At 42.1% G+C, this 57,671-nt stretch carries 53 protein-coding genes, 7 tRNA genes and 1 riboswitch (1 of these 61 running past the window's edge); of the genes, 47 read left to right on the forward strand and 13 right to left on the reverse strand.

Translation table 11 applies throughout. The annotated features are described in order from the left end of the window. Positions 1 to 195 precede the first annotated feature (195 nt). The 12 genes from BLL40_RS11150 (at position 196) to BLL40_RS11205 (ending at position 9,290) form a co-directional block, all read left to right on the forward strand. A tRNA-Phe gene (locus BLL40_RS11150) sits at positions 196 to 271 on the forward strand. A gap of 12 nt (positions 272 to 283) precedes the next feature. Then, positions 284 to 359: transfer RNA gene (locus BLL40_RS11155), tRNA-His, on the forward strand. 22 nt (positions 360 to 381) lie between these two features. After that, positions 382 to 455: transfer RNA gene (locus BLL40_RS11160), tRNA-Gly, on the forward strand. Between the two features lie 10 nt (positions 456 to 465). Next, positions 466 to 539: transfer RNA gene (locus BLL40_RS11165), tRNA-Ile, on the forward strand. 10 nt (positions 540 to 549) lie between these two features. After that, positions 550 to 624 (forward strand) — tRNA-Asn (locus BLL40_RS11170). 8 nt (positions 625 to 632) lie between these two features. Beyond that, a tRNA-Ser gene (locus BLL40_RS11175) sits at positions 633 to 723 on the forward strand. A 4-nt stretch (positions 724 to 727) separates the two neighbouring features. Beyond that, positions 728 to 799: transfer RNA gene (locus BLL40_RS11180), tRNA-Glu, on the forward strand. Positions 800 to 1,415: 616 nt separating this feature from the next. Next, entirely contained in the window at positions 1,416 to 3,290 is a 1,875-nt protein-coding gene (gene glgB, locus BLL40_RS11185) for a 1,4-alpha-glucan branching protein GlgB (protein WP_073711990.1), read from the forward strand. Between the two features lies 1 nt (position 3,291). Beyond that, the gene (locus BLL40_RS11190; protein WP_073711991.1) at positions 3,292 to 4,455 is read left to right on the forward strand and encodes a glucose-1-phosphate adenylyltransferase; all 1,164 of its coding nucleotides are present in this window, start codon (positions 3,292 to 3,294) and stop codon (positions 4,453 to 4,455) included. Beyond that, complete coding sequence (locus BLL40_RS11195) at positions 4,455 to 5,471, forward strand: GlgC family sugar phosphate nucleotidyltransferase (protein WP_073711992.1); 1,017 nt, start codon at positions 4,455 to 4,457, stop codon at positions 5,469 to 5,471. The genes BLL40_RS11190 and BLL40_RS11195 overlap by 1 nt, the downstream gene beginning before the upstream one ends. Next, positions 5,468 to 6,919, forward strand: coding sequence for a glycogen synthase GlgA (glgA, locus tag BLL40_RS11200; RefSeq protein WP_073711993.1), 1,452 nt, complete (start codon positions 5,468 to 5,470; stop codon positions 6,917 to 6,919). Before BLL40_RS11195 ends, glgA begins: the two co-directional genes overlap by 4 nt. Continuing rightward, positions 6,909 to 9,290, forward strand: a complete 2,382-nt coding sequence (locus BLL40_RS11205; RefSeq protein ID WP_073711994.1) for a glycogen/starch/alpha-glucan phosphorylase — start codon at positions 6,909 to 6,911, stop codon at positions 9,288 to 9,290. Before glgA ends, BLL40_RS11205 begins: the two co-directional genes overlap by 11 nt. A gap of 141 nt (positions 9,291 to 9,431) precedes the next feature. On the opposite strand, the gene BLL40_RS11210 is transcribed toward BLL40_RS11205, so the two are convergent. Then, positions 9,432 to 10,343, reverse strand: a complete 912-nt coding sequence (locus BLL40_RS11210) for a 1,4-dihydroxy-2-naphthoate polyprenyltransferase (protein ID WP_073711995.1) — start codon at positions 10,341 to 10,343, stop codon at positions 9,432 to 9,434. Between the two features lie 275 nt (positions 10,344 to 10,618). On the opposite strand from BLL40_RS11210, the gene BLL40_RS11215 reads away from it, so the two are divergent. The 7 genes from BLL40_RS11215 (at position 10,619) to BLL40_RS11245 (ending at position 18,618) form a co-directional block, all read left to right on the forward strand. After that, the gene (locus BLL40_RS11215) at positions 10,619 to 12,013 is read left to right on the forward strand and encodes an isochorismate synthase (RefSeq protein WP_083566499.1); all 1,395 of its coding nucleotides are present in this window, start codon (positions 10,619 to 10,621) and stop codon (positions 12,011 to 12,013) included. Further along, complete coding sequence (menD, locus tag BLL40_RS11220; protein ID WP_073711996.1) at positions 12,006 to 13,709, forward strand: 2-succinyl-5-enolpyruvyl-6-hydroxy-3-cyclohexene-1-carboxylic-acid synthase; 1,704 nt, start codon at positions 12,006 to 12,008, stop codon at positions 13,707 to 13,709. Before BLL40_RS11215 ends, menD begins: the two co-directional genes overlap by 8 nt. Further along, entirely contained in the window at positions 13,706 to 14,497 is a 792-nt protein-coding gene (gene menH, locus BLL40_RS11225) for a 2-succinyl-6-hydroxy-2,4-cyclohexadiene-1-carboxylate synthase (protein WP_073711997.1), read from the forward strand. Before menD ends, menH begins: the two co-directional genes overlap by 4 nt. Beyond that, a complete protein-coding gene (menB, locus tag BLL40_RS11230; RefSeq protein ID WP_073711998.1) occupies positions 14,497 to 15,315 on the forward strand; it encodes a 1,4-dihydroxy-2-naphthoyl-CoA synthase in 819 nt (272 codons plus the stop codon). Before menH ends, menB begins: the two co-directional genes overlap by 1 nt. A gap of 65 nt (positions 15,316 to 15,380) precedes the next feature. Next, entirely contained in the window at positions 15,381 to 16,817 is a 1,437-nt protein-coding gene (locus BLL40_RS11235) for an o-succinylbenzoate--CoA ligase (protein WP_095532844.1), read from the forward strand. Beyond that, on the forward strand, positions 16,807 to 17,907 hold the full coding sequence (menC, locus tag BLL40_RS11240; RefSeq protein ID WP_073712000.1) for an o-succinylbenzoate synthase: 1,101 nt from the start codon (positions 16,807 to 16,809) through the stop codon (positions 17,905 to 17,907). The genes BLL40_RS11235 and menC overlap by 11 nt, the downstream gene beginning before the upstream one ends. Positions 17,908 to 18,075: 168 nt before the next feature. Then, positions 18,076 to 18,618, forward strand: coding sequence for a LemA family protein (locus tag BLL40_RS11245; protein ID WP_073712001.1), 543 nt, complete (start codon positions 18,076 to 18,078; stop codon positions 18,616 to 18,618). Here BLL40_RS11245 and yidD read toward each other — a convergent pair. From yidD to BLL40_RS11260, 3 genes are all read right to left on the reverse strand, one after another. Further along, positions 18,615 to 18,854 (reverse strand): membrane protein insertion efficiency factor YidD, encoded by a 240-nt coding sequence (yidD, locus tag BLL40_RS11250; protein WP_073712002.1) that lies wholly within the window; start codon positions 18,852 to 18,854, stop codon positions 18,615 to 18,617. The two genes, BLL40_RS11245 and yidD, sit on opposite strands and share 4 nt — an antisense overlap. Then, positions 18,851 to 18,997 (reverse strand): YtzI protein, encoded by a 147-nt coding sequence (gene ytzI, locus BLL40_RS11255; protein ID WP_073712003.1) that lies wholly within the window; start codon positions 18,995 to 18,997, stop codon positions 18,851 to 18,853. The genes yidD and ytzI overlap by 4 nt, the downstream gene beginning before the upstream one ends. Positions 18,998 to 19,305: 308 nt before the next feature. Beyond that, complete coding sequence (locus BLL40_RS11260) at positions 19,306 to 19,551, reverse strand: DUF6154 family protein (protein WP_342743122.1); 246 nt, start codon at positions 19,549 to 19,551, stop codon at positions 19,306 to 19,308. Positions 19,552 to 19,670: 119 nt separating this feature from the next. Between BLL40_RS11260 and BLL40_RS11265 the strand changes: the two genes are divergently transcribed. From BLL40_RS11265 to BLL40_RS11280, 4 genes are read left to right on the forward strand one after another with little or no spacing between them, the layout of a single operon-like run. Beyond that, positions 19,671 to 19,979: a hydrolase gene (locus BLL40_RS11265; RefSeq protein ID WP_073712005.1), complete on the forward strand. Its 309-nt coding sequence runs from the start codon at positions 19,671 to 19,673 to the stop codon at positions 19,977 to 19,979. 34 nt (positions 19,980 to 20,013) lie between these two features. Continuing rightward, positions 20,014 to 20,487 (forward strand): RNA deprotection pyrophosphohydrolase, encoded by a 474-nt coding sequence (gene ytkD, locus BLL40_RS11270; protein WP_073712006.1) that lies wholly within the window; start codon positions 20,014 to 20,016, stop codon positions 20,485 to 20,487. Continuing rightward, the gene (locus tag BLL40_RS11275) at positions 20,484 to 21,251 is read left to right on the forward strand and encodes an alpha/beta hydrolase family protein (RefSeq protein WP_073712007.1); all 768 of its coding nucleotides are present in this window, start codon (positions 20,484 to 20,486) and stop codon (positions 21,249 to 21,251) included. The genes ytkD and BLL40_RS11275 overlap by 4 nt, the downstream gene beginning before the upstream one ends. Then, positions 21,251 to 21,493, forward strand: coding sequence for a DUF2584 domain-containing protein (locus tag BLL40_RS11280; protein ID WP_073712008.1), 243 nt, complete (start codon positions 21,251 to 21,253; stop codon positions 21,491 to 21,493). Before BLL40_RS11275 ends, BLL40_RS11280 begins: the two co-directional genes overlap by 1 nt. 35 nt (positions 21,494 to 21,528) lie before the next feature. On the opposite strand, the gene pckA is transcribed toward BLL40_RS11280, so the two are convergent. Next, positions 21,529 to 23,112, reverse strand: a complete 1,584-nt coding sequence (gene pckA, locus BLL40_RS11285) for a phosphoenolpyruvate carboxykinase (ATP) (protein ID WP_073712009.1) — start codon at positions 23,110 to 23,112, stop codon at positions 21,529 to 21,531. Between the two features lie 331 nt (positions 23,113 to 23,443). Further along, positions 23,444 to 23,554, forward strand: a riboswitch (SAM riboswitch). A 120-nt stretch (positions 23,555 to 23,674) separates the two neighbouring features. Here pckA and metK point away from each other — a divergent pair. Continuing rightward, positions 23,675 to 24,871: a methionine adenosyltransferase gene (metK, locus tag BLL40_RS11290; RefSeq protein WP_073712010.1), complete on the forward strand. Its 1,197-nt coding sequence runs from the start codon at positions 23,675 to 23,677 to the stop codon at positions 24,869 to 24,871. Positions 24,872 to 25,172: 301 nt separating this feature from the next. On the opposite strand, the gene BLL40_RS11295 is transcribed toward metK, so the two are convergent. Further along, positions 25,173 to 25,685: a gamma carbonic anhydrase gene (locus tag BLL40_RS11295; protein WP_073712011.1), complete on the reverse strand. Its 513-nt coding sequence runs from the start codon at positions 25,683 to 25,685 to the stop codon at positions 25,173 to 25,175. Between the two features lie 379 nt (positions 25,686 to 26,064). On the opposite strand from BLL40_RS11295, the gene BLL40_RS11300 reads away from it, so the two are divergent. Together BLL40_RS11300 and BLL40_RS11305 are read left to right on the forward strand one after the other, a co-directional pair. Further along, positions 26,065 to 26,874, forward strand: a complete 810-nt coding sequence (locus tag BLL40_RS11300) for an alpha/beta hydrolase (RefSeq protein ID WP_073712012.1) — start codon at positions 26,065 to 26,067, stop codon at positions 26,872 to 26,874. 9 nt (positions 26,875 to 26,883) lie between these two features. Beyond that, positions 26,884 to 27,960, forward strand: coding sequence for a tetraprenyl-beta-curcumene synthase family protein (locus BLL40_RS11305; protein WP_073712013.1), 1,077 nt, complete (start codon positions 26,884 to 26,886; stop codon positions 27,958 to 27,960). A gap of 105 nt (positions 27,961 to 28,065) precedes the next feature. Here BLL40_RS11305 and mnmM read toward each other — a convergent pair whose 3' ends face one another. Next, a complete protein-coding gene (gene mnmM, locus BLL40_RS11310; RefSeq protein ID WP_073712014.1) occupies positions 28,066 to 28,638 on the reverse strand; it encodes a tRNA 5-(aminomethyl)-2-thiouridylate-methyltransferase MnmM in 573 nt (190 codons plus the stop codon). Next, positions 28,635 to 29,597, reverse strand: coding sequence for a tRNA modification radical SAM protein MnmL/YtqA (mnmL, locus tag BLL40_RS11315; RefSeq protein ID WP_073712015.1), 963 nt, complete (start codon positions 29,595 to 29,597; stop codon positions 28,635 to 28,637). The genes mnmM and mnmL overlap by 4 nt, the downstream gene beginning before the upstream one ends. A 254-nt stretch (positions 29,598 to 29,851) precedes the next feature. Between mnmL and leuS the strand changes: the two genes are divergently transcribed. After that, positions 29,852 to 32,263: a leucine--tRNA ligase gene (leuS, locus tag BLL40_RS11320; protein WP_073712016.1), complete on the forward strand. Its 2,412-nt coding sequence runs from the start codon at positions 29,852 to 29,854 to the stop codon at positions 32,261 to 32,263. Between the two features lie 12 nt (positions 32,264 to 32,275). Beyond that, the gene (locus BLL40_RS11325) at positions 32,276 to 32,587 is read left to right on the forward strand and encodes a rhodanese-like domain-containing protein (RefSeq protein ID WP_073712055.1); all 312 of its coding nucleotides are present in this window, start codon (positions 32,276 to 32,278) and stop codon (positions 32,585 to 32,587) included. A 54-nt stretch (positions 32,588 to 32,641) separates the two neighbouring features. Here the strand turns inward: BLL40_RS11325 and BLL40_RS11330 are convergent, their stop codons facing one another. Then, complete coding sequence (locus BLL40_RS11330) at positions 32,642 to 33,910, reverse strand: BaiN/RdsA family NAD(P)/FAD-dependent oxidoreductase (protein WP_073712017.1); 1,269 nt, start codon at positions 33,908 to 33,910, stop codon at positions 32,642 to 32,644. A gap of 120 nt (positions 33,911 to 34,030) precedes the next feature. Between BLL40_RS11330 and BLL40_RS11335 the strand changes: the two genes are divergently transcribed. After that, on the forward strand, positions 34,031 to 35,653 hold the full coding sequence (locus BLL40_RS11335) for a putative polysaccharide biosynthesis protein (RefSeq protein ID WP_073712018.1): 1,623 nt from the start codon (positions 34,031 to 34,033) through the stop codon (positions 35,651 to 35,653). 20 nt (positions 35,654 to 35,673) lie between these two features. After that, the gene (locus BLL40_RS11340; RefSeq protein ID WP_073712019.1) at positions 35,674 to 36,384 is read left to right on the forward strand and encodes a pseudouridine synthase; all 711 of its coding nucleotides are present in this window, start codon (positions 35,674 to 35,676) and stop codon (positions 36,382 to 36,384) included. Positions 36,385 to 36,432: 48 nt separating this feature from the next. Here the strand turns inward: BLL40_RS11340 and BLL40_RS11345 are convergent, their stop codons facing one another. Beyond that, on the reverse strand, positions 36,433 to 36,654 hold the full coding sequence (locus tag BLL40_RS11345; protein WP_018394194.1) for a DeoR family transcriptional regulator: 222 nt from the start codon (positions 36,652 to 36,654) through the stop codon (positions 36,433 to 36,435). Positions 36,655 to 36,980: 326 nt separating this feature from the next. Between BLL40_RS11345 and pepV the strand changes: the two genes are divergently transcribed. Then, positions 36,981 to 38,402, forward strand: coding sequence for a dipeptidase PepV (pepV, locus tag BLL40_RS11350; protein WP_073712020.1), 1,422 nt, complete (start codon positions 36,981 to 36,983; stop codon positions 38,400 to 38,402). A 45-nt stretch (positions 38,403 to 38,447) separates the two neighbouring features. On the opposite strand, the gene cysK is transcribed toward pepV, so the two are convergent. Then, positions 38,448 to 39,383, reverse strand: coding sequence for a cysteine synthase A (gene cysK, locus BLL40_RS11355; RefSeq protein WP_073712021.1), 936 nt, complete (start codon positions 39,381 to 39,383; stop codon positions 38,448 to 38,450). Positions 39,384 to 39,514: 131 nt separating this feature from the next. Between cysK and thpR the strand changes: the two genes are divergently transcribed. From thpR to trmB, 5 genes are all read left to right on the forward strand, one after another. Then, complete coding sequence (gene thpR, locus BLL40_RS11360) at positions 39,515 to 40,063, forward strand: RNA 2',3'-cyclic phosphodiesterase (RefSeq protein WP_073712022.1); 549 nt, start codon at positions 39,515 to 39,517, stop codon at positions 40,061 to 40,063. A 4-nt stretch (positions 40,064 to 40,067) separates the two neighbouring features. Continuing rightward, positions 40,068 to 41,027, forward strand: coding sequence for a nuclease-related domain-containing protein (locus tag BLL40_RS11365; protein ID WP_073712023.1), 960 nt, complete (start codon positions 40,068 to 40,070; stop codon positions 41,025 to 41,027). Continuing rightward, positions 41,024 to 43,159 (forward strand): type I pullulanase, encoded by a 2,136-nt coding sequence (gene pulA, locus BLL40_RS11370; RefSeq protein WP_073712024.1) that lies wholly within the window; start codon positions 41,024 to 41,026, stop codon positions 43,157 to 43,159. The genes BLL40_RS11365 and pulA overlap by 4 nt, the downstream gene beginning before the upstream one ends. A gap of 144 nt (positions 43,160 to 43,303) precedes the next feature. Continuing rightward, positions 43,304 to 44,110 carry a phosphotransferase family protein gene (locus tag BLL40_RS11375; RefSeq protein ID WP_073712025.1) on the forward strand — a complete coding sequence of 269 codons (807 nt, stop codon included), beginning with the start codon at positions 43,304 to 43,306 and terminating at the stop codon, positions 44,108 to 44,110. 259 nt (positions 44,111 to 44,369) lie between these two features. Further along, the gene (gene trmB / locus BLL40_RS11380) at positions 44,370 to 45,017 is read left to right on the forward strand and encodes a tRNA (guanosine(46)-N7)-methyltransferase TrmB (RefSeq protein WP_073712026.1); all 648 of its coding nucleotides are present in this window, start codon (positions 44,370 to 44,372) and stop codon (positions 45,015 to 45,017) included. 49 nt (positions 45,018 to 45,066) lie between these two features. Here trmB and BLL40_RS11385 read toward each other — a convergent pair whose 3' ends face one another. Beyond that, a complete protein-coding gene (locus BLL40_RS11385; RefSeq protein ID WP_073712027.1) occupies positions 45,067 to 45,390 on the reverse strand; it encodes a peptidase M4 in 324 nt (107 codons plus the stop codon). Positions 45,391 to 45,534: 144 nt separating this feature from the next. Here BLL40_RS11385 and BLL40_RS11390 point away from each other — a divergent pair, with 144 nt between their 5' ends. The 4 genes from BLL40_RS11390 (at position 45,535) to murC (ending at position 51,530) form a co-directional block, all read left to right on the forward strand. Further along, positions 45,535 to 46,605, forward strand: a complete 1,071-nt coding sequence (locus BLL40_RS11390) for a M42 family metallopeptidase (protein WP_073712028.1) — start codon at positions 45,535 to 45,537, stop codon at positions 46,603 to 46,605. Positions 46,606 to 46,616: 11 nt separating this feature from the next. After that, positions 46,617 to 47,423 carry a DUF1444 domain-containing protein gene (locus tag BLL40_RS11395; protein WP_073712029.1) on the forward strand — a complete coding sequence of 269 codons (807 nt, stop codon included), beginning with the start codon at positions 46,617 to 46,619 and terminating at the stop codon, positions 47,421 to 47,423. A gap of 379 nt (positions 47,424 to 47,802) precedes the next feature. Beyond that, the gene (locus BLL40_RS11400; RefSeq protein ID WP_073712030.1) at positions 47,803 to 50,022 is read left to right on the forward strand and encodes a DNA translocase FtsK; all 2,220 of its coding nucleotides are present in this window, start codon (positions 47,803 to 47,805) and stop codon (positions 50,020 to 50,022) included. 209 nt (positions 50,023 to 50,231) lie between these two features. Beyond that, positions 50,232 to 51,530, forward strand: coding sequence for a UDP-N-acetylmuramate--L-alanine ligase (gene murC, locus BLL40_RS11405; RefSeq protein ID WP_073712031.1), 1,299 nt, complete (start codon positions 50,232 to 50,234; stop codon positions 51,528 to 51,530). A 60-nt stretch (positions 51,531 to 51,590) separates the two neighbouring features. Here murC and BLL40_RS11410 read toward each other — a convergent pair whose 3' ends face one another. Then, a complete protein-coding gene (locus BLL40_RS11410) occupies positions 51,591 to 52,706 on the reverse strand; it encodes an aminopeptidase (RefSeq protein ID WP_073712032.1) in 1,116 nt (371 codons plus the stop codon). Between the two features lie 154 nt (positions 52,707 to 52,860). Here BLL40_RS11410 and BLL40_RS11415 point away from each other — a divergent pair, with 154 nt between their 5' ends. From BLL40_RS11415 to motS, 7 genes are all read left to right on the forward strand, one after another. Then, positions 52,861 to 53,358 carry a DUF948 domain-containing protein gene (locus tag BLL40_RS11415; protein ID WP_073712033.1) on the forward strand — a complete coding sequence of 166 codons (498 nt, stop codon included), beginning with the start codon at positions 52,861 to 52,863 and terminating at the stop codon, positions 53,356 to 53,358. 21 nt (positions 53,359 to 53,379) lie between these two features. After that, entirely contained in the window at positions 53,380 to 54,096 is a 717-nt protein-coding gene (locus tag BLL40_RS11420) for a YtxH domain-containing protein (protein WP_073712034.1), read from the forward strand. Between the two features lie 50 nt (positions 54,097 to 54,146). Further along, positions 54,147 to 54,464: a bacillithiol system redox-active protein YtxJ gene (gene ytxJ / locus BLL40_RS11425; protein WP_073712035.1), complete on the forward strand. Its 318-nt coding sequence runs from the start codon at positions 54,147 to 54,149 to the stop codon at positions 54,462 to 54,464. A 211-nt stretch (positions 54,465 to 54,675) separates the two neighbouring features. Then, positions 54,676 to 55,752 (forward strand): bifunctional 3-deoxy-7-phosphoheptulonate synthase/chorismate mutase, encoded by a 1,077-nt coding sequence (locus BLL40_RS11430; protein ID WP_073712036.1) that lies wholly within the window; start codon positions 54,676 to 54,678, stop codon positions 55,750 to 55,752. A gap of 78 nt (positions 55,753 to 55,830) precedes the next feature. Continuing rightward, positions 55,831 to 56,829 carry a catabolite control protein A gene (gene ccpA / locus BLL40_RS11435; protein WP_073712037.1) on the forward strand — a complete coding sequence of 333 codons (999 nt, stop codon included), beginning with the start codon at positions 55,831 to 55,833 and terminating at the stop codon, positions 56,827 to 56,829. A gap of 23 nt (positions 56,830 to 56,852) precedes the next feature. Beyond that, a complete protein-coding gene (locus BLL40_RS11440) occupies positions 56,853 to 57,659 on the forward strand; it encodes a MotA/TolQ/ExbB proton channel family protein (RefSeq protein WP_073712038.1) in 807 nt (268 codons plus the stop codon). Then, positions 57,656 to 57,671 carry the 5' end (the start) of a flagellar motor protein MotS gene (gene motS / locus BLL40_RS11445; RefSeq protein ID WP_073712039.1) on the forward strand. 713 nt of this gene lie beyond the right edge of the window, so the window shows 16 of its 729 coding nt (coding positions 1-16); it begins with the start codon at positions 57,656 to 57,658; the stop codon falls past the right edge of the window. The genes BLL40_RS11440 and motS overlap by 4 nt, the downstream gene beginning before the upstream one ends.

Below are 57,671 nucleotides of genomic sequence, written 5' to 3' on the forward strand. Positions count from 1 at the left end.
GAGGGATACCCAAGTCTGGCTGAAGGGATCGGTCTTGAAAACCGACAGGGGAGTCAAATCCCGCAGGGGTTCGAATCCCCTTCCCTCCTCCATTTTTAATTTATTATCGTCGCGGGGTGGAGCAGTTCGGTAGCTCGTCGGGCTCATCGCAGGAGGTCGCGGGTTCGAGTCCCGTCCGGACCGCCATTTTTTAATGGCTCAGTAGCTCAGTCGGTAGAGCAAAGGACTGAAAATCCTTGTGTCGGCGGTTCGATTCCGTCCTGAGCCACCATTTATAGTTTTGGCGGCTATGGCGAAGTGGTTAACGCATCGGATTGTGGCTCCGACACTCGTGGGTTCGATTCCCATTAGTCGCCCCATCTGATTTAACTTACTATCTTCGCGGGTGTAGTTTAATGGTAAAACCTCAGCCTTCCAAGCTGATGTCGTGGGTTCGATTCCCATCACCCGCTCCATTTAAATAATGGGCCTGTAGCTCAGCTGGTTAGAGCGCACGCCTGATAAGCGTGAGGTCGATGGTTCGAGTCCATTCAGGCCCATTAGTTTTATTCCGCAGTAGCTCAGTGGTAGAGCAATCGGCTGTTAACCGATCGGTCGCAAGTTCGAGTCTTGCCTGCGGAGCCATATTCATTGGGGAAGTACTCAAGAGGCTGAAGAGGCGCCCCTGCTAAGGGTGTAGGTCGGGTAACCGGCGCGAGGGTTCAAATCCCTCCTTCTCCGCCAGTTTGGCCCCTTGGTCAAGCGGTTAAGACACCGCCCTTTCACGGCGGTAACACGGGTTCGAATCCCGTAGGGGTCATCATTTTTAAAAACGCTTCAAGGAATTTTTTATAATTCCTTGAAGCGTTTTTTTTATTCCATTTTAAATTCATAAAAACTTTACATGATTAGTATAGTTATTTATATATGAATCAGGGAATATAGTAATAGTTGTTCTTCCAAAATTTTATCCGGTATTAATGGACAGTAAAACTCCGGTCAGTTCGGGCCGGCATGAAGCCGTTCACTTAGGTATTGCCAAAGGACGCAGTGATCTTTACTACTAGCTTTTTTATCACAATGAGGATCAGCTTCATGTTAATCATAGAAAAAACAGATAGATAGATTCTAAATTTATATAAATCTTGCAGGCCAAATAGGCAGCCCTGTCGTATATTAGGCAAAGGGATTCAACTTCCAGTTTTAAAGGTCTGTGTATGTTTTAGGATGCGGAGCGATATTTTTACCTACATCTTTAAAAATTTGTCAATAAGGATAAGAATGTCCATCTATAAAATTGATTCAAATATTTAATAAAATGAAGGAAGGAAATTTATCTTTTACACAGAATACTAACAATATTAGAAAAATACGGAATTATTTGAAATTTCATTTTTTTAACTTCATCAAGAATACATAACAAAAGGGTGTGGACCATGTCATCGAATTTAGTTTATCCAAGTGATTTTGATCTTCATTTGTTTCATGAAGGAAATTTATTTAAAGCTTACAATTTATTTGGAGCGCACGTTCGAAACGGAAAAACAATTTTTGTTTTATGGGCACCAAATGCAAAAAAAGTACGGGTAATAGGTGACTTTAATGAATGGAATGGACATACGGCAGAAATGAAGCGTACAACAAACGAAGGTGTGTGGTTTCTTGAGTTACCAGAAAACTTAGAAGGATCTCTTTATAAGTATGAAATTGTTTCAGAAAGTGGAAGAGTCATTCACAAAACGGATCCTTTTGCCTTTATGACGGAGTTACGCCCCAGAACAGCAAGTATTGTACATACACTTGACGGGTACATATGGCATGATGAAAAATGGCGTAATGACCATCGTCTTTCTCATATATATGAAGAACCATTAGCTATATATGAAATGCATTTAGGTACATGGAAGAAAAAAGGTAAAGGAGAAGATGACCTTTATACGTATCGTGAATTAGCAGATATGCTGATCCCTCACGTAAAAGAGCAGGGCTTTACACATATTGAGGTAATGCCGGTTACAGAACATCCATTTGACCGTTCCTGGGGTTATCAAAGTACTGGCTATTATGCAGCAACACGCCGGTATGGAAAACCGGAAGATTTTATGTACTTCGTCGATGAATGTCATCGCTACGGTCTTGGCGTTATTATGGACTGGGTACCAGGTCATTTTTGTAAAGATTCGCATGGACTTCATAATTTCGATGGCGGATTTAGCTACGAATATGAAAACAATTGGGATCGTGAAAATTACGTATGGGGAACAGCAAATTTTGATTTGAGCAAAACGGAAGTACATAGCTTTTTAATTTCAAATGCGCTTTTCTGGATGGATTATTATCATATAGACGGTTTTCGTGTCGATGCGGTATCAAATATTTTTTATTGGCCCAACCGGGATGGATTGGAACCAAATCCGCACGGTGTCTCTTTTTTACAGAAATTAAATAAAGCAGTGTTCGCATTTAAACCAGAAGCACTGATGATCGCAGAAGATTCAAGTGACTGGCCGCAAGTTACAGCCCCGGTCCATCAAGGTGGCATTGGATTTAATTATAAATGGAATATGGGCTGGATGAATGATGTACTTGATTATATGGAGACACACTGGAATGAACGTCCAGATAAGCATCATCTGATGACATTCTCCCTCATGTATACGTATTCGGAAAACTATATTTTACCTTTCTCACATGATGAAGTTGTTCATGGCAAAAAATCATTGCTTGATAAAATGCCAGGTGATTATTGGCAAAAGTTTGCACAGCTTAGGCTTCTGCTCATGTTCATGATGGCGCATCCTGGTAAAAAACTGTTGTTCATGGGTACGGAGATAGCTCCATTTTCTGAGTGGAAAGACCTTGAAGAAGTAGACTGGCACTTGATGGATTACGATATGCACCGCAGCTTTAATGATTATTTTAAACAGCTTATGCACGTATATAAAACGCTCCCTTCTTTATATGAATTAGACCATAGTCCAGATGGATTCCAGTGGATTGATGTCCATAACCAAAATCAAAGTGTGCTTTCTTTTATAAGAAAAGATAAAGAAGGAAATGCAGTTATTGCCGTTTATAATTTTGGAGATTATGGGTACAGTGATTATAAAATAGGAGTATCTGAAATAGGTACTTATGAAGAACTATTAAACAGCGATGAGGCGGCTTTCGGCGGCTCCAATCAAGTAAATAATAGGAAGATTGAAGCAGTTGTGGAGGGAATACATGGACAGCCTGCTTATGTCAATATAAATTTACCACCATTCGGCGCAGTATATTTGCAGCGTATAGAAGATAAAGGGAGGAACTAATATGGCAAAACAAAAATGTGTAGCGATGCTTCTGGCAGGAGGGAAAGGCAGTCGTTTAAAAGAATTGACGGAGAGCTTGGCAAAACCGGCTGTACCATATGGTGGAAAGTATCGCATTATTGATTTCCCACTTTCTAATTGTGCAAATTCTGGTATTCATACGGTCGGTGTACTGACTCAGTATCAGCCGCTCGTTCTAAACTCATACATCGGGATTGGCAGCGCTTGGGATCTGGACCGCAGAAATGGTGGTGTGACAGTTTTACCTCCGTATAGTGAATCATCGGAAGTAAAGTGGTATTCCGGTACAGCAAGTGCGATATATCAAAACTTAAATTATATTAAACAGTATGATCCCGAGTATGTGCTTATTCTGTCAGGAGATCATATTTATAAAATGAATTATGATATTATGCTAGATTATCATATTGAAAAACAGGCAGATGTGACGATATCAGTTATTGAAGTGCCATGGGTTGAAGCAAGCCGTTTTGGCATCATGAAAACAGATGAATCTTTCAATGTGACACGCTTTGATGAAAAACCAGAAAAGCCGGAAAGCAACCTTGCTTCAATGGGTATTTACATTTTTAAATGGTCGGTACTAAGAGAATATTTGGAAATGGATGAAAACAATCCAGATTCATCAAACGATTTCGGGAAAGATGTCATTCCAGCGATGCTATCAGATGAGTTAAAATTAGTTGCTTATCCATTTCAAGGTTACTGGAAAGACGTTGGAACGGTGAAAAGTTTGTGGGAAGCAAATATGGATTTATTGGATGATGAACAGGATTTGAATTTATTTGAACACTCGTGGCGTATTTATTCAGTTAATCCAAATCAGCCGCCGCAAATTATCGGCAACGATGCTGTTATCAAACATTCGCTTGTAAATGAGGGTTGCGTCATTGACGGTGAAATTCAGAATTCTGTTATGTTCCAAGGTGTTGAAGTAGAGAAAGAAGCGGTTGTAAAAGAGTGCGTTGTGATGCCAAATGCGCGTATTGGACGAGGATCTTTCATTGAACGGTCCATTGTCATGAGCGATCTTGAAGTGCCAGAAAATACGATTATTCGCAATGAATCTGATGATATTTTACTCATTACAGAAGCTTTCTTAGCAGAACATACACAAGAACGGACGAAATTGGAGGAAGCTTAATGAAAAAATCAATGCTTGGTATTATTGATGTTACGATGTATCCGGAAGAATTGGGTCAGTTATCTGCTCACCGATCACCGGCAGCAATTCCGTTTGCAGGCCGATATCGGTTAATAGATTTTATTATATCTAATATGGTTAATTCAGGGATTCAAAGTGTCGCTATTTTCCCGTCGTCATCACCATCTCGTTCGTTAATGGATCATCTTGGCTCAGGGAAAGACTGGGATTTAAACCGGAAGCGTGATGGATTATTTTTCTTTCCAGCGCTGTCTAAAGATGGACAATTAAGCCGTCTTGACGAACACCGTGATTATTTTGAGCGAAGCCAACAAAAATACGTACTCGTATCAAACTGTACGACGGTTGCAAATATGGATTTTACACCAGCCCTGGACCGTTTTATTAATCAGGAATGTGACTTACTTGAAATTACGCATAAAGGCAAGTCAGCTGAAATGTATATTACATCGCTTCCTTTGCTAATGGAAATAATTGATAATCGACATAAAACAGGTTATAAAACGATAAAAGATGCATCAGAAGATGAAAAATCGCCTTATACAAGATGCAAGTATGAATATGATGGCCTTTTAAAATGTATTAAAACGATCAATGACTATTATCAAACGAGCATGAATTTGCTTGAAAAAGAAAAATGGAGCCAATTATTTAATGAGTTCCAGCCTATTTTTACAAAAGTAAAAGATGAGCCACCGACAAAATACATAGATGGTTCACACGTTACGAATTCAATGATTGCAAATGGCTGTAATATTGAAGGAGAAGTGAACCACAGCATTATTTTTCGAGCGGTGTATATTGGAAAAGAGTCGACGATTCAAAACAGCATTGTCATGCAAAAAAGCAAAATCGGTCATAACTGTGTGCTTGAGCATGTCATTCTTGATAAAGATGTGGTTATTGGAGACGGAGTTGTTTTGCGTGGAACAGCAGAAGAACCACTTGTTGTGAAAAAAGGATCGGTTGTTGAGAATGTGGTGGCAAGCTCATGAAGGTAATGTTCGCTGTGTCTGAATGTGTACCATTTGTCAAATCGGGAGGGCTTGCTGATGTAGCAGGCGCCCTTCCGAAAGAATTGGCGAAACTAGGTGCGGATGTCCGGGTCATTATGCCAAAATACAGTATGATACCGGAAAAATACCGGGATAGAATGAAAAAAGTTGCCGAATTTACTGTGCCGGTTGGATGGCGTAATCAATATTGCGCTATTTTTGAGCTTGTACAGAATGGAATCACCTATTATTTCATTGACAATCTTTATTATTTTAGGCGGGATGGCTTATATGGTCATTATGATGATGGCGAGCGATTTTCTTATTTGACACGTGCAGTGCTGGATTCACTATATCATCTTGATTTTTATCCGGATATTTTGCATTGTCATGATTGGCATACAGGGATGATTCCATTTATGCTCAAAGTTGAACATCAGCACCGTCCAAGGTACGAAAAAATAAAAACTGTATTTACGATTCATAATTTAATGTTCCAAGGGATGTTTCCTCCACAGGCTGTAACCGATTTGTTAAATCTACATAGCCAACATTATCAAACAGGTCAACTTGAATTTAACGGCAATACAAATTTTATGAAAGGTGGGATTATATCCTCTGATGCAATTACGACAGTAAGTCCAACGTATCGGAATGAAATTTTAAATTCGTATTTCGGGGAAAAAATGGAAGGTATTTTACAGGAGCGACAAGGGGATTTATTAGGCATTTTAAATGGCATTGATGATTCGATTTATAGCCCAGAACAAGATGATGCCATTGTCCCTTATAAAGTGGGTGACTGGGATGGAAAAGCAGAAAACAAACAGAAATTACAAGAATTTTTCCAATTGCCAGTCCGCGAAGATGTTCCTATTATCGGTGTGGTTTCTCGTTTGACGAAGCAAAAAGGTTTTGATCTCGTCACACATGTGTTTCATGAAATGATTTCAGATGATGTACAGTTTATTTTGCTTGGGAACGGCGACGCTGAATTTGAAAACTTTTTTAGGGAAATGGAATGGATATATCCGGAAAAAGTTCGTTCATATATTGGTTTTAATGAAAATTTGGCCCATCAAATATATGCAGGGACAGATCTCTTTTTAATGCCTTCACAGTTTGAGCCTTGTGGCCTTAGTCAAATGATTGCGATGAAATATGGTTCGCTTCCACTCGTTCGTGAAACAGGGGGCTTAAACGATACAGTCCGATCCTATAATATAGAAACGGAATTAGGCAATGGATTTTCATTCACCCATTTTAATGCCCATGATATGCTGCATACAATTCGCCGTGCGATACACTTATATCAGAAAGAGCCAGATACTTGGGCGAAAATTGTCGAAGAGGCAATGAATGAGGATTATAGCTGGTCGCAGTCGGCTCGGGAATATATGCGCTTGTATGAAGACATATCGACTAGGAGGGAAAGCCATGTTTTCTGAAAAAAATGCGTTTCAGGAGTCGTTTAAAAAACGGCTTGAGCAATCGTACAGTATCAGTTTTAATGATTCCACCCGTGCCCAGCAGTTTGTGACGTTAAGCCAGATGGTTCGTGAGCACATTAGCAAGGAGTGGATTGAAACAAATGAACGGTACCGCCAAGGCAAAAAACAAACGTATTACTTATCGATTGAATTTTTACTTGGACGTTTGCTCGGGCAAAATTTAATTAACCTTGGCCTGTATGAAACGCTTGAAACGTGGCTTCGAGACATTGGTATACCTCTTGAGGAGTTAGAAAATGTTGAGCCGGATGCAGGATTAGGAAATGGGGGGCTTGGCCGCCTAGCCGCTTGTTTTCTTGATTCTCTTGCGTCACTTGGCTTGCCGGGACATGGCTTTGGTATACGTTATAAACATGGCTTATTTGAGCAGAAAATGGTTGATGGCTTCCAGATGGAGCTGCCAGAAAATTGGCTTCGCTACGGATATGTATGGGAAGTGCGTAAATCAGATCTTGCTGTAGAAGTGCCATTTTGGGGAAGTGTTGATGTAGTTGAACGTAAAGAAGGAATAAAATTTCGCCATGTCGATGCAGAATATGTAAAAGCCGTACCATACGATATACCGGTTATCGGATATGGCGGTGAGACAGTCAATACGCTTCGTCTTTGGACTGCAGAAACATCAAGTTTTACATTGAATCAAGATGTTCTAAAGTATAAAAAAGAGACAGAAGCCATTTCCGAATTTTTATATCCGGATGATTCAAATGATGACGGGAAAATTTTGCGTTTAAAGCAGCAATATTTTCTAGTATCAGCAAGTATCCGCTCGATTTTGCGTCAACATTTAAACAATGGAGGCAAGCTACAGAATTTGCATGAGCGCGTGGCGATTCATATTAATGATACGCATCCCGTGCTGGCGATACCGGAATTAATGCGTGTATTGTTGGACGATTATCAAATGTCCTGGGAAGATGCGTGGCATGTAACGGAAAATACATTTGCTTATACGAACCATACAACATTATCGGAGGCGCTTGAACGCTGGCCTATCCGTATTTTTAGACCGCTGTTGCCGCGAATTTTCATGATTGTAGAAGAAATTAATGAACGTTTTTGTAAAAGTTTGTGGGAGCAATACCCGGGTGAATGGGAACGAATTGAGAAGATGGCGATTGTTGCAAAAGATGAAGTACGGATGGCGCATCTTGCTATTGCAGGCAGCCACAGTGTGAATGGAGTAGCATGGCTGCATACGGAAATTTTAAAAAATCGTGAAATGAACGATTTTTATCAGTTCTCCCCTCAGAAGTTTAATAATAAAACCAATGGAATCACGCACCGCCGTTGGCTCTTAAAAGCGAATCCAGAGCTGACTGCGCTTTTAACAGACACGATTGGCGATGGCTTTAAAAAGGATGCTTCAGAATTGTCAAAACTGGCACCATTTGCGGAGGATTCAGCATTTCTTGAAAAACTATGGAATGTGAAACTGAAACGAAAAGAAATTTTAGCGAAACGCATTTTTGAACAAAATGGCATTAAAGTTGATCCGACCTCCATTTTTGACGTACAAGTAAAACGGCTGCACGCATATAAACGACAACTCTTAAATGTTCTTCATATTTTATCATTGTATAACAAGTTGAAAAAGGAACCATCTTTTCATATGCCGCCGCGGACATTTATTTTCGGTGCAAAAGCATCACCAGGTTATTTTTATGCAAAACGCATTATTAAATTAATTCATTCTGTTGCGGATCTTGTCAACAATGATCCGGATACGAAAGGCATCATTACTGTCGTCTTTATGGAAAATTACCGTGTATCGCTTGCAGAAGATATTATTCCCGCCGCGGATATTAGCGAACAAATTTCTACAGCGAGTAAAGAAGCCTCGGGTACAGGGAATATGAAGTTTATGATGAATGGTGCCGTGACGATGGGGACGCTGGACGGAGCAAATGTGGAAATTTTAGAGCAAACAGGACCAGATGATATTTTTATTTTCGGTTTGAAAGCAGAAGAAGTGATGGCATATGAGCGAGACGGAGGTTATCGCTCAATGGATTATTACCATCATGATTCGCTTATTCGCCGTACATTGGATCAACTTGTTAATGGCAAACTTGATGACGAAGGATTATTCGATGTGATTTATGACTCTTTGCTAGCTGAAAACGATCAATATTTTGTCCTAAAAGATTTTGAAGCCTATCGTATAGCTCAGGAAGAAGCTGGACGCATTTATGAACAGGATCCTGAGCGCTGGCGCAAAATGATGGTCAAAAATATTAGTGGTTCAGGTATTTTCTCCAGTGATCGAACAATTAAAGAATACGCAAATGAAATCTGGAACATCTAATAAAAAAGCCGGTGCATAGATTGCCGGCTTTTTTGCTGTTTATTTATCTTTGTCTTTAGTGAACATGCGTCCCCATCCTTTCATTATAGTGTAGATATAATCGTTTTTGTCCATGAAAAAACCCGCTCATAGAAGAGCAGGTTAAAAGAGATAACTTAAACATAGACCGATCGATAAAAGAAAACCATACATCGTATTTGTTTGAGCCGTTAATTTCATGGCAGGCATCATCTCAATAGGGTTCTTTTTTCCTTTAAATCCGTTCACTGCTTTGATTGCTTTTGGAATGCTTAAATAGGTTAAGTACAGCAAGAAAGAACTGTAAACGCTAAAAAACAGTATGAACACCCACAGGTAAGCGATCATAAACAATGCTACAAGAAGTATGACAGCACGATTATGCCCAATTAAAATGGCAATCGTTTTCCGTCCCGCTTCTTTGTCCCCAACACGATCACGAATATTGTTTGCCAGGTTGATTGCGCCAATTAAAAGAACGATCGGAATTGAAAATGAAATGACGGCATTCGAAATGAATCCGGTTTGAATATAAAACGAAATATAAATAATGACGCCACCCATTAAAAAACCGGATGCAAGTTCTCCAAAAGGTGTGTACGCAATCGGAAGGGGTCCGCCTGTGTATAAATAACCGACTGCCATACAGATCACACCAATCAGACCGATCCACCAAGTTGTCACAGAGCAAATAAAAACACCGAGCAAAAGTGCAATAGCGAAAAACAAAAAAGCCATATTCAATACGGTTTTGGGCTTAACACCATTACGTACAATGGCGCCGCCGATGCCGATCGATTCTTCGGTATCAAGTCCGCGCTTATAATCGAAATATTCATTGAACATGTTCGTAGCCGTTTGAATAAGCAGAGACGCAATCAACATGGCTAAAAATAAAAAGACATGTAATTCGGTATACTTAAGTGCAAGCGCAGTCCCGAGAAAAACAGGGACAAATGCAGCTGTCAGCGTATGAGGGCGCATAAGCTGCCACCATATTTGAAAGCCTGTATCCACAGAAGGGATTTGTTTCATTATATAAGTCTCTCCTAATCAATCATTGTGAACAATTAAACATAATGTTCTTTATCAAGTGTAGAAAACGAAATTAAAAGTGTCAATCTTTTTTCACAAATTAAAAGAGAAAGAAATCATTTTCGGAAAAATCGAACAATGTCATTCGAAATGAAAATCGATGTTAAGTGGTATATAATAAGGAAGAAGAATGCGAATCGTTGACACCCTGCTGAAAACAGGTGTATCTTAAAAGAAGTTTGACCGTTTTTGGTCTGCACAATGGAGGGATTTCATTGGCTAAGATAAAAGGGCATCCGTTAAAAGGGGCCTTTATTCATTTTATACAGGAAATAAATGGATCGACGCTGTTTAGCTATGTTGAAAAAGTGGAAGCAGCCGATCCTATTCGTTTTTATGAAAGAGGGAAAGAGTGGTATAAAGGCGAGCGGTTTTATTTTAAAGACCGTGATAGTGAAATGACGCTGGCCGGTCTAGGCAGTGTTCATACTATTCAGCATGGACCAAAAAAACGGTTTGCCGGAGTGGAGTCAGATTGGGATGCTTTAATGAAACAAGCGTCTGTCCATAATCCATACGATGTATATGGAACAGGTCCGGTTGCATTCGGTGGCTTTTCATTCGATCCAGCACAACAAGAAGGAGAAGAATGGTCCCGCTTCGCTCCCTCTTTTTTTTATGTGCCAGAGCTGATGATGACCGTGTATGGTGGAGAAACATATGTGACGGTAAACATGCTTTGCGATGGGGCAGAATCAGGGCCTTTGTTTGATTATCTTGAAAAAAGAAAGAAATGGATTTTAGCAGGGAATGATCTGCAGTTTGATAAAGAAGCTGTTTTGGAAAAAATTCATACTGGTGATACAAGTGTATGGAAGAAATCTGTTCAATCGGCCATTCAAGCGATTGAATCGGACGATGAATTGAAGAAAGTCGTTCTGGCACGTAAAGTGACAGCCGTTTTTGATCAAGCGATTGAACCAGATCGTGTTCTGCGCCGTCTTGGTGAGGGGCAGCCGGACAGCTTCATCTTTTCCATTGAAGCGATGGACAGCTGTTTTCTCGGGGCTTCTCCGGAGCGGCTCGTGAAAAAGCGCAACAGCACGTTATTGACAACGTGTTTGGCCGGGTCGATCGCACGCGGCAAGACGGAAGAAGAAGATCAGCGTCTGGAAATGGAATTATTAACGGATGATAAAAATCGAATTGAACATGATTATGTCGTTCAGATGATTCGCCGGGAAATGCAGTCGATGTGCGAAGAGGTAATGGTGCCGACTGAACCGATTATTATGAAAGTACGTGATATTCAACATTTATATACACCGGTCATCGGAACAGCTGATGAGCATGAATCGATTTTACGTTTTGTGGAGCGTTTTCACCCGACACCGGCACTTGGTGGATTGCCGGCGCAGAAAGCACTTCATGTTATCCGCGAACTAGAACCGATGGACCGCGGATTTTACGCGGCACCGATCGGATGGATGGATTACCGGAAAAATGGCGAGTTTGCTGTTGCCATTCGTTCGGGTTTACTCGTGAAAAATGAAGCATTTTTATATGCAGGATGTGGAGTCGTACCGAATTCAAATCCAGAAACAGAACTGGAAGAAACAAATATGAAACTCCGGCCGATGCTTCGGGCGATTGGAGGAAGCGATGAATAATCATCAAGAAAATATGACACAGTATAACGCTCATTTTATTGACAGCCTCAATCGTTCAGGCGTCGAGTATGCAGTCATCAGCCCAGGTTCTCGCTCGACGCCGATGGCTATATTAATGGAAGAGCATCCTGATTTAACGACTTTTATTCAAGTAGACGAGCGGTCAGCCGGTTTTTTTGCTTTAGGCCTGGCAAAATCAACACAAAAACCAGTGGCACTTCTTTGTACATCAGGCACTGCAGCGGCTAATTACATGCCTGCCGTTGCTGAAGCGGCTATTTCGCATATACCGCTTATTGTCTTGACATCAGACCGTCCCCCTGAACTACGGGATGTTGGTGCACCGCAGGCGATTGATCAAATTCATCTATACGGCCACACAGCAAAATGGTTTGCAGAAATGGCGATTCCGGAATCAACTGAAAATGCACTGAGATATGTGAGAACGCAAGGCGCACGTGCTGTGTTTGAAGCGACTGTGGCACCGAGAGGACCGGTACATCTTAATTTCCCATACAGAGAACCGCTTTTGCCGGATTATGATGGGATTTATGAACGCATCCATATTCCTGCACCAATCCGGTTAATTACGGGAAAACAAATACCGAATGAGCAGCAAATGAATGAAGTCGCAGATACAATTCACGTTGAAAAAGGGATCATTGTTGTCGGTGAACTCGTTAATATGAAGGCATTACCAGCTATTCTTTCCCTTTCTGAAAAAAGAGGATGGCCGATTATTGCCGATCCGCTATCACAGCTCCGCAAAAATGCCGATGTCATGGACAGCTACGATGCGTTTTTACGTGATGATGACATTAAAGATGCATTAAAGCCAGAAGTGATCATCCGGTTTGGTGCATTGCCTGTGTCAAAATCGCTCATGCTTTTTATGAAGCGGCACAGTGATATTCCGCATGTTATTGTGGATACGGATGGCGGTTGGCGTGACCCATCTCATCTGGCAACACATATGGTACGGGTCAATGAAGCCGCTTTTTGTATGGAAATGATGGAGCGGCTGCCCGAACAGTCGTCGAACTGGACGATGCGTTGGCAAACGGTGAATAGAGCGGCACGGACTGTCATGAAAGAAGCGGATGGAATGGATGAAGGTGCTTTGTTCAGGCAGTTTTTACAGGCCGTTCCAGAAGGAGCCTCTGTCTTCACGGGAAATAGTATGCCAATCCGCGATCTTGATTCATTTTTATTTGCGGGTGAACAAAGTGTTCATCTGTATGGAAATCGTGGTGCGAACGGCATTGATGGACTTGTATCCACGGCGCTTGGTATTGCAGCGAGTGGTGAAAATGTGTATGCCGTCATAGGTGATCTTTCCTTTTTCCACGATGTGAACGGATTGCTTGGGGCAAAAATGAATGGGCTGTCGATGACCGTTCTTGTCATGAATAATGACGGCGGCGGCATTTTCTCCTATTTACCGCAGTCAGGTGAAGAAAAGCACTTTGAACGGCTGTTTGGCACACCGACAGGACTTAAATTTGAACATGCAGCGGCATTGTATGACTGCCATTATGTGCGCATCGACAGTGGAGAGCAACTCGCAAAGGAACTGAATGAGTCACGTGATGGTGTGACGATTTTAGAAGCATTCACGGACCGGGCTGCAAATACATCGATTCACCGGGCATTATGGAAAGAAGCCATTTACCAGGCGAAGCAGGTACTTTCATGACAGAAGTCAATCATTTGCGCAGCGGCGGCAATAGGGAACCGGTTTTGTTTTTGCATGGATTTACGGGAAGCAGCTTGACGTGGCATGATATGACAGAATTGATTCCGTGTCACGCGGTTACGCCGGACATTGCCGGCCATGCAGGATCAAAGAGAATGCCGGTTAGTCTTGAACAGGAAGCAAAGGAATGGAAACAATTTATGAATGATGAAGGCTTTGATTCGTTTCATGTTGTCGGCTATTCAATGGGCGGCCGCCTTGCATTGGCTATGGCGCTTCTTTTTCCGGAATCCATCTGCTCTCTTGTGCTTGAAAGTGCTTCTCCTGGTCTGAAAACAGAGAAAGAGCGTGCTGAACGCCGCGCGTCTGATGAAAAACTTGCACAGCAAATAGAACAGGAGGGCATGGAATCATTCATCAATTATTGGGAAAATATGCCGATGTTTGAATCCCAAAAATCATTGCCTGAATCGATTCGCAGGCAGGTTCGTTATGAAAGGATGGACCAGTCGGAAAAAGGAATTGCTTCATCACTTCGTGGAATGGGGACGGGCTCACAAAGTTCGTACTGGCATCGCCTTCATGAACTAACGATGCCTGTTCTATTATTGACGGGCACGCTCGATCTAAAATTCACAAACATTGCCCGCTGTATGAAAACAATCATACCAAACTGCAAATGGATTGAATTTGATGGGGCAGGCCATGCACTTCATGTGGAGCAACGCGAAAAATTTGGTACAATAGTAAAGACGTTTTTTTTTGATATGAAAGGGAGGCAATTTTAATGGCTGTAAATTGGATAATTGAACGTGAATATGAAGATATTATGTATGAAACGTATAACGGCATTGCAAAAGTGACGATTAATCGTCCAGAAGTACATAACGCATTTCGTCCTAAAACAGTAATGGAAATGATTGATGCTTTCTCGCGTGCACGTGATGATTCTAAAGTAGGTGTCATCGTTCTTGCAGGTGCAGGAGGCAAAGCATTTTGCTCAGGCGGTGACCAATCTGTACGGGGGCACGGCGGCTATGTTGGCGATGATGAAATTCCACGGTTAAATGTACTTGATTTGCAGCGTTTAATCCGTGTAATTCCAAAACCAGTTATCGCGATGGTATCGGGATATGCAATCGGCGGCGGCCACGTTCTGCATGTTGTCTGTGATTTAACGATTGCGGCAGATAATGCTGTATTCGGTCAAACAGGTCCAAAAGTCGGTTCGTTTGATGCAGGTTATGGTTCTGGTTACCTTGCCCGCATTGTTGGGCATAAAAAAGCGCGCGAAATCTGGTTCCTTTGCCGTCAGTACAACGCACAGGAAGCACTTGACATGGGTCTCGTCAATACAGTCGTTCCGCTCGATAAACTGGAAGAAGAAACGATAAAATGGGCAGAAGAAATGCTTGAAAAGAGCCCTACAGCGCTTCGTTTCATTAAAGCTGCGATGAACGCTGACACAGACGGTCTGGCCGGTCTTCAGCAATTCGCAGGTGATGCAACACTTCTTTATTACACAACAGAAGAAGCAAAAGAAGGTCGCGACTCATTCAAAGAAAAACGTGACCCAGACTTCGGTCAGTTCCCGAGATTTCCGTAAACACAAGCAAAAAGGGTGTCCACTCAAATGGGACACTCTTTTTTTCAATCGAAAGGATGACTTTTATGAACATGCCAAACTGGTTAAAACAGCGTGCGTTTTTAACACCGGACCGAAAAGCACTTGTTTTTGAAAATAAAACGTGGACATTTGCGGAACTGTATAATGAAACATTAAAAAAAGCATCGTTACTTAGCCTGTCGGGCATACAAGAAGGCCATTTTTGCGGTGTGCTGGCTGCCAATCGTCCAGAAATGATTTTCACGATACAAGCACTTCAACAAATTGGAGCAGTCGCTGTTCTGTTAAACAGCCGGCTCACGACTGAAGAAATCGAATGGCAGCTGCGGGATGCCAGTGCATCGCATTTGTTATTTGACTCCTTACATGAAAAAAAAGCAGCAGCCATTTTAGGAATTCGATCTATTTCCATTTCAGATGATCTTACGGATGCACGATTTACACCTAGAGAACGATGTTCAATGAGCGAAATATGTTCGATTATGTACACATCCGGGACAACGGGGCGTCCGAAAGGGGTTATACAAACATACGGAAACCATTATGCCAGTGCGACTGCTTCAGCACTTAACCTCGGTCTTCACGTCGATGATTCATGGCTTTGTACCGTGCCGCTGTTTCATATTTCGGGCTATTCCATTTTAATGAAAAGTATTCTATATGGAATGGAAGTCCGTCTCTTTGAAAAATTTGACGCCGTTGCTATTAATGAATTGCTTCAAAATGGGGAAGCAACAATCATATCTGTCGTGTCAGCAATGCTTAGCAACATGGTGAACAGGCTCTCTGGCACATACAGCCCAAGGTTTCGTTGTATGCTTCTTGGCGGCGGTCCGGTGCCGTTATCAATTTTAGAACAGTGCAAACAAAAAAATATACCTGTTTTTCAGACATATGGGATGACCGAAACATCCTCTCAAATTGTGACACTTGCACCTGAATACGCTACAGAGAAACTCGGCTCCGTCGGCAAACCGCTTTTCCCTTGTGCTGTGAAAATTGATGGAGAAGATGAAGGGGAAATACTTGTTTCTGGCCCGAATGTGACGCCGGGTTATTTAAACCGCCAGGAAGCCAATGAATCATCATTTCAAGACGGATGGTTCCACACTGGCGATATTGGCCGCCTCGATGACGATGGATTTTTATATGTACTGGATCGCCGTTCTGATTTAATCATTTCCGGCGGTGAAAACATTTATCCGGCTGAAATCGAATCAGTGCTTATCTCGCATCCTGCCATTCATGAAGCGGGTGTGACGGGTGTAGCAGACAAGAAATGGGGCAGTGTACCGGCCGCTTTTTATGTCGCTCATCACCCGGTTACATCAGAAGAATTAGCCGCATTTTGTGGAGAAAAGATGGCCAGCTACAAAGTGCCAGCTTATTTTGTCAAGACGGGTGAATTGCCGCGCAATGCGTCAAATAAACTGATGCGCCGCGAACTCGCCGCAAGATGGAGTGACGACCATGCTCATTAAGAAGTTAACGATGCGGATGATTGAAATGCCGCTGAAACAGCCGTTTTATACCCATCTTGAAACAGTGTCTGTCCGCCAAGCGATTATCATTGAAGCGGAAGACGAACAAGGGATAACAGGATGGGGAGAATCGTCGGCTTTTTCCACGCCATGGTATACAGAAGAAACGGTACAGACAGAATGGCACATTATAAAAGACGTACTGTTTCCATTATTATATGGCAAAACAATTGTTCATCCAAACGATGTGCATGCTCTTTTTACACCGATTCGAGGCAATCGAATGGCAAAAGCGGGTGTGGAATGTGCGATTTGGGATTTATATGCAAAAAGGCAAAACAAACCCCTTCACGAACTACTCGGCGGAACACGCACATCGATCCCCGCCGGTGCCGTAGCGGCCGGCAAAACAACGGTGGATATGATAGAGAGAATAGAATCACTCGTTGAATCCGGGTACGAACGAATTAAAGTTAAAATCAATCCGAAAACAGATCGAATCATGCTGACGGACATTCGCCGTCAATTTCCCGATGTGCCGATTATGGCGGATGCAAATTCTGCGTATAGACTGCAAGATATCGATCAATTAAAAAGTCTCGATGAATTTAAATTGCTGATGATTGAGCAGCCGTTTCACGAGGAGGATTTGTGGGAGCATTCGAAGCTGCAAAAGCAATTGAATACTGCTGTTTGTCTTGATGAAAGCATTCGGTCTGTCCATGATGCGAAGTGTGCGATTCAAATGGAGGCATGCCAGGTCATCAATGTGAAAATCAGCCGGGTCGGCGGCTTGACAGAAGCGATTCGCATTCATGATGAGTGTCTGGTTACACATACTGGGCTGTGGGCAGGTGGAATGATTGAGTTCGGTATTTCCCGTGCTCATAATGTGGCCCTTGCGTCACTGCCTGGCTTTACAATCCCTGGCGATATTGTCTCATCGAATCATTACTGGGAAGAGGATATTATTGAGCCGGGCATTTTGGTAGAGAAAGGCCGTATCCAATTACCGAACAAACCTGGAATCGGTTATGACGTCAATCGGAAAAGACTTGAGATCGTAGGGAAAGATATATATTTTGTCTGAATTTCGGTTTAAGTGAAACTATTTAAGGGGAAAAAGAGTAGAAAGCAGTAATGAATAAATAAAGGGAGCTATTCTTTAATCAGTGAAGTTTTTTCATCCCAACGTAGTCTTTTTTTGCGAAGTATACCCATTAAAGCGGGGATAAAGCAGGAAAGAGGTGGAGGAGTATTGGAAAATGGATTGTGGATCATTTGTGCGGGGGCCGGTCTCACTCTTTTTCTGTTTATCATGACCCATAGGAGACTTAATGGTTTGCAAAAAAAAACCGATCGATCGTTTCAAGACGTGGATCGGTTCATGGCCGCTCGTGTCAATGTGTATGCAAAGTGGGCGGAAACCGTGGCCGCCTATGATTTAAATGAGCAGGGAATGTTGGCCGAAATAATGGTTATTCGCGATAGGTTTGCAATGATGACAGTGGAAGAAAAACGGTATGTATGCAGACAGCTCGACACCTTTTATGACAGAATGACGGCATCTGCTGCGAGGTGCCCACGCCTGCGAACATCTTCAATGTACATTCAACTCCATGCGTGTGTGGATGAAATGATCGAGCAAATGCCGAATACATGCAGTCATTATAATGAACTTGCCAGACAATTGAATGATGAAATTAGTCGTTTCCCAGCAAATATGACAGCTATATTGTTCGGATTTGAGAAAAAGGAACTGTTCATCCGCTCGGAAAAAACGGATATCTCTGCCATTTAGCAGTCCGATTTTTTCTTTGGCCATTGATCAGGGACGTAATCAATACCGCCCGAATGAAACGGCTGGCATTTGCCAATGCGAATGAAGGTCATTAATCCGCCTTTTAGTACCCCGTGTTTTTGTATGGCTTCATATCCGTAATGAGAGCACGTCGGATAAAAGCGGCACGTTGGCGGTTTAAGCGGTGAAATGCCTTTTTGATAAAAATAGATTAAGCCAAGAAACAACTTTTTCACTTGTTCTCACGCGTTTCTTCTTGCTTTTCAGGGGCAGGTGGATCGATCGTATGTTTATAATCATAGCCTTTATTAATCGTCAGAACCGATAAGACAAGTATAATAAGAACGACAATGACGGAAATAATGATAACGGTTATCAAAAAAATACCTCCCTTTTCTTCAATAGTGTATCATGATTATGTTTACTTTTGAATAAAGAGAAAAAATAAATTGTCGAGATGAATTCCATATATGGAGGGTTTTATACAGCAAAGAAATTAACAAGCAAATCGCAAACTGGACTATTTTATCCCGCATTTAACGGGCAGTAAGACCCCCGCTTTAAGACTTCGAAAAGAAAAGAAGGATAAGCGGGGGAGCAACTGTCTGTAAAAGCCTGATTTGTTCAACTAACATTCAGTGGAGGATGAAGAAAACCTTCACTGAATGAAGTTTCACTTTATATGTATTAATGAAACTGGCTGTTTTTTCGTACAGGTATTTGATCATGATTAAACTTTTCTTTCAAGCCTTCGTACAAATAAACACGGAACAGCCATGCAAGTTCTTCTTCTGGCATATCTTGAATGACTTTCAAAATATCCGCTTCAGACATTTCACCAAGTACCGTCAATGTGATCATATCAAGGTCGTCTTCCGTCCCTTGCAGCCTCCCCCGGTACAATTCGAACAGCTCATCCACGAAATTCATCATTGTCCCTCCTTAAATAGAATATATATATAGTTATACATGAAAACGCTATCATATTCCAACTTTTTTCAGCGGATGAAAAAAAAATTAACGGGCATTCTACGGGAAAAGGAGGGATTCGTATGGAAAAACAGGCCTATTATATACAGGTGGCAAATGGTGAAATTCAGTCAAGATCAGATGTTTCACCTTGGGAATTCCGTATTTTTGCAAATGAAAAAGAAATTCAAGATCTGCGGGGACTGTTTACAGAAATGAATGAAGCAGATTCTCGTACGTTCTGGCGGACACATCTTCCGGCTGTTCCATATCATATGGACAAAGACAATGACCAATACGATAAAAGAATGATGGAGGTGTATGATAAATTGTATGAACTTGGTGATGAGGATACGCGTTCACATATAAAAAAGATGCGTAATGAAGTATAATAGAGTGATATGAAGCAGAGATGAGGGTTTGTGGATGCATACTTTTATAGACAAAAATGGATTGTTTGTCGATATGACATTTGAGCGCGGTGCTTTCAGGGAGTCACCGACGCATGTCTTTGTTATTTGTCGGTATAGGGAAGGGTGGCTGTTAACAAAACATCGCAAGCGTGGTCTTGAATTTCCAGGAGGAAAAAAGGAAAAAGATGAAACATTGGAAGAGGCGGCACGTCGGGAAATATGGGAAGAAACCGGTGCCCGCGTTGCGGAATTGCACTTTATAGGAGAGTACTGTGTCCGAGATCCCAAAAAACCGTTTCTAAAAGCGGTTTTTTTTGCATATATAACGGGTATAGAGAACAAAGAAGATTATTTGGAAACGGATGGTCCATACAATGAAACCGGTGATTTATTACATGTGCGTTTTCAAGATTCCTATTCATTTTTAATGAAAGACGATGTAATCGCCTGCTCATTTCGTGAGTTGGAAAGGAAAGGATTTATATGATCAAGTGTACGCCTTATCCATCGCCAAACCCACATGTACGTCTGTATACAGTCGTGTATGAAGCAGATGGTCTGCGCGTCAAAGGGTTTCTAGCGGAGCCATTGGACAACGAGCAGCATGATGGTCTCTTGTACTTGCGCGGTGGCATCAAAAGTGTTGGTATGGTGCGTCCGGCCCGTATTGCAGAGTTTGCAGCAGAAGGATTTATTGTGTTCGCACCATTTTACCGAGGTAACCGTGGGGGTGAAGGAAATGAGGACTTTGCTGGAGAGGATCGAGAAGATGCATTTTCTGGGTTTGACTTGCTACAAGATAATGAACGTGTGAGAAATGGACGTGTTCACGTATTCGGATTTTCAAGAGGGGGAGTTATGGCCCTATTAACGGCTATTGACAGACCGGTTGCATCACTCGTAACATGGGGTGGCGTATCGGATATGGCCCTCACCTATCAGGAACGAAGCGACATGCGCAGGATGATGAAGCGTGTCATAGGCGGTAGTCCGAGTAAAGTACCTGAGCAATATGAATGGCGTACGCCATTAAACAAAGCAGCGGCGATAACAGCTCCTGTATTCATTATTCACGGGCAGCTTGATGATAACGTATCCATCGAACATGCCTATCGTCTTGAGAAACAGCTGAATAAGGCAGATACATTATATTTTAACGAATATGATCATTACATACCACCTGCTGTAAATCGTAAAGTTGTCGGGGAAATTGCAACATGGATGAAGGAAAACGGGAAGGAGAATGTATAATGGGCATGCCGATGGAATTAAACACAATGATTGTCACGAAAGGAAATGAAACGCGAGAAGAAGAAAATAGATTTGTATTAACAAAGAACGGCTATCGTTTGTATCCAATTGATATTCCGATTGCTGTATATAAAATGAAAGACAGTGAGCAAAGCGGGACAGGGCTTATTGAAAAAGTGGAGTGGCAAAATGATACGACAACCATTACGTATACGCTTGTATCATTGAAATCAACGAATTAATAAAACCCTCCTGACGAACAGGAGGGTTTTCATATTTACATTTTAGGTCCGCCAAGTACTTCGATGTCAGAAGAAACACCGGCGAATTTTTTGAAATTATTACGGAATTTAGCAGAAAGTTCCTGTGCTTTAACCATGAATGCATCTTGATCAGCCCATGATTTACGTGGAATTAATACATCGTCCGGCACACCTGGTACGTGAACTGGAATATTAAGACCGAATACTTTTGTTGTGTACGTTTCAACGTTATTTAGTTCTCCTTCAAGTGCTGCCTGAATCATCGCACGTGTGTATGAAAGCTTCATGCGCTGTCCTGTCCCGTATTCGCCGCCTGTCCAGCCCGTGTTCACAAGGAATACTTGTACGTTATGCTCGTCAATTTTTTTGCCAAGCATTTCTGCATACACAGTTGCAGGAAGCGGAAGGAAAGGTGAGCCAAAGCATGTTGAGAATGTAGCTTCTGGGCTTGTAATGCCGCGTTCTGTACCAGCAAGTTTTGATGTATATCCACTTAAGAAATGGTACATCGCCTGCTCTTTTGATAATTTGCTGATTGGAGGCAAAACGCCAAATGCATCAGCTGTTAAAAAGATAATCGTATGTGGGTGACCAGCGATGCTTGGATCAACAATATTCTCAATTGCCTGAAGCGGGTAAGCCGCACGTGTATTTTCAGTTAACGAATTATTAGCGTAATCTGGAATACGTGAATCATGATCAAGGACAACATTTTCGAGAACAGAGCCGAAACGGATCGCATCGTAAATTTGCGGTTCTTTTTCACGTGTCAAGCCGATTGTTTTCGCATAGCAGCCGCCTTCAATATTGAACACCCCGTTGGCAGACCAGCCATGCTCATCATCTCCAATCAAGCGGCGGTTCGGATCAGCAGAGAGCGTCGTTTTGCCTGTGCCGGAAAGACCAAAGAACAGGGCAACATCACCTTCGTAGCCGACATTTGCCGAACAGTGCATAGACAATACGTTATTTTCAGGTAAAAGGTAGTTCATCACGGAGAAGATCGATTTTTTCATTTCTCCCGCATATTCTGTTCCACCGATCAACACAACGCGCTGTTCAAATGATATAATGATGAACGTTTCAGAATTAGTGCCATCCACAATCGGATCTGCCTGGAACGTCGGAGCAGATAAAATCGTGAATTCCGCTTCATGTGTGCGGAGTTCTTCTTCTGTCGGACGGATGAATAATTGATGAGCAAACAGGTTGTGCCATGCGTATTCATTGATGACCTGAATGGGCAGGCGATGTCTATGATCTGCACCGGCAAAGCCATTGAAAACGAACAGTTCATCTTTTTCTTTTAAATGACGGAGGACTTTATCGTACAAGTTATTAAACTTTTCTTCAGAAATCGGTTGGTTTGAGCCCCAATCGATTTTATCCTTTACGGACGCTTCTTCGACGGTGAATTTGTCTTTTGGAGAGCGTCCTGTATATTTGCCTGTTTCGGCGCAAACCGCACCGGATGCGGTTAAAATCCCTTCACCGCGTTTGAGTACCTTTTCTACAAGTACAGGTACAGAAGGCTGTTGTAATATATTTGAGCCTTTCAGCAGCTCGACGATTTCGCTGGAAACAGTTAGAGAGTTCATATTTGTACGACCATCCTTTTTGAAATTTTTTATATGTGTTGTGGTTAAGATGAAATTAGTATAACACATTAACATCAATAATCTATACTAATTAAGAAGTTTTTTTTGTTTTACTATATTTTTTTGATTTTTGAGATGGGGTCAGTGTACTATATTAATAGGAAAGAGTGATATTGGATCATATAAAGTTATACTTTTATTCAGGTCAATGTGGAATTGTTGTCCGTTCATCTGGGACAAATGATGCTGCACATGTCACTTATCTTTTTTAAAAAGAAAAATCGGTTGACATGATGAATGAACTTTCGTAAGATTGACACTTGAACGGATACTCTTATCCTGAGCCGGTGGAGGGACAGGCCCTGTGAAACCCAGCAACCTGCCGTATAAAAAGCGGAAAAGGTGCTAAACCTGAGCAAGGATCAACCTTGGACGATAAGAGTGAAAGGCCCGAGTAAAAACAACCTTTCCTCTCTCTATGCCGGGAGAGTTTTTTTATTTTCCGGATCATCGGGGGAATATGAGTACCGTACCCATACTGAATTAAAGGAGGAATTTTTTCATGACAAAACAGCGTCGCCTGTTTACATCAGAATCTGTAACGGAAGGACATCCAGATAAAATCTGTGACCAAATTTCCGATGCGATTCTTGATGCCATTCTTGACAAAGATCCAAATGCCCGAGTAGCAGCGGAAACATCTGTCACAACGGGGCTCGTACTCGTTGCCGGGGAAATTACAACTTCATCTTATGTAGATATTCCGAAAATCGTTCGTGAAACAATAAAAGAAATTGGTTATGTCCGCGCAAAATACGGATTTGACTATGAAACAGCTGGTGTATTGACATCGATCGATGAACAGTCACCTGATATCGCAGCTGGCGTAAACGTGGCACTTGAAGCACGTGAAGGTCAGATGACGGATAAAGAAATCGACGAAATTGGTGCCGGGGACCAAGGCTTAATGTTCGGTTACGCGTGCAATGAAACAGCGGAATTAATGCCCCTTCCAATTTCACTCGCACATAAACTTGCACGTCGTCTGACACAAGTACGTAAAGATGAAGTGCTTGACTACCTTCGTCCGGATGGAAAAACGCAAGTAACGGTTGAATACGATGAACGAGGCTTGCCGGTTCGTGTAGATACAATCGTTATTTCAACTCAACATCATCCGGAAATTACACTTGAGCAAATTCAAAAAGAAGTTCGCGAGCATGTCATTAATGAAGTTGTACCGGCTGAATTGATCGACAGTGAAACGAAATTTTTCATTAATCCAACAGGCCGCTTTGTAATCGGTGGACCGCAGGGTGATGCAGGTTTAACAGGCCGCAAAATCATCGTTGATACGTATGGCGGATACGCTCGTCATGGCGGCGGCGCATTCTCTGGTAAAGATCCAACGAAAGTAGACCGTTCTGCGGCATATGCAGCTCGTTACGTGGCAAAAAATATCGTGGCTGCAGGCCTTGCAGATAAATGTGAAGTTCAGCTTGCATACGCAATCGGTGTAGCACAGCCGGTATCCATTGCTGTTGACACATTTGAAACAGGTACAGTGTCAGAAGAAGTTCTTGTTAACTTAATTCGCAAAAACTTCGACCTTCGTCCGGCAGGAATTATTAATATGCTTGATCTGCGCCGTCCTCTTTATCGTCAAACAGCAGCATACGGCCACTTTGGACGTACTGATGTGGATCTTCCATGGGAACGTACTGACAAAGCTGAGTTGTTGAAATCAGAAGCAAAGTAATAAAAAGACTGCCTGAAAGTTATTTGACTTTCGGGCAGTCTTTTTTGTATAATGATGTGCTTTTATCCCGTATTAAAGGGCAGTAAGACTCCTTCTTCAAGACTTCGAAAAGAAGGATAAGCAGGGGATCAACTGCCCGTAAAAGTCAGATGTTCAACTAACATTCAGTGGGGGATGAAGAAAACCTCCACTGAAAGAAGTTTCATTTTATTATAGCTGGTGGAATTCACCAATAAAGGATCGGATCACAGGTGAAAAACACAACGTCTAATGCAATACTTTTGTTGGTATTTCCTGTACATTATTTTTGAATAGATTTATAATATTGTCCTTTTTCCGCATACTCGCGGACAATTCGTTCCATCTCTTTCCGATCCTCTTCCGTCACATCACGAATGACTTTAGCAGGACGCCCAAATGCCATTGTGTTTGGCGGAATGACTTTGCCAGGCGGGACGAGGCTTCCGGCACCGATGAACGCACCTTCACCAATTTCGGCATTATCTAAAATAATGGACCCCATGCCGATAAGTGCACCTTTTCTAATTTTGCAACTATGTAAAAGAACTTGGTGGCCGATCGTCACATTGTCTTCTAATACGAGTGGATTATTCGGACTTTGATGCAAGACGGAATTGTCTTGTACGTTGACTCGATTCCCAATAACCGTTGGGGCCACGTCGCCGCGGATCACGGTATTGTACCAAATAGTAGATTCCTCGCCAATGCTCACATCACCGGTAATTGTGACATGATCCGCAATAAAAGCAGACGCTGCAATCTCTGGTTCTTTGTCTTTGTATGGATAAATCATCTTTGAAACCCCTTTCTCTTTTTATCCCGCATTAACGGGCAGTAAGACCCCCGCTTCAAGACTTTGAAAAGAACAGAAGGATGGGCTGGGGATCAACTGCCCGTAAAAGCCCGATTGGTTCGGGCCGGCTGAAGCCGGTCACTCACGTATTGCCGCAGGACGCGGCGCTCTTTACCTGAGTTCCCTTTTATTCAGTGGGGGATAGCGGAATGCAGACTAAGATCGTCACGTCCTGTGACAACTTCTGCATGATTCACATCCGGTGAACCTAACCCCCACTGAATGAAGTTTCACTTTATATGTACCATATTATTTTATCGAAAGCCAAAAGATTTGTATAATAGAAAAAACGATTGTCGTTTTGAAGGAGAGAGTAACTATGTGGAAATGGGAGTGTGAAGGGCGGCCGAAAGGTGTAATCGTCATCGTGCACGGTGCACTTGAACATCACGGGCGTTACGGCTGGCTTATTGAAATGTGGCGGCAGAACGGGTTTAATGTTGTTATGGGTGACCTGCCTGGACAGGGAATGACATCACGTGCTAAGCGTGGTCACATTTCATCCTTTGCTGAATATACAAATGAAATTTCTGACTGGGTCAATGCAGCTTATCAGTTTGACGTGCCGGTTTTTTTACTCGGTCACAGCATGGGCGGCCTGATTGTTACTCGTTATTTGCAGGAAGAGAAGCCTGAACTTGCTGGTGTCATTTTATCGTCACCGCTTTTTAAAATGAAACACGTACCGCCAAAGCATGTAAATATGATGTCACATGGGCTCAATACGATGACACCATCGTTAAAGTTTGATTCGGGCATTACTGTTGATATGTCGACAAGGAATGAAGAAGTGCGGGCGTTTGACAAGGAAGATACACTGTTTGTCCGAAAAGTGTCTGTTAGGTGGTATCGTGAAGTTATCCAGGCGATGAAAATAGTTGCTGCGGGGCCTGGTGAAATACCGGATATTCCTCATCTCATTATGCAGGCGGGCGATGATAAATTAGTCGACAGCAGTGCTGTTCGCTTATTTACGAAAAAAATCGATGTATCCGAGCTGCAGTATAAAGAATGGCCTGAATTGTATCATGAAATTTTTAACGAACCAGAGCGGGAAGATGTGTTTCGCTATGCGATTGATTTTGTTCATAATCGACTGCGCGCACTCGGTTTTATTATTGAAAAGTGAGGTAACTTCATGAATGTCCCTAAAAATTCGCTATTATTAATGCGAAAAGCATATAAAAGTATTTATCCAACGGTAAAAACGGAATGGAGTAAATGGAAAGTGATGGCGGAACGTATACCAGATCCGGAGCTTCGTCAGCAAGCGATGGATGTATATGAGAAAAAGTATTTTCATTGTGAAGCCGGTGGTATTATCTCCATGCTTGCAGGTGAGAAATCAGTAGATGCCATTGCTTTTATTGTTCCATATCAGCTCATCTGTGATTATCTTGATAATTTGTGTGATCAGACGACGTCGTTTAATCCGGATGATTTTGCAGCGCTGCATGAAGCGCTGTACGATTGTTTCTTTCCCGATGGAGCAAAAAGTGATTATTACCGCTTCCGCGAGACGAAAGACGATGGGGGTTATTTAAATGCCCTCGTTGAAGGGTGCCGGCGTATTGTTGCGAATACCCCGTCATTTTCGTCTGCAAAGCCGTATGCGCTTGAATTAAGCCAGTATTACAGTGAATTGCAAATTCATAAGCATGTGCGAGAAGAAGAGAGGGAAGAGCGGCTGATCCGCTGGTTTGAAAGCTATAAAGCAGATTTGCCGGATATGACCTGGTATGAATTTTCTGCATGCACTGGTTCAACGGTAGGTTTGTATTGCTTAATGTCGTGTGCGATGGGCCCTGCTTTTACGCCAACATACGCTAAAATGGTGCGAGATTGCTACTTTCCGTACGGTCAAGGCATCCATATTTTACTTGATTATTTTATCGATCAAGAAGAGGATCTAGAAGATGGAGAGCTGAATTTCTGTACATATTATGAAAATGAAACAGTGATGATGGATCGCTTTTTATACTTTTTACAGCAAGCGAAAAAAGGAACAGAATCACTTCCACACGCAAAATTTCATTCGTTTTTAATTGAAGGGATCGTGGCGGTTTATTTGTCTGAAGAAAAAGCAACTGAGAAGAAAAGTGTGCAAAACCAGTGTCGAAAGCTCGTTCATACTGCAGGATTTTCGAGTGTTTTCTTTTACTGGAATGGACGAGCATATAAAACAATCAAGAAAATATACAAAGCAGCGTATTAGATTTTTTCTCAGATACCCACACAACGACACAAAAATAGACAGCTTTCTCATTAGAAGACTGCCTATCATTTGAAATCCCTTTTTTAAAAGATACCCCGCTATTCATCATCGCTTCTCAATTGCGATGATGAATGGCGGGTTGTTCGCTTGATTGATAAATTCGTAGCGCATAACGTGAGCGTGTTTTTGATCCAGCGTCTCTGCGAATGAAACGATTGCTTCGCGTTCAGAGGCGCCTTCTTCGTGTCCGTGGTAAATGACGAGCACAATGACACCGCCTGATTCCATCATCATAAATAATTGCTGTACTGCTTCAATCGTTGTATCGGGTTTTGTTACGATTGATTTGTCACCTTTTGGTAAATAGCCGAGATTGAAAATAGCAGCAGATAATTGGCCGTGATAGTCAGCAGGAATGAGCTTTGCTGCTTGCTCATGGCCGGCATGAAAAAGCGATACACAGTTTGAAACACTCGCCTGTTTCAAGCGTTCGCCTGTATTTTTAATTGCCTGTTCTTGCACATCGAATGAGAAAACATGTCCAGATGCGCCAACAAGATTCGCTAAAAAGAGTGTATCGTGGCCGTTGCCTGCTGTAGCATCGACGGCGAAACTGCCGGCAGACACCGTTTTTTCAAGCAGAATTCGTGCGAATGGTAAAATCCCGTCAAGTGTCATGGCTGCAACACGACCTTCTTGTACAATTTTCCTTGCCAGCTGCCACGCCGGACGAGTTCGGCATCAATAGCGTTCAAGACTTTCCACTTGTTTACACTCCACATGGGGCCAACCATTAAGTGAATGGGACCATCGCCTGTAAGGCGGTGAATGACCATTTCTGGCGGTAATATTTCAAGCTGATCGCACACGAGATGGACGTAGTCGTCAAATGATAAAAAGTCGAGCAATCCTTTTTCATATTGCTTTACAAGTGGTGTTCCTTTTAATAAATGCAGCAAATGTATTTTAATCCCTTGTACATCAAGATTAGCTATCGCTTCAGCCGTTTCCATCATCATATCGGGCGTTTCGAGCGGGAGGCCATTTATAAGATGGGAGCAGACACGGATATTATGTTTACGCAATTTTTCAACACCTTCAACATATGTTTGAAAGTCATGTGCACGATTAATCAGTTGAGCTGTTTGTTCGTGAACCGTTTGCAAACCAAGCTCCACCCATAAATAAGTGCGTTCATTTAATTCGGCTAAATAGTCCACCACGTCATCTGGCAGGCAGTCTGGACGTGTTGCAATCGATAACGCGACCACATCATCTTGCTCGAGTACATGTTCGTATTTCGCGCGAAGCACATGAACGGGTGCATGTGTGTTTGTGTATGCCTGAAAATAGGCCATATATTTGCCATCTTTCCACTTTTGATGCATTTTATCTTTTATGTCTTGAAACTGTTTTTCAAGCGGATCCACACGATCGCCGGCGAAGTCACCAGAACCGGCTGCGCTGCAAAATGTACAGCCACCAAATGCCACAGTGCCGTCACGATTCGGGCAGTCAAAGCCTCCGTCAAGTGCTACTTTAAACACTTTATGGCCGAAATGCTCACGTAAATGGTAGTTCCACGTATGATACCGCTTATTATCATTTGCGTATGGAAAAGGGTTTGTCATCATCATCTCTCCTCGTGTGAAATTTTAACACGAACGGAGTCGCAGGTAAAATGAGCTTGCATATTAACCGAAATTTTTTTACAATGATAGCTAAAGGTTTATAATGAAAAAAGCCGGCGGATGGTGCAGTCCGGTTTACTCAAAGCGTACAATCACAATTGGGTGGTACCACAGGAAGAGACAATTCTCTCCTGTCCCATATTTTGGGGCGGGGGTTTTTTCATTTGTAGATTACATAAGATGGAAGGCAGGTTCAACGAATGAATTTCGATCATAAGAAAATTGAACAGAAATGGCAGCAATACTGGGAGCAAAATAAAACATTTAAAACGAACGAAGAACTAGAAAAACCGAAATTTTATGCGCTTGATATGTTTCCATATCCATCTGGTGCAGGACTTCACGTTGGCCATCCGGAAGGATACACAGCAACGGATATTTTAAGCCGTTTCAAACGGATGCAGGGCTACAACGTCCTTCATCCGATGGGCTGGGATGCATTCGGGCTTCCAGCAGAGCAGTACGCGCTTGATACGGGAAATGATCCTGCTGAATTTACGGAACAGAACATTGACAATTTCCGCCGTCAAATTAAATCACTTGGTTTTTCCTATGACTGGGACCGTGAAATTAACACGACAGATCCGAATTATTATAAATGGACGCAGTGGATTTTTTTACAATTGTATAAAAAAGATCTCGCGTACGTTGATGAAGTACCCGTTAATTGGTGCCCAGCGTTAGGTACAGTACTTGCGAACGAAGAAGTCATTGACGGAAAATCAGAGCGGGGCGGTCATCCTGTCGAGCGCCGTCCGATGCGTCAATGGATACTGAAAATCACGAAATATGCGGATCGTTTAATTGAAGATTTAGACGAGCTTGACTGGCCGGAAAGCATTAAAGAAATGCAACGTAATTGGATCGGCCGCTCTGAAGGTGCTGAAGTAACATTTGCGATTAACGGATACGATGAGAGGTTCAAGGTCTTCACGACGCGTCCAGATACATTGTTTGGTGCAACGTATGCGGTACTGGCGCCTGAACATCCATTTGTTGATAAAATAACGACAGCGGAGCAAAAATCAGCAGTTGAAGCATATGTGAATCAAGTAAAGTCAAAAAGTGATCTTGAGCGTACAGATCTTGCAAAAGACAAAACAGGGGTATTCACAGGGGCATATGCAGTCAATCCAGCCAATGGCGAGAAAATGCCGATTTGGATTGCCGATTATGTATTGATCACATACGGAACAGGCGCAATTATGGCCGTACCTGCGCATGATGAACGAGACTATGAATTTGCGAAGAAATTTGAACTGCCGATTACAGAAGTCGTGGCCGGCGGAAATGTCGAAGAAGCAGCTTATTCTGGCGATGGGAAGCATGTGAATTCTGGCTTCTTGAACGGATTAAATAAAGAAGATAGTATTCAAGCGATGATTGAATGGCTTGAGAAAGAAGGAGTCGGCACGAAAAAGGTGACGTATCGTTTGCGCGACTGGCTGTTCAGCCGCCAGCGCTACTGGGGCGAGCCGATTCCAATTATTCATTGGGAAGATGGTACATCAACAGCCGTTCCAGAATCAGAACTGCCGCTCGTCTTGCCAAAAACAACGGAAATTCGTCCATCCGGCACAGGTGAGTCGCCGCTTGCAATCATTGAAAACTGGGTGAATGTTGTCGATCCAATAACAGGCAAAAAAGGACGCCGTGAGACAAATACAATGCCGCAATGGGCAGGGAGCTGCTGGTATTATCTTCGATTTATTGATCCGGATAATACGGAAGCACTTGCTGATCCGGAAAAATTAAAACGGTGGCTGCCAGTTGATATTTACATCGGCGGCGCAGAGCATGCCGTTCTTCATCTTCTGTATGCGCGTTTTTGGCATAAAGTATTGTATGATCTTGGGGTAGTTCATACGAAAGAGCCGTTCCAGAAATTGTTCAACCAAGGCATGATACTTGGTGAAAATAATGAAAAAATGAGTAAATCAAAAGGAAACGTTGTGAATCCAGATCAAATCGTTGAAAGCCATGGTGCAGATACATTGCGTTTATATGAGATGTTCATGGGACCGCTCGATGCTTCTGTTGCGTGGAGTACAACCGGTCTTGACGGTGCACGCCGATTCCTCGATCGAATTTGGCGCTTATTCGTAACAGACGATGGATCATTGACTGAAAAAGTGATAGAAAGCGGTACAGAGCTTGAAAAAGTGTATCATCAAACGGTGAAAAAAGTGACGGATGACTATGAGGGCCTTCATTTTAATACGGCGATTTCACAAATGATGGTGTTTGTGAATGAAGCGAATAAAGCAGAAACGATCCCAGCTGATTTTGCGTCTGGTTTTGTGAAATTATTGGCGCCGCTTGCACCCCATCTGGCAGAAGAATTGTGGGAAAAGCTTGGTCATACTGAAACGGTAACGTATGAAGCGTGGCCAACATTTGATGAATCGAAGCTAATCGATGATGAAGTGGAGATTGTGATTCAGTTAAATGGAAAACTACGGACGAAATTAATGGTTTCAAAAGATGCAACGAAGGAACAAATGGAAGAGATGGCACTGGCGGATGAAAAATTCAAGGAAGATCTTGTTGGCAAGACGATACGTAAAGTGATTGCCGTTCCAGGAAAACTTGTGAACGTGGTGGCTAATTAATTTGAAGGGATGATGAAAGTGATTCCAACGATTACAGCAGAAGAAGTAAGACAAAAGGTTGAAAATGGAGAAAAAATTGAATTGATTGATGTACGTGAAGACGCAGAAGTGGCAGAAGGCATGATTCCTCAAGCGGAACATATTGTCATGGGAACAATTCCTGACAACTTGGATCGCCTCGACAAAGAAACAGAATATATTATCATCTGCCGGTCAGGTAAGCGTAGCGAAAATGTATCGCGCTATTTGATCGAAAATGGCTATAAAGCAACAAATATGACTGGTGGTATGCTTGAGTACACAGGTGAAATAGCACCGAAATAAAAAAGAAAAAAGAGACTGTGCGATTTTTTTGCAACGTCTCTTTTTTACATTTCATCATGAAAAAAGGGATTTACTTACGAAAGCGGCATTCGTGCCAGCGATGTGACCAGTAATGAGTGCAGAAGTAATGTTGTAGCCGCCCGTGTAGCCATGAATATCAATAATTTCCCCGCAGAAAAAAAGGCCAGGTTTTTTTTTCGAAGCCATCGTTTTCGGTTCGATTTCTTTTACAGATACGCCGCCCCCAGTGACAAATGCTTTTTCAATCGGCAGTGTGCCGTTTACGGCTATTTTAAATGATTTCATCAAGGAAGCGAGTTCACGAATCGCACTGTCTGTCATTTGATTTCCAGGTGTATCTAAATCAATGTTTGTACGTTCAAGCAAAAAGTGCAAATAACGTTCTGGAAGAAGACCTTTCAAGCTGTTCTTTATTGCTTTTTTTGGCTCTTCTTTTAAGCATTTGCGAATGTGGACGCCTGCTTCATGTTCATTGCCGTCTGGCCATGCGTCAATGGACATATAGACAGGAGATCCATTTTTCTTTAATTCTTTCACGACGAATTGGCTGCATCTAAGCGCTGCAGGGCCCGATAATCCGAAATGTGTAAAGAGCATATCCATTCGGTGCGTCACGAGCGGTTTTCCCTTTTTATTTAACACGGATAAGCCGACGTCACGAAGCGCCAGCCCTTGCATGGAACGATTGACAATAAATGGTTCTTTTGATGTAATCGGAACTTCTGTCGGAAATAGCTCTGTTATCGTATGTCCGGCGCGTTCTGCCCACGGATACCCATCCCCCGTTGATCCAGTTTGCGGAACCGCTTTGCCTCCGGTTGCGAGTACAACAGCCCCGGCGCGAATTTCTTCACCAGATTTGAGCCGGACACCGATCATTCGGTCGTCACTCATCAATAATTTTTTCACAGGTGATTCAAGGCGCAAATCTACACGAAGACGTTTTAGTTCATCAAGCAGTGCCTCAACAACATCTTGCGCCCGATCCGACACGGGAAACATACGGCCATGATCTTCTTCTTTTAATTTTACACCAAGATTTTCAAAAAAGCGGATAATGTCTTCATTGCTGAAGACAGAAAAGGCACTGTACAAAAATCGTCCATTGCCGGGGATATGGCGAATGATTTCTTCCACGGGCAGCCGGTTTGTCACATTACATCGGCCGCCGCCAGAAATTTGCAATTTGTTTCCCGGTTTTTTCCCTTTATCAATTAACAGTGTGCGTGCACCCGCGCGGCCAGCTGCAATCGCCGCCATCAGTCCAGCGGGCCCACCGCCTACAATGATTACGTCGTACATAACGTCATCTCCTAATTCAAACTTTGTTCATTATAGCAGACACGAAAAAAATTGTCAGAAACAAATGAAAGAGTTACACTATTAATTGTTGCTCTATCTATAAGAATGAGGGATTAAACGATGTCATCCAATTTAATACGCGGAACGTTTATTTTAACGCTCGGAACGTTCATCTCAAAGTTTCTTGGTCTATTTTATGTTATTCCGTTTTACAAAATTATTGGTGGAGACGAAGCGGCTGCTTTGTATAGTTATGGCTACGTGCCATATACGATCTTTATTAGCATTGCGACGGCAGGCGTACCGCTTGCTGTATCTAAGTACATAGCGAAATATAATGCGATTGAAGAATACGCAGTCGGCCGAAAGCTGTTTAAATCTGGACTTGTGATGATGATGATGACGGGTTTAATCGCTTTTGCGGTCATGTATTCTTTCGCACCGTTTTTTGCACAACTATCGCTTTCTGGAGAAGAAACGACGTACACAATTGATCAGGTCGCAACGGTTATTCGTGCCGTCAGCTTTGCGCTCATCCTCGTGCCATTTATGAGCTTGACACGAGGATTTTTTCAAGGGCATCAAACGATGGGTCCATCTGCTGTATCAACGGTTGTTGAGCAAGTTGCCCGGATTGTATTTTTGCTTGCAGGAGCGTATATCGTTATTCATGTTCTAGGTGGATCAGTTGTTACAGCGATTAGCGTGGCAACATTTGCGGCGTTTATTGGCGCTATATTTGCTCTTCTGGTCTTAGTGTGGTATTTCTTCAAGCGGAAAAAACATTTTGATAAGCTGCTGGAAAAAGATAAAGGGGAAGCGGACGTGTCACTTGTAGGCATGTATTCTGAAATTGTCCTGTACGCGATTCCATTTGTATTTGTCGGCATAGCTATTCCGCTTTATCAGCTCATCGATCAAGTGACCTTTTCACGAGCCATGTCAGAAATTGGTCTAGAGGGTCAGGCAGTTGCGGCATTTGGTGTGTTGAACTTTAGTACGCAAAAACTAGTTATTATTCCTGTATCACTTGCAACCGCTTTTGCGATGGCACTTGTGCCGATGATGACCAGTTCATTTGTAAAAGGCGATCATCATACTGTGAAACGACAGCTTGATCAAACATTTGAAGTATTGCTTTACTTAACGATACCGGCATCGGTTGGCATTGCGCTACTGGCAGAGCCGCTTTATACGGTGTTTTATGAACATAGCGAGCTTGGAACGGACGTACTTCGTGTCTATGCACCGGTGGCCATATTATTTGCACTTTTCTCAGTTACAGCAGCGATTTTGCAAGGGATTAATGAGCAGCGATTTACGATTTTAAGTTTATTGACAGGTATTTTAGTGAAACTATCCCTGAATATTCCGCTTATTAAAATGTTTGAAACAGAAGGGGCAGTCTATGCAACAGCGCTCGGATTTGGGTCATCGATTATGATTAACTTATTTGTTATTCGTTACTTTGCCGGCTATTCACTCCGCTCGATCGGGAAAAAAATCAGCATGATTGTTCTGTTTAATGGGGTGATGTCCATTGTCGTGCTCAGTCTATACGGCTTATTGTCACTCGTTCTTTCTACAGCTTCATTATGGCCGTCTTTCTTGATGATTATCATTTGCGGAGTTGCGGGAGCGATTGTGTATTTTGCTTTAAGTAGCAAAACAGGGCTTTTAGATACGTTGTTCGGCTCACGCTTGGATGGAATTAAACGAAAACTTCGCTTGAAAAAAGCTTAATTTTAGAAAAGAGGAACGATATGCGTCTTGATAAAATGCTTGCAAACTCAGGGATTGGCACGCGAAAAGAAGTGAAAAAGTTGCTTAAAGACGGCGGTGTAACAGTAAATGGATCGATGGTGAAAGATGCGAAAATCCATGTGGACCCGGCTGTGGATAAAGTCTATCTGTTCGATGAACCTGTACGGTACCGTGAATTTATTTATTTAATGATGAATAAGCCGGATGGTGTTGTGTCGGCAACAGAAGATAAACGTGATGAAACGGTCATTGACTTACTTGATGAGTCTCACAAGCATTTCGAGCCGCATCCGGTTGGAAGGCTTGATAAAGATACAGAAGGCATGCTTCTGCTAACGAATGATGGACAGTTATCTCACAGCCTGCTGTCACCGAAGCGACATGTAGGAAAAACATATTTTGCTCAAATAAAAGGGAATGTAACAGAGGAAGATGTGCACGCTTTTGATAAAGGTGTGACATTGGAAGATGGCTATGTAACGAAGCCAGCTAAACTCATCATATTATCGAGCGGGGCTGAATCTGAAATCGAACTGACGATTACAGAAGGGAAGTTCCATCAAGTGAAACGTATGTTTATAGCCGTTGATAAAGAAGTGCTATATTTGAAGCGTTTATCGATGGGGCCGCTAGCACTTGATGAATCACTTGAACTAGGTGAATACAGGGAACTGACTGAAGAAGAGGTAAGGATCTTAAAAGGAAACTAAAAAAACGGCTGCCCGCATCGTGGACAGCTGTTTTTTAGTATGAAAGGGTTATGATGTCATTCTCACCTTTTTTTCTGTCGTTGTCCATTTTCCGCGTGTTGGACTAAAGACGAGCTCATTATAAGCCAGTACATTTAAATCGCGTTGAATGGTGCGCGGGGTGATGCCAAACTCATCTACAATATCCTGTGTTGTCACAGTACCATTTTCTTTAATATACATGTAGACGGATTTAATGCGATTCAGCATCCGATTTGTAGTCGGTTTCAAAAAACCACTCCCTCATCTTTTTTCCCTGAGGCATAACAACAGACGGCAACAATGATCCTATCAATTATAATAAAGTGTCTCAGACATCTCCTTTGCAAAGTAGTGTAAAGTGTCTGACAATTAAAGTGTACTGTATTTAAGCTTATTTTGCTAGAAAAAAGGTTGAATTTACACTTTATTTACTCTTTTTTAATGATATTATGCCTTTAATCGGAAAATAACACTGATTGTAAATATATATTCAGAAGATTTACAATTTATTGAATAAATGTGAATTTGGTTTGTTCATACATTCCGTTGTAAAATAAAAACAAGGAGGAATTGCTGTGAATAATATAAACTGGATGGACGAAATACTGGAGCGGCGTGATGAATTTATAGCTGATCTTCAGAAGCTTATTCAAATTCCGAGTGTTAAAACGGAACAGGGGACAAAAAAAGCACCGTTTGGAACTCACGTAAAAGATGCACTTGATTATATGCTTTTACTCGGTGAAAAAGATGGATTTACAATAAAAAATACAGGAAATGTGGCCGGTCACCTAGAAATGGGCTCAGGAGATGGACTTATTGGGGTATTATGCCACGTTGATGTTGTACCGGCAGGGGATGGCTGGACGCGTGAACCATTTGGTGGAGAACTCGAATCGGGTAAAATATTTGGCCGGGGGGCGATTGATGATAAAGGACCAACAATCGCCGCTTATTACGCGATGAAAATTGTAAAAGAGCTCGGCATTCCACTTGAAAAAAGAGTAAGGATGATTATTGGCACCGATGAAGAAAGTGACTGGCAATGTGTCGAGCGTTATTTTGAATCGGAAGAAATGCCGGATATTGGCTTTGCCCCAGATGCAGATTTCCCTATTATTTTTGCAGAAAAAGGAATTGCTGATGTACAGATCACGCTTTCATTGCCAGTGCCGGGTGAGGCGGCTGTTACGATGATCGCATTTGAAGCTGGAAAAAGGTATAATATGGTTCCTGATTTTGCCCGTGCATCTTTATTAATCGATCAAAATCATACACTTTTCTTGCAAAACTACACAGAATATATAAATAAGGCCAATCTTGAAGGCCATTATCATATTCAAAACGGTGTTGTTGTTCTTGAATTGAAAGGAACATCTGTACATGCAATGGAGCCGGATTTCGGACAAAATGCTGCGCTCATGTTAGCTAAATTTTTGAGCAATCAGCGTCTTGATGCAGCATCTATTGCTTATATTGACTTTATGAAACGTTATTTCGATGGTGACACCCGCGGACGGGCACTCGAGATTGCGGCGACGGATCTTGAAATGGGTGACGTCACGGTGAATGCAGCGATTTTTCGTTATGAAAAAGGGAAGTCTGCTCAAATTGGCGTAAATGTGCGTTATCCGGCATCGTTTTCATTTAATGAAGAAATACAAAAGCTGAAAAAGAGGATTCAAAAAGAAAAAGCGGAATTGTCTGTTATATCAAACAGTGAACCTCATTATGTTCATCCGGATGATCCGTTTATTGAAACATTGAAGCGTGTATATGAAGATGAGACAGGAAAAAAGGCCGTTCTGCTGTCAATAGGTGGCGGGACGTACGCACGAGCTTTGAAAACGGGTGTCGCATTCGGTGCGCTGTTCCCGGGACGTCCAGATGTCGCACATCAAAAAGATGAATATGCTTTTATAGGAGACTTATTTCAAGCTGCGGCGATTTATGCGCGGACGATAGTGGAACTGGCAGGCAAGAAAGAGAAAGAATGACGTATAGTAAAAGATGCCCCCTTTTTATTCAAAAGGGGATCCATCTTAGTCTATATATTGAAAAACGTCTGTTGATAAGTATCGTTCACCGGTATCCGGTGCAATACAGATAACGATGTCGTCTTTCGATAATGTTTTCGCCACTTCAATAGCTGCAAAACATGTTGCACCTCCGGAAGGGCCGATTAAAATACCTTCTTCTGCGGCTAAGCGGCGTGTAATAGTGTAGGCGTCATCATCTTCAATTTTAAAAATGGAGTCGTACACATCGATGTTTAGTGTTTTTGGAACGAAGCCAGGGCTTGTACCAACGAGTTTATGTTTACCTGGCTTACCGCCTGATAAGACAGGAGATCCTGCTGGCTCGACGACGTGTACTGTTAAATCGGGATACACCTTCTTTAATTCTTCACCCGTACCTGTAATGGTGCCGCCTGTTCCGGAGCTGGCAATAAATGAGGCAAAGTTCTTTCCAATTTGGTCAACGGCATCGATAATTTCAGCTGATGTCGTGCCGCGGTGAGCATCTGGATTTGCGGGATTATCAAATTGCATGGGAATATAGCTGCCGGGAATATCTTTCGCCAGTTCCATCGCTTTTTCGATTGATCCCATCATTTTTTTATCGCCCGGTGTTAACACGACTTCAGCGCCGTATGCTTTTAAAATATTGATTCGCTCTTTCGTCATTGTATCAGGCATAACGAGAATAGATTTATACCCTCGAGCTGCGGCATTCATTGCAATGCCAATACCAGTGTTGCCGCTTGTCGGTTCGATAATGGTCGCACCGGGTGTCAGTTTTCCTGACTTTTCTGCTTCAATTATCATATTATAAGCAGCGCGGTCTTTTACGCTTCTGCTCGGGTTATAAAATTCTAATTTTACGTATACGTCCGCCCCGTGTTTAGGCGACAGACGCTGCAATTTGACGACAGGTGTATCGCCAATCAAATTTGCAATATTACGAACTACTTTCATTTAAAAGTCATCCTTTCTATACCTTTTATTAAATCACATCATTCAAATAAATCCAATCCATACACAATGATAAAAAAACATAAATGTTATACCTTTTTTTGTTAAACTAAAGATAGATTCAGGAGGAAAAAATGAAACCGCATTATTTTTTGGCGATTGTCATACCCGATGATATGAAAAAAGCTATTTTTCATGAAATGAAGCAGCATCACCTTCCTTTTAAGAAATTTACACATCCAGAAGATTATCATATTACATTAGCATTTATCGGTGATGCAGAAGAAAGATCACTTGAAGAAGTATGTGCCAGGCTGGAAGAATCGCTAAAAATGATACGCTCATTTCCACTAAGGCTTACTTCTTTTGGTACATTTGGTCTGCCAGCATCACCCCGTATTTTCTGGATAGGCACGGACGAACCGGAAGAATTATACCATTTGCAGTCCATTACTGTGAATATCTGCACAAAAGCGGGTTTCAAACTAGATGAAAGACCATACCGTCCTCATTTGACGACGGCGAGAAAGTGGAATGTGGATCAGGCGTATACACCTGTTGCTGCACCAAAGTGGAAGGACATTACAGTCAATGAAGTAGCGTTATATGAAACAAATCGTTTGGAAGAGCCTAAATATACGAAGAAATGGTCATGCTTGTTAAACGAAACGAGAGAGGACTAATATCATGGCGCAGTTAATTAAATTACAAAATTACATATCCCGTTATGAAAATGATTTGTTTCATTATCCAGCTCGCTACGTCCGTTTAAAAAAACAGGAATGGGGAAGGTTTCAAGAGAACTGGACGCATCATAAAGCGGCATCGTTCGTAGAGACCGTCCAGTTAAAAGATGAATGGATGGTTGAAGCGGAAAAAGAACGAACCGGTTTTTTTCGTTCATTCTTTTCAAAAAAAGAGCCTCTGCTGTCGAAGGAAGAAGGGGTTCAGAAGGAAGAAGATGCAACGCTGTTTTCTATTAACGAGATAGAATCGGCATATTTACACACAGAAGAGGATGCAAAGAAGCTATTCGTTGAAAAAATGTATTATTTTCAGGTGAAATGGGCGAGTTCAACGCTGCTTCATAAATCACCTCTTGATCATAAATATTACGTTGATGAACGGTTAAAATTTTTATTGCAGCGTCTGCCCGATACCTTTCTCGTCTTATATGAACCTATTTTACGTTTTCAAAAAGCAACTGTTGAGCTTGATGTCGTCATCATAACGCCGATTGCAGTGTGGTGTCTTACTTTTTTAGAAGAACAAGATGAGGCCGTTTTTGCAGGAACTGAGGAGCGCTTCTGGACGAAAAGATACGGCGATGCCCAATCAAAGCTGCTTAGCCCGATTGTATCGCTGGCGAGAACAGAAACGCTTGTCAAGAAGCTTTTACGGGATGAACAAATTGACCTTCCAATTCGAAAGGCGATTTTATCCCGAAACGGCTATATTGACTATCCCAGCGCACCGACAGGTATGGACTATATTGATAAACGTGCGTTTGACACTTGGTTTCACTATATGAGAAAGATGTCATCGCCGCTTAAGACGATTCAGCTAAAAGCTGCTAAAGCATTGCTGGATCAGGCAGACACGATCAGCATCCGCCGCCCCGAATGGGAAGAGGAGGAATTACAATGATGAACACCCGTCCATTTAATGCGTATTTAGATAGATTAAATGAAGTGACCGTTTTGTTACCTAAGCACTACTATGATGGACAGTCTGCTTTTTTTTACATCGAAAGCGGGCATGACGTGAAAAAAATGACGATTGTGGCAAAGCAGGAATTTGAGATGATGGTGAAGTATGTTTGCCGTATATCCGAAACGCCAGATTTTGGGTCCGGGCATATTATTCTCGATGAACGGTTGATGCGGACTGATTTGCAAATAGGATCGGTCATTCGAACAGAAGAATTCGATCAGTTATTTTATTACGATGGTGAGCTCGGAGCGATGTATAGCCCAGAGGAAACAAACTTTCGCGTATGGGCACCAACTGCCACAGAAGCATTCGTAAAGTTTAAAGAACGTTCTGATAGTCCGCTTCGCTACATTACGATGAAACGGGGACCCCGCGGTACATTTGAAGCCATATTGCCTGAACAGGCAGAAGGGTATTATTATCAGTATCAAGTGCGTATTAATAATATTTGGCATGAAGCGGTAGATCCCTATGCGAAAATGGTGTCTGTCCATAGTGAATGGGCGCGTATTGTTAATGAAAATCATATGCATGTCCCACAAAATAAATTGCCGCCGTTTTCGTCACCGCTCGATGCGGTTATTTATGAAGCGTCTATTCGGGATTTATCTGTTCAGCCAGAAAGCGGCATTAAACAGCGTGGAAAGTATCTTGGTTTAACGGAAGAAGGAACACAAAGTCCAGACGGGCAGCCGACAGGACTGGATTATGTAGCTTCGCTCGGCGTAACACATGTTGAATTTTTACCTTTTTTTGATTTTTTCGGCGTTTCGGATGTGGATGCATCTGCCAACTATAATTGGGGATACAACCCGCTTTATTTCAATGTTCCTGAAGGCAGTTTCAGTACAAACGCCACGAATTTATATGCTCGTGCAGTGGAACTGAAGAGGATGATTGAAGCCCTTCATAAGAAAGAACTACGTGTCATTATGGATGTCGTCTACAATCATGTATTTATTCGTGAAACGTCTTCATTTGAACGACTCGTTCCTGGTTATTATTTCAGACAAGGGCCAGATGGTATGCCATCAAACGGATCAGGATGCGGCAATGATTTTGCTTCGGAGCGGAAAATGGCAAGGAAATTCATTTTTGATTCGCTTGAATACTGGTTAACAGCGTACAATATTGATGGGTTCCGATTTGATTTAATGGGGCTGATCGATGTGGAAACGATGCAGGAAGCGGTAAAGAGGATACGTGCCAAGAAACCCGATGCGATCATTCTCGGAGAAGGGTGGGATTTAAATACATCACTTCCAGCAGAGAGAAAAGCGACGATTCAAAATGAACAGCAGCTACCAGGTACCGCCTTTTTCAATGATCGGTTTCGGGATTCTATTAAAGGAAGCACGTTTCAATTATTCGAACCGGGCTTTGCCTTTGGGAATAGTCAATTGATGGATCATGCCTTTGCGGCGTATACAGCAAATGTAGGGTGTGCAGGTATTGACCGTTTATTTCATTCACCTGCACAATCGGTGAATTACGTGGAATGCCATGATAATTATACGTTATGGGATAAACTGGAAGCTTGTTTTCCAGGAGATACCTCACAAAATAAACGAAAACACCGGCTTGCAACCGCATTTGTCTTATTGTCCCAAGGTATTCCATTTTTACACGCTGGACAGGAATTTTGCCGGACCAAGCATGGAGTTGAAAATAGCTATACGAGTTCTGATATCATTAATCAAATCGACTGGCGGAGACGCGGGGAATATATCGATCAAGTGGATTATGTGAAAGGTTTAATCAAGCTCCGTAAATCACACGGTGCATGGCGAATGCGGACAGAAGAAGAGATTTGTCACCATATTGTGAGGTGGCCATCAAATGTCGATACATTGTCGATCTGGTTAAGAGATGTCGCCATCTATGGTGAATGGCATGATATACTGCTATCATTCAACACTGGTGCTTCCATTTCAAGTTTTATTCTTCCAGAAGGCGACCCGTGGGACCAAATTGTATCTAGTTCAATTGTTGGCACTACACCCATTGCAAAAGGACTTGTCACTGGCTATGTAGACGGATTTAGCTGTGCGGTTTTTGTTCGGTAGCTTTGTCTTGAAATGAACTGGTCGAAAGCGGGTATTCATGATACAATACTTCATACAATAAAGAGTACGATATTATAAATTAAAAAGACAGTGATTGTTTTACAAAGCGGCTGCTGTCTTTTTCTGTGAAACAGGTGAAGCATTATGGAACACTTTCTTGGTGGAGACTGGGAAATAATACCGGCAGGCGGTATAACCGGAAAAGCATTTTTTGCAAGACAGGGGGGACAAGAGCTGTTTTTAAAACGGAACTCATCTCCTTTTCTTGCTATGCTCTCAGCTGAAGGAATCGTTCCAAAACTGGTCTGGACGAAGCGGCTTGAAAATGGGGATGTTATCTCAGCGCAGCATTGGATGAATGGGCGAGAGCTTACGCCGGAAGAAATGAAATTGGACCGTGTTGCAAAAATAATGGGGAAAATTCATTCTTCAGACCCGCTATTGTCCATGCTGAAGCGGCTTGGTAAAAAGCCTTTTTTGCCATCCATGATGCTGGATGAAGTTTATGCGACAATCGACATGATGTATACGCACCCTGACGTGGCGGCAGCAGTCCGATATCTTGAAAAACAGCTTCCATCAGTGCCTGAATCTCAGTTTGTCGTCTGTCATGGTGATGTAAATCATCACAATTGGCTTTTGTCTGATGAGGATGAACTGTTTTTAATCGATTGGGATGGAGCGATGATTGCCGATCCGGCAATTGATCTTGGTACACTGCTGTTTGGCTACGTTGAACGAGATAAATGGACAAGCTGGATAGCGCAGTATGGTATCAGGTTAACACCGTCTTTTTTTCAGCGGATGAAATGGTATGCGACCGCGCAGCTGTTATTATCAATTGAATGGGACGGCGAAAAAGGACGCTTTCATGACATGAACAAAAGCATCGCTGCGTTACACCGGTTAATGATTGAAGAGAAAAATGTATCCCATATTAACAGGCAGTAAGATCCCCAAAAAAGCAACAAAAAGAAGGCTTTACTGGGGGATCAATTGCCCGTAAAGTTCGATTGGTTCGGACCAGGCTGAGCCTGCTCACTCCGGTATTGCCGCAGGATGCGGCGCTCTTTACCTGAGTTCCTGTTTATTCAGTGGGGTAAGATCGTCACGTCCAGTGACAACGTCTGTATGATTCACATCCTGTGAACCTAAACCCCCCCCACTGAATGAAGTTTCACTTTATACAGAAATGGAGAGACGAGGTACAATGCGTTTAAGAAATAAACCGTGGGCACGTGAGAAAATCGATGCTCATCCGCAATATATTATTCCAGAGTCGTTTGATGTAAAAGGCCACTGGCATGACGTTTTCGGCAACAATAATCCGATTCATATTGAAGTTGGTACAGGAAAAGGCCAGTTTGTGACCGGTATGGCGAAACAAAACCCAGACATTAATTACATAGGCATTGAACTGTATGAAAGTGTTATTGTCTCTGCACTAGATTTATTAATTGAAGCAGAGGTACCGAATTTGAAATTATTAAATGTCGATGGTTCTGATCTTCTGAATTATTTTGAAAAAGGGGAAGTAAAACAAGTGTATTTAAACTTCTCTGATCCGTGGCCAAAAACGCGCCATACGAAGCGTCGTTTAACGTATAAATCATTTTTAAATTTGTATGAAGAACTGTTGCCAGAAGGGGGCGAGGTGCATTTCAAAACGGATAATCAAGCCCTTTTTGAATATTCCCTGAAGAGTTTTTCAGAATACGGTATGCTGCTTACATATGTCAGTCTAGACTTGCACAACAGTAAGTTTGAAGGCAATGTGATGACGGAATATGAAGAGAAATTTTCAGCAAAAGGCCAGCGTATTTACCGGTCAGAAGCGAAATTTCAACCGCATCTATAAAGTGGGATAAAAAAGCTTAAACGGTCATGACCGTTTGAGCTTTTTTATATTAATGAATGGAATGTACGTTTAAAAGTGTACCTGTTTTTGCATCAGCTGCAAATTCAAATTGTTCACTGCCGGTTTCACCTTGACGGGAAATACCGCCTTTATACACTGAAACCTGAAAACCATTATGTGCGTAATCTTCCGGTTTCATTTGAATCCATGAGCCGTTGATCGGACCTTGTTGTTTAAATGTTTCTTTAATTTGTTTCAATACTTTCTCAGGCGGTGTATTCTTTGACCCAGACGTTTGTTTTTGAATGAAAACGGCAGCGGCTGCTCCAACGGCTGCACCGATCAAAAAAGTTGTACGATCACACTTTATCATGTTTTATCCCCCTGTCTCTCTGTTCATATCCTTTTAAAGTATACAGGATTTCTTCATTTCGGAAAACTAAAAGGCACTTCATTCCAAACTGAGGACTATTTCCGGTATAATGAACGAAAAAGAAGTGCCGGGAGGAGATCGATCATGAAACGGGAAACGAAAGATATGTTTAAAACATTAACAGAATTGCCGGGTGCACCAGGAAATGAGCATGCAGTGCGCGCATTCATGAAGAATGAAATGGGGCCATATGCAGACTCGATTATTCAGGATGGACTCGGCAGCCTATTTGGCGTCAAAGAAGGTAATGAAAATGGGCCGCGTGTGATGGTGGCGGGTCACATGGATGAAGTTGCTTTTATGGTAACCGCTATTACCGATAACGGGATGATTCGATTTCAAACGCTTGGCGGCTGGTGGGGCCAGACGATGCTTGCCCAGCGTGTTCACATATTTACGAAAAAAGGACGAGTAGAAGGTGTTATTTCATCGACACCACCGCATTTGCTGACAGAAGACCAGCGCAATAAACCGATGCAAATTAAAAATATGCAAATTGATATCGGAGCAGACGATAAAGCAGACGCTGAAGCGATTGGCATTAAGCCGGGTCAGTCTATCTTGCCTGTATCGGCCTTTACACCGCTCGCCAACCCGAAAAAAATCATGGCAAAAGCATGGGATAATCGGTATGGATGTGGGCTTGCGATTGAGCTGTTAAAAGAATTGCATGGCAAAACGGTGCCGAACATGCTTTACTCAGGAGCGACTGTACAGGAAGAAGTTGGTTTGCGAGGTGCACAAACAGCCGCTCATTTAATTAACCCAGATATCTTTTTTGCACTTGATGCGAGCCCTGCGAATGACACAACCGGCGATAAAACTGAATTTGGCCAGCTTGGCAAAGGAGTACTGCTGCGCATACTAGATGGAACGATGGTGACGCATAGCGGCATGAGAGAGTTTGTGCTTGATACAGCCGAATCAAATAGCATCCCCTATCAATATTTCGTCTCACCGGGTGGAACGGATGCCGGACGCGTTCATACGACGGGAAATGGCGTACCAAGTGCAGTAATAGGCATTTGTTCCCGATATATTCATACACATTCATCGATTATTCATACAGATGATTATGAAGCCGCGAAAGAACTGCTCGTGAAACTTATTACAGAACTTGATAAAACGACGGTTGATACGATTAAAAACAGCTGAAAGAAGGAATTATGTGTATGAAAACGAATAAATTGAGAAGAAGGCTAGAAGAACAATTAAAGAGGGATAACCGGACGATCACGTTTGACCAGGAAAAAGAAGAAATGCGTTTTGAAAACAGCGATACAAAAAAAGGCGTAACGGTTACACTTGGCGGTATTCTCGCTAAATTTGAAGGAAATGTAGAAAAAGCAGCGGAAGAAACAATGTATTATGTCAATGAAGCATTAAATGCGTTTGACGGTTCTGGAAAAAAGGAAGAAAAAGAGAAACGCATCTATCCCGTTATTCGCGCGGCCTCGTTTCCGAAAGAAGCAGAAGAAGGCGTACCCTTTTTTTACGATAATCATACAGCGGAAACACGCATTTATTATGCCGTCGATCTTGGCACAACGTACCGGCTTATTGATGAAAAACTGATGACAAAGGAAAAATGGACGGCGGGGCAGATTCGGGAAATCGCTCGATTCAATTTGCGCTCGCTTCCGCTAGAAATGAAGCAGGACACGGTTGCTGGCAATATCTTTTATTTTTTGAATTCAAATGATGGCTATGATTCAAGCCGTATTTTAAACGATCGATTTTTAAAAGAGATGAGCGAAAAAGTGGAGGGAGATATGACCGTGTCTGTTCCTCATGGCGACGTGCTGATTATCGGAGATATTCGCAATGTGACGGGTTATGATATTCTCGCTCAGATGGCGATGAGCTTTTTCGCTGCTGGACGTGTTCCCATTACGGCTCTTTCGTTTATTTATGAAGAAGGTCAACTCGAACCGATTTTTATTATGGCACAAAGTCGTCCGCAAAAAGACTGATCTTTTACGGACGGTCTTTTTTTATTTTGTAAAAGCCCGGTAACTGAATAAAGATTCACTTTATCCCGCATTAACGGGCAGTAAGCCCCCTTCTTCAAGACTTCGAAAAGAAAAGAAGGATAAGCAGGGGATCAACTGCCCGTAAAAGCCCGATTGGTTCGGGCCGGCTGAAGCCGGTCACTCAAGTATTGCCGCAGGACGCGGCGCTCTTTACTTGAGTTCCTGTTTCATTTTTCATTCAGTGGGGGATGAAGAAAACCCCCGCTGAATGAAGTATCACTTTATCCCCATCTAATTTCCCAAAATGCTGTTTTTCTGTTAACAATTCTCATAATGCTGTTACAATGAAGAAAACTTCAAGTGGAAAGAGTGGTTAAAAATGAACATGTTTAAAAAAATCCTCTCTTATTTTAGAGAAGAAATTTACATAATCGAAGAAGATGAAACTGAACAACTGAAGAGTGAAGAAATAAAACGCGATGAACAAGAAATGAAAAATGATGTAACAAATCAGCATTTGCTGGAGAGAGAAGTAAAATCAAAAAAGGAGCGTCATGTACCGTTGATCAATGCGGCACCATCTGCGCAGCAAATTTCAACGCGTGTCGCTTACCGCTATCCGACTGTAAAGCGCGACGATGAACCGATACTGCCGCGTAAAAGACAACGTGATCGCATAAGTAAAATCGAAGCAGAAGAGCCTGTAAAGCATTATGAACAGCCGAGGCCTGCAGCCGCTTCGCGTAAGACACCTGGGCCATTTCGTCCAACCGAAATACCATCGCCGATTTATGGATTCCGCACGCGTCCAACAGAAGAAGATGCACGAAGCATCAGCAGTGAAGAACGGGAAGAACAGGAAAAGCCGCTTCTTGTATTGACGAAAGAAACCGTAAGCCGTCCGTCTGAATCGGAAAAACCGGCGCAGATGAAAATGAAGCAGCAAGAAAAGCCGCTGGAAATAGTGAGTAAACGAGAGCCTGTTCATAGTGAATCGGAAAAACGGCCGTCAGCTGACCGCCCGGAACGATCACGCGAAAGACGACATTCTCCTTTTAATGTGATCATGCTGAAAAAAGATCGTGAAAAAATAGTGGAACCAGTAAAGAAACCGGTCTCGGCGATGAAACAGGTCCCAGAAACAGTCGTGAAAAAGGCAGAACGAGTCGTTATCGAAGAGGCCATTGACCGTCCGTCGCTCTCTATTTTGACACCGCCATCAAAAAAGCCAATAGATGATGAATGGGTCTCGGAAAAAACAAAGCGATTAAATGAAACGTTTAAAAGTTTTAATATTGATGCTAAAGTAACGGGTGTCACGACCGGACCAGCCATTACCCGATTTGAAGTCACACCGTCAATCGGCGTAAAAGTGAGTAAAATCTCGAGCTTATCAGACGATATAAAGCGCAGCCTAGCTGCGAGAACACTCCGGATTGAATCACCGATTTCGGGTACTGAAGTAGTTGGCATTGAGCTGCCCAACGACAAAAGCCGCTCCGTTTTTATTAGTGAAATTATCAGTCATAGTAAATTTCAGTTGGCTAAATCGCCGCTTGCGTCCGCACTTGGCCTTGATATTGCGGGGGAACCCGTCGTAATGGATCTACAAAAAATGCCGCATGGACTAATTGCCGGTGCAACGGGTTCAGGAAAAAGTGTGTGTATTAACTCGATATTAGTCAGTCTTTTGTATAAAGCGGCGCCGCACGAATTAAAACTGCTTCTCATTGACCCGAAAATGGTCGAGTTGACGCCTTACAATGGAATTCCACATTTGGCTAGCCCCGTCATTACTGACGTTAAAGCGGCTACAGCGGCATTGAAGTGGGCCGTTGAAGAAATGGAGCGTCGTTATCAGTTGTTTGTTCATGCTGGTGTACGGGACATCACTTCCTACAATGCGAAAGTAGAGAAGTCGGAATTTAATGAACCAAATTTGCCCTATCTCGTTATTGTTATCGATGAACTCGCTGATTTAATGATGATAGCCCCGTCGGAAGTGGAAGAAGCCATTTGTCGAATTGCTCAAAAAGCGCGTGCTTGCGGCATTCATTTAATCGTCGCTACTCAGCGTCCGTCTGTTGATGTTATTACCGGTCTTATTAAAGCAAATATTCCGACGCGAATCGCTTTCTCTGTATCATCACAAATTGATTCTCGTACCATTTTAGACAAGGTAGGGGCAGAAAAGCTGCTTGGCAAAGGCGATATGTTATTTTTAGACAACGGGGCGAGTGAAGCCGTTCGTTTGCAAGGAACATTTGTTACAAATGACGAAATTGATGAAGTTGTTCGATTCGTCAAAGAACAGCAAAAACCAGAGTATTTATTTAAACAAGAAGAACTTCTGCAAAAAGCAGTCGTTCAAGATGAAGAGGATGAATTGTTCCAAGAAGCTTGTGAATTTGTTGTCCGGCAGGGTGGGGCATCAACATCGATGCTACAGCGAAAGTTAAAAGTCGGATACAACCGTGCAGCCAACTTGATTGAAATGATGGAAGAACAAGGACTTGTCTCGGGTCAACGTGCCGGGCGTCCGCGTGAAGTGCTCGTATCTGAAGAAGAACTGTTTGCTTTTTTTAAAGAGATAAAGTGAAACTTCATTCAGTCGGGGTTCTTACTGCCCGTTAATGTGGGACAAACTAAGAAACCGGTGCCAGGGCATCGGTTACTTAAGTGGCATAGTCATGATTTTAAAAAAGTGCTATAATGTACAAATGCAATGATTTGACTGCCATTCGTTTCAAAATAAACGATGATACATATACTGTATGTAGCAGGTTAGAGAATGTTGGAGGTTTAATGATGATAACCTATCATTTTGTTGGAATAAAAGGCTCGGGAATGAGCGCCCTTGCGCATATTCTTCACGAAAAAGGATATGCAGTACAAGGTTCAGATATCGAAAAAACGTTTTTTACACAAAAAGCACTTGAAGATGCAGGCATTTTAATATTGCCATTTAACGAAGATAATATTCAAGAGGGCATGACGGTGGTAGCTGGCAATGCATTCAGTGATGACCACGAGGAAATTAAGCGTGCAGAGGAAATCGGGGTGCCGGTTATTCGCTACCACAAGTTCTTAGGTGACTTCATTCAAAATTTTACGAGTGTAGCAATTACCGGATCACACGGCAAAACATCAACGACTGGTTTAATGGCACATGTCATTAGCGGTGCAGCGCCGACATCATACTTAATTGGAGATGGAACAGGGTGCGGAGTAAAAGATGCACAGTATTTTGCATTTGAAGCGTGTGAATATCGCCGCCACTTTTTATCATATGCACCGGATTATGCGGTTATGACGAATATTGACTTTGATCATCCGGATTATTTTGCCAATGTCGACGACGTATTCTCTGCTTTTCAGGAAATGGCAAAGCAGGTGAAAAAAGCGATTTTTGCATGTGGTGATGACGAATATTTACAAGGTATTCAAGCAAACGTACCCGTTGTATTTTACGGTTTTGGTGAAGAAAATGATTTTCAGGCCCGCAACGCTTCGTTTGACGAAAATGGTACAACTTTTGATGTCTTTGTGCGCAACGAATACTATGCAAATTTCCGTATTCGAGGCTATGGAGACCATAATATTTTAAATGCGCTCTCCGTCATCGGTCTCTGTCAATATGAAGAAATTGATACAAATATTGTGCAAGAGCGTCTCCTAACCTTCTCAGGTGTGAAGCGCCGTTTTACGGAAAAGAAAGTAGGCGGCCAAGTGTTGATTGATGACTATGCGCATCATCCAACAGAAATTCGCGCAACCATTAATGCAGCTCGTCAAAAGTATCCGGACCGTGAAATTGTGGCTGTCTTCCAGCCACATACATTCTCACGGACACAAACCTTTCTTGATGAATTCGCAGACACTTTAAATAAAGCAGATGCGGTTTATTTATGCGATATATTTGGCTCAGCCCGTGAAAATCATGGCAAGCTGACGATTGAAGATTTGCAGAAGAAAATTCCGGGAGCAAGATTAATGAAAGAAGAGGGCACAGCAGTGCTTGAAGAACACGAATCAAGCGTTCTTATTTTCATGGGCGCCGGTGATATTCAAAAGTTCCAGGCTGCGTACGAACAATATAGTGCATAACAGAAAAACGCCCTCGCTGGTTTTAGCGAAGGGTGTTTTTTCGTTGCTAACTACACACCTTTACTTCAAGTTATCCGGATTCAAACCATCCAGCTCAGGCAAGACGAACAACCCATCTTTTCTGATCAAAACATCGTCAAACCAGATTTCACCGCCGCCATATTCTGGACGTTGAATGTTCACCATATCCCAGTGAATATTTGAATGGTTGCCGTTGTATGCTTCTTCATAACATTCACCTGGTGTAAAATGGAAACTTCCAGCGATCTTTTCATCAAATAAAATATCTTGCATCGGATGCAGTATATATGGATTGACACCTATCGCAAATTCACCAATAAAGCGAGCGCCCTCGTCTGTATCAAAAATCGTATTAATTCGTTTTACGTCATTGGCATGGGCATCTATAATTTTTCCATTTTCAAACCGTAACTTCACATTCTCAAACGTAAAACCGTTATATGGAGATGGTGTATTGTATGAAATAACGCCATTCACGGAATCGCGAACGGGTGCTGTATATACTTCGCCATCTGGAATATTTAAACGGCCGGCACACTTAATTGCTGGAATATTTTTAATGGAAAATATTAAATCGGTCCCAGGTCCTTTCAAATGAACTTGATCGGTCCGGTTCATCAATTCAACAAGCGGGTCCATAGCGGCCGCCATTTTTCGATAATCAAGGTTGCACACGTTAAAATAAAAATCTTCGAATGCATCTGTGCTCATTTTGGCGAGTTGTGCCATTGATGTTGTAGGATATCTTAAAACAACCCATTTCGTTTTCGGCACACGAATATCACGATGTACTTTTTTACCGACTGTATTCCCTTGGATTTTTATTTTTTCTGCTGGAACATCTGCGTGTTCATTAATATTGTCGCCGGCACGGAGTCCGATGTATGCATCCATTTCTTTCATCATATTTGCTTCGAAATCCGCCATTAAATCAAACTGTTTGTCTACTGCACCCATTAAAAGTGAACGATCAACACGGTGATCTTTCAATAAAACAAATGGCCATCCGCCTGCTTTATATGCTTCTTCAACAAGTGCTGTGACAAGCTCACGCTGAAGACCAAAGTTTTCAATTAACACTTTTTCACCCGGCTGAATCTCACATGAGTAGTTAATTAAATTGGCTGCCAATGTTTGAATTCTTGCATCTTTCATAAAAAACGCCTCCATTTCATCTATTTCATTGTACGACGATCGCTATTTTTGTGCAAAAGAAGGAAAAAAGAGAATTTTAAAGAATATTATTAGTGTTTAGATTTAGCAGAACAGGGTAATTTTATTAAATATAACATGCAGGAGGTGTCACGGAGTGGAAATCATTCTTTACTTAAGCGCAGCTGTTGCGGCAATTGCGTTTCTTATTTTGGTCATTAATTTGTCCAAAACATTAAAATCAGTCGATAACACGCTCGACACGCTGTCTCGGACAGTAGACCGTCTGGAAGGACAATTGAAAGATGTGACAGCGGAAACAGCAGAACTGCTACATAAAACAAATGTATTAGCTGAAGATGTCCAGCATAAAACGGAACAGCTCAACACAGTGGTTTATGCAGTGAAAGATGTTGGATCATCTGTTCATAATTTGAATCAATCTCTAAGAAAAGTAACGACGACAGTGGCTTCACAAGTTGAGAAAAACCAGTACAAAATTTCACAGGCTGTCCAATGGGGCAATGTTGTGAAACAAATGGTGGATAAGTTTAAAGAAGATAAAGAGGGACGTACGAATCAGACTTCGTCAGCTGGTCGTAATGAAGTACTTCCTGTCAGCACAAACACAAATCAGTATCAAAATAATCTATAAAACAAAAGGAGCGTTTTATTTATGAGAAATAATAACACATATGATCAATTCAATATTAAAAAGAACGATGCAACCGCAACAAAGCAACCACAGTATGACAATTTAGACTTGAATACAGACCGCTACAATAATGACGATTCAATCAACACAAAAGATTTTATTATCGGTGCATTGTGTGGCGCGTTTATCGGCGCGGCGACGGCACTCATGGTTGCACCAAAATCAGGACGTGAACTACGCGATGATTTGAACGTGCAGGCAGGTTCATTAAAGGAACGTGCAAGCGGATTGACAGATACAGCTAAAGATAAGACGTCTACTTTAACAAAAACAGTTCAAGAGCAATCGACAGCGATTGTTGATAAAGTGAAATCATTAAAATCAGGCGACAAGTCGGCAAATTCTGCTTTAGGAAATGAAGAGGACGCAGACGCAAATTCTATTGTCGAAAATGTGGATGGTGCAGTAAAAGACACAGTAGACACAACAGCTGATGCTGCCAAAAGCAAACTTGATGAAACGAAAAAAGCATTTGATGATATGGAAAATTCGTCCAGTGTATTAGCTTCTGCTGATACAACAGATACCTCTCAAAAACCAAAATCAGAAGGATGGACTGACCCAGCTGGCAAAGGAATCGATGAGAAAAAGTCAAACAGCGGCTCAAACAGTACTAACAGTAATACCAATGGCAGTAACCATAATAATAAAAACATTAGGAAAGCAACTAATAGATAATAAAAAGCTGGGCTTGTTCCAGCTTCTTTTTGACTCAAGGAGGATTTAGAATGGAGAAGATTGACGTAATTGCCCAATTTGAACAGTTGATTAAAGAAAAAGAAGCCTTTTTTTTGTTAAAACATAGTATAACATGTCCAATAAGTGCAGCTGCATTTGATGAATATGAAGCATTTTTAAATGAAGAAACAAATCAAACAGGATATTATCTAGCTGTACAGGATTCGCGTGAACTATCAAACTACATTGCGGAAACGGCAGGCATTCGCCACCAGTCGCCACAAGTCATTTTTTTTAAAGAAGGCAAGCCTAAATGGGATGAATCCCACTGGAAAATTACGAAGAGTAATTTAGCAGCGATTCGCTAAAACGTTGTCCAGACGCATTTTGTCTGGTTTTTTTACACGAAATTACTTTAGTGCTTAAAAGCGTTTAATTAATAAAGCAAGTTTTTCGTGACAATTCGAAATGGATGAATTATAATAACGTTAATAACTCGCACCGGCTTTTAAAGGGCACTCCTCTTTAACGTTAATTGCGAGAATAATTTGAATTTCTACTTGCGGAAGGATGATAAAAGTGAGCAACCAAGAACTGGACCAACTGAGAGGTAAAGTGGACGAGATGAACGTCCAAATTTTAAAGCTAATTAACGAGCGTGCAGAGCTTGTACAAGATATAGGCCGAATCAAAGAAAAACAAAGCGTGAATCGCTATGATCCAGTCCGCGAGCGTTCGATGCTTAACACACTTTTAGAAAAAAATGATGGACCGTTTGAACGTTCAACGGTTGAACATATTTTTAAAGAAATTTTCAAAGCGAGTCTTGAATTGCAAGAGGATGATCATCGAAAAGCACTTCTCGTTTCTCGTAAAAAGAAACAAAGCGATACGATCGTTACTGTTCGCGGTCATCAAGTAGGCAATGGTACACCGACATTCGTATTTGGTCCATGTTCAGTAGAGTCATATGAACAAGTTGCTGAAGTGGCAAAATCGATTAAAGGAAAAGGCTTGAAAATGATGCGCGGTGGAGCTTTCAAACCACGTACATCACCGTACGACTTCCAGGGTCTTGGTCTTGAAGGATTGAAAATCTTGAAGCGTGTAGCCGATGAATTTGATCTTGCTGTTATCAGTGAAATCGTTAATCCAGCTGATGTTGAAATGGCATGCGAATACATTGATGTCATTCAAATTGGTGCGCGTAACATGCAAAACTTTGAGCTTTTAAAAGCAGCAGGTTCTGTTAAAAAGCCAATTCTCTTAAAACGTGGTCTTGCTGCAACAATTGATGAGTTCATCAATGCGGCAGAATATATTTTAGCACAAGGCAATGATCAAGTTATTCTTTGTGAGCGCGGTATCCGTACGTATGAGCGTGCAACACGTAATACGCTTGACATTACAGCTGTGCCGATCTTGAAGCAAGAAACACATCTTCCAGTCTTCGTTGATGTTACGCATTCAACAGGCCGTCGTGATCTTCTTCTTCCGGCAGCAAAAGCAGGACTTGCGATTGGTGCAGATGGCATCATGGCAGAAGTACATCCAGACCCAGCTGTAGCCCTTTCAGATGCGGCTCAACAAATGAATTTACAACAATTTGATGAATTTTACACGGAAATTCTTAAATCCATACCTGTAAAATCATAAAATTTAGACTCCTGTATTTGCACAGGAGTCTTTTTTCGTTAATATAGAGAGAAGGAAACAAGAAGGAGTGAAACCCATATGAATATTACCATTTATGATGTAGCACGAGAAGCAAGTGTATCGATGGCAACCGTATCGCGTGTAGTAAATGGAAATCCAAATGTAAAACCTGCAACGAGAAAGAAAGTCAATGAAGTTATTGAACGTCTTGGCTATCGTCCAAATGCAGTTGCACGGGGACTTGCCAGTAAAAAAACAACGACAGTCGGTTTGATTATTCCAGATATCTCAAATATTTTTTATGCAGAACTTGCGCGAGGAATTGAAGATATTGCGACAATGTATAAGTACAATATTATTTTAAGCAACTCGGATCAAAATGAAGAGAAAGAAATGCGCCTTATTCAAACGATGCTTGGCAAACAAGTAGACGGCCTTATTTTTATGGGAAATCACATTAATGATGAGCATGTAAAAGAATTTGATCGTTCTCCGGTACCGATTGTACTGGCTGGATCCGTGGAACAGACAGGCAAGGCACCATCTGTTACAATCGACTATAAAGAAGCAGCGCGTGAAGCTGTTCAGCTTTTAATAGATAAGGGGCATACACGCATTGCATATGTGGCTAGCCCGTTCCATGATGTGATCAATACATCTTATGTGTTTGCTTCGTATAAAGAAGTTCTTGAAGAAGCAGGAATTTATGCTGAAGAGCTTGTTATAGAGGGAGACTATACGTATGATTCGGGTCTAGAGGCATGGCAGAAGCTGCATGATGTGAATGGCAGGCCAACAGCGGTTCTTGTCTATAATGATGAGATGGCGCTCGGTGTCGTTCACGGGGCACAAGATGATGGCTTAAATATACCGAATGATTTGGAAGTGATCAGTTTTGATTCAACAAAACTATCGCTTATGGTACGTCCGCAGCTAACAGCGGTTGTGCAGCCATTGTATGATATTGGGGCTGTAGCGATGCGCCTATTGACGAAATTAATGAACAAAGAAGAAGTCGATAATCCCGTTGTTGTCCTACCGCACCGTATTGAAAAACGGGGTTCAACGAAAGTTTAATAAAGGATAGGACGGTTAAAAAAATGAAAAAGCTGGACATGTTAACGCCGCTCGGAATGGCAGTAGGTTTGACTCTTGTCGCGTTTGCGATCATTTCAAGCGGTGGTGTAATGGGGTTTGCTACATTTATTGATTTTGCTTCTTTCTGTATTGTCATTGGCGGCATAATGGCGGCATTATTGATCAATTTTCCATTGAAAGATCTAAAACACTTTTTCCATGTAATGAAAGAATCATTTATGGAAGAGCCGCGTGATATTTCAGCATTGATTAATCGTCTTGTGCAGCTGTCAGAGATAGCCCGCCGCGAAGGCTTGTTGTCTTTAGAGTCGGGTCTTCAAAAGGAAGATGAACCTTTATTACAAAAAGGTATTTTACTTGCGGTCGATGGTATTGAACAAGAAGAACTTGTTGAGATTATGATGGCTGAAACGGATGCGCTAGAAGAACGACATCGAAAAGGGCGGCTCATTGTAGAAAAAGCAGGTGAATATGCGCCCTCATGGGGAATGATCGGGACACTGATTGGTCTTGTACTTATGCTGAAAAATTTAAATGATCCCGCATTACTAGGTCCGAATATGGCTATTGCGCTATTGACGACGTTATATGGATCGCTTCTTGCTAACCTTGTTTTTTTGCCAATGGCATCTAAATTGGAATTAAAAACAGAAGAGGAAGTATTTTACCGTCAAATTATTATTGAAGGGGTAGCAGGTGTGCAGTCTGGGCAAAACCCGAATATGCTTCGTGAAAAATTGAACGTGTTTTTAATAGATCCCTACAGCAAGGGTAAAGGTGAAAAAGCAGAAGAGGAGATTGAGAAATGAGAAGAAAGCACC

It is taken from the genome of Domibacillus mangrovi (genome assembly GCF_001906925.1).
GTDB classification, from domain to species: domain Bacteria; phylum Bacillota; class Bacilli; order Bacillales; family Domibacillaceae; genus Domibacillus; species Domibacillus mangrovi.

Bases quoted from the DNA above. Each gene is read 5' to 3' on its own strand.
- glgB (WP_073711990.1), top strand. From the start codon at position 1,416: ATGTCATCGAATTTAGTTTATCCAAGTGATTTTGATCTTCATTTGTTT.
- BLL40_RS11190 (WP_073711991.1), top strand. From the start codon at position 3,292: ATGGCAAAACAAAAATGTGTAGCGATGCTTCTGGCAGGAGGGAAAGGC.
- BLL40_RS11195 (WP_073711992.1), top strand. From the start codon at position 4,455: ATGAAAAAATCAATGCTTGGTATTATTGATGTTACGATGTATCCGGAA.
- glgA (WP_073711993.1), top strand. From the start codon at position 5,468: ATGAAGGTAATGTTCGCTGTGTCTGAATGTGTACCATTTGTCAAATCG.
- BLL40_RS11205 (WP_073711994.1), top strand. From the start codon at position 6,909: ATGTTTTCTGAAAAAAATGCGTTTCAGGAGTCGTTTAAAAAACGGCTT.
- BLL40_RS11210 (WP_073711995.1), bottom strand. From the start codon at position 10,343: ATGAAACAAATCCCTTCTGTGGATACAGGCTTTCAAATATGGTGGCAG.
- menD (WP_073711996.1), top strand. From the start codon at position 12,006: ATGAATAATCATCAAGAAAATATGACACAGTATAACGCTCATTTTATT.
- menH (WP_073711997.1), top strand. From the start codon at position 13,706: ATGACAGAAGTCAATCATTTGCGCAGCGGCGGCAATAGGGAACCGGTT.
- menB (WP_073711998.1), top strand. From the start codon at position 14,497: ATGGCTGTAAATTGGATAATTGAACGTGAATATGAAGATATTATGTAT.
- BLL40_RS11235 (WP_095532844.1), top strand. From the start codon at position 15,381: ATGAACATGCCAAACTGGTTAAAACAGCGTGCGTTTTTAACACCGGAC.
- menC (WP_073712000.1), top strand. From the start codon at position 16,807: ATGCTCATTAAGAAGTTAACGATGCGGATGATTGAAATGCCGCTGAAA.
- BLL40_RS11260 (WP_342743122.1), bottom strand. From the start codon at position 19,551: ATGATGAATTTCGTGGATGAGCTGTTCGAATTGTACCGGGGGAGGCTG.
- BLL40_RS11265 (WP_073712005.1), top strand. From the start codon at position 19,671: ATGGAAAAACAGGCCTATTATATACAGGTGGCAAATGGTGAAATTCAG.
- ytkD (WP_073712006.1), top strand. From the start codon at position 20,014: ATGCATACTTTTATAGACAAAAATGGATTGTTTGTCGATATGACATTT.
- BLL40_RS11275 (WP_073712007.1), top strand. From the start codon at position 20,484: ATGATCAAGTGTACGCCTTATCCATCGCCAAACCCACATGTACGTCTG.
- BLL40_RS11280 (WP_073712008.1), top strand. From the start codon at position 21,251: ATGGGCATGCCGATGGAATTAAACACAATGATTGTCACGAAAGGAAAT.
- pckA (WP_073712009.1), bottom strand. From the start codon at position 23,112: ATGAACTCTCTAACTGTTTCCAGCGAAATCGTCGAGCTGCTGAAAGGC.
- metK (WP_073712010.1), top strand. From the start codon at position 23,675: ATGACAAAACAGCGTCGCCTGTTTACATCAGAATCTGTAACGGAAGGA.
- BLL40_RS11295 (WP_073712011.1), bottom strand. From the start codon at position 25,685: ATGATTTATCCATACAAAGACAAAGAACCAGAGATTGCAGCGTCTGCT.
- BLL40_RS11300 (WP_073712012.1), top strand. From the start codon at position 26,065: ATGTGGAAATGGGAGTGTGAAGGGCGGCCGAAAGGTGTAATCGTCATC.
- BLL40_RS11305 (WP_073712013.1), top strand. From the start codon at position 26,884: ATGAATGTCCCTAAAAATTCGCTATTATTAATGCGAAAAGCATATAAA.
- mnmM (WP_073712014.1), bottom strand. From the start codon at position 28,638: ATGACACTTGACGGGATTTTACCATTCGCACGAATTCTGCTTGAAAAA.
- mnmL (WP_073712015.1), bottom strand. From the start codon at position 29,597: ATGATGATGACAAACCCTTTTCCATACGCAAATGATAATAAGCGGTAT.
- leuS (WP_073712016.1), top strand. From the start codon at position 29,852: ATGAATTTCGATCATAAGAAAATTGAACAGAAATGGCAGCAATACTGG.
- BLL40_RS11325 (WP_073712055.1), top strand. From the start codon at position 32,276: ATGAAAGTGATTCCAACGATTACAGCAGAAGAAGTAAGACAAAAGGTT.
- BLL40_RS11330 (WP_073712017.1), bottom strand. From the start codon at position 33,910: ATGTACGACGTAATCATTGTAGGCGGTGGGCCCGCTGGACTGATGGCG.
- BLL40_RS11335 (WP_073712018.1), top strand. From the start codon at position 34,031: ATGTCATCCAATTTAATACGCGGAACGTTTATTTTAACGCTCGGAACG.
- BLL40_RS11340 (WP_073712019.1), top strand. From the start codon at position 35,674: ATGCGTCTTGATAAAATGCTTGCAAACTCAGGGATTGGCACGCGAAAA.
- cysK (WP_073712021.1), bottom strand. From the start codon at position 39,383: ATGAAAGTAGTTCGTAATATTGCAAATTTGATTGGCGATACACCTGTC.
- thpR (WP_073712022.1), top strand. From the start codon at position 39,515: ATGAAACCGCATTATTTTTTGGCGATTGTCATACCCGATGATATGAAA.
- BLL40_RS11365 (WP_073712023.1), top strand. From the start codon at position 40,068: ATGGCGCAGTTAATTAAATTACAAAATTACATATCCCGTTATGAAAAT.
- pulA (WP_073712024.1), top strand. From the start codon at position 41,024: ATGATGAACACCCGTCCATTTAATGCGTATTTAGATAGATTAAATGAA.
- BLL40_RS11375 (WP_073712025.1), top strand. From the start codon at position 43,304: ATGGAACACTTTCTTGGTGGAGACTGGGAAATAATACCGGCAGGCGGT.
- trmB (WP_073712026.1), top strand. From the start codon at position 44,370: ATGCGTTTAAGAAATAAACCGTGGGCACGTGAGAAAATCGATGCTCAT.
- BLL40_RS11385 (WP_073712027.1), bottom strand. From the start codon at position 45,390: ATGATAAAGTGTGATCGTACAACTTTTTTGATCGGTGCAGCCGTTGGA.
- BLL40_RS11390 (WP_073712028.1), top strand. From the start codon at position 45,535: ATGAAACGGGAAACGAAAGATATGTTTAAAACATTAACAGAATTGCCG.
- BLL40_RS11395 (WP_073712029.1), top strand. From the start codon at position 46,617: ATGTGTATGAAAACGAATAAATTGAGAAGAAGGCTAGAAGAACAATTA.
- BLL40_RS11400 (WP_073712030.1), top strand. From the start codon at position 47,803: ATGAACATGTTTAAAAAAATCCTCTCTTATTTTAGAGAAGAAATTTAC.
- murC (WP_073712031.1), top strand. From the start codon at position 50,232: ATGATAACCTATCATTTTGTTGGAATAAAAGGCTCGGGAATGAGCGCC.
- BLL40_RS11410 (WP_073712032.1), bottom strand. From the start codon at position 52,706: ATGAAAGATGCAAGAATTCAAACATTGGCAGCCAATTTAATTAACTAC.
- BLL40_RS11420 (WP_073712034.1), top strand. From the start codon at position 53,380: ATGAGAAATAATAACACATATGATCAATTCAATATTAAAAAGAACGAT.
- ytxJ (WP_073712035.1), top strand. From the start codon at position 54,147: ATGGAGAAGATTGACGTAATTGCCCAATTTGAACAGTTGATTAAAGAA.
- ccpA (WP_073712037.1), top strand. From the start codon at position 55,831: ATGAATATTACCATTTATGATGTAGCACGAGAAGCAAGTGTATCGATG.
- BLL40_RS11440 (WP_073712038.1), top strand. From the start codon at position 56,853: ATGAAAAAGCTGGACATGTTAACGCCGCTCGGAATGGCAGTAGGTTTG.